This window comes from Nocardiopsis sp. NPDC007018 (assembly GCF_040635075.1).
Lineage (GTDB): Bacteria > Actinomycetota > Actinomycetes > Streptosporangiales > Streptosporangiaceae > Nocardiopsis.
The window spans coordinates 1-57671 of the sequence record NZ_JBEYHA010000022.1; the positions used below are offsets into that span (position 1 = coordinate 1).

Below are 57671 nucleotides of genomic sequence, written 5' to 3' on the forward strand. Positions count from 1 at the left end.
GGGTGTCGATCAGTTGGGACTGGGCTTCGAGCGCGTCCGCTTGGTCGGAGGTGAGCTTCTCCAGGGCGGCGAGCAGGCCCGCGCCCGCTCCTCGTCTCCACGGACACGGCGGCGACGCGACCGCGCCCACCGGACCAGCGCGAGGAGGGCGGCGGCCGCGCCGGTGGCCACCGCGACCGGCAGACCCAGGTCGGCCCCGCCCGTACCGACCACCACCATCGCCGCGGTGGCGGGCAGGGAGCCCAGGGCGGTTCCCAGCGCGAACGGCGCGGCCCGCAGCCCGGTCAGCCCGAATCCGTAGTTGACCATCTGGTACGGGATCACCGGGATGAGGCGCAGCTGCACGACCGCCAGGAGCGCGCGCCGTCCCACCAGCTCCTCCAACCGGGTACGGACGCCGTCGGGGAGCCGCCGCGCGAGCGTGTCACCGGCCACGTACCGGGCCACGGCGAACTGGACGACGGCGGCCAGCACGCCTCCCGCGAGCGCCAGGACCATCCCGGCCGCGAGTCCGAACACCACGCCCGCGGCGATGTTCAACGCGGGGCGCGGGACCAGGGCCTGGACGGCCAGGACATAGGCGGCCAGGTACACCGCGGCGCCCCAGAACCCGGCGTCGGCGGTCCACGCACGGACCGCCTCCAGGTCCGGACCGCGCAGGACGGCCCACGCCAGGAGGGCGGCCCATGCCGCGAGCAGGGCGACGCGCCCCACCCGACCCCATCCGATCCTCATTCGTCCCAGGCTAGGTCCGCTCCGGGGGTCGCTCAGCGCTCCTCCAGACGGGGAAAGACCACCTTCTTCAGCACCAGGGTGAGCGCCGCCGCCGTGGGGATGGCGATGAGCGCGCCGACCAGGCCCATCAGGGCGCCGCCGAGCAGAGCCGCCGTGATGTTGACCGTGGGCACCACGTCCACCGCGTGGCGCATCACGCGGGGCGCGATGACGTAGCTCTCGATCTGCTGGTAGACGAGGAAGAACGCCAGCGTGACCAGGCCCATCCACGGGTCGCCGATCGCCACCGCCAGCGAGGCCACCAGGGCACCGATGGTGGTACCGATCAGCGGGATGAGCGCGGTCACCGCCACGACCAGGGCCAGGGTGAGCGCGTACGCCGATCCGGTCAGCCACAGGAACAGGAAGGCCACCACGCCGCCCAGGGCGGCGACCAGCAGCTGCCCGGCGATGAACGCGCCGATGCGCTGGACGATCTCGTCCCCGATCTCGCGCACCGCGGCCCGGCTGGAGCGGGGCACGAAACGGTAGGAGACGTCCATGATGCCGTGCAGCGAGGCCATGAAGAAGAGCGTGAGGATGAGGACGGTGAAGGTGGCGAACAGCGAGTTGAACACCACCTGTCCCACCCCGACCAGCCCGCCGAAGATCTGCTGTCCGAAGCTGCCGTCGGAGAGCGCGCTCTCGATCCGTCCGATCACGTTGTAGCGCTGGTCCAGGCTGCGGAAGAACGCCGAGTGCTGGAGCTGGTCCAGGGACGTGGGGAGGGAGGAGGCGAAGCTGCTGACCTGTTGGGTCAGTGGCGGCACGAGCGCCCAGACGAACACGGTCAGGAACAGCACCAGGGCCAGGCAGACCGTGAGGATCGCCGCCCAGCGGGGCAGCCGCAGCCGTCGCAGCGCCTCGATGACGGGATTGAGTCCGATGGCGAGGAAGAGCGCGACCAGGATGTAGACGAACACCGCGCGGGCGCTGACGAGGGCCTGGACGAGCAGCCAGGCGCTGAGCACCCCCAGCGCGCCCACGAAGCCGAGCAGGAAGTAGTTGGGGCGCCGCACCTCCTCGACCGTCGCGAGCTGGCCCGGCCCGGGCCCGCGTTCTGCGGGCGGTCGCTTGCTCGCTGTCACTGGCCCTCCTCCGGCCGCTCGGGGATACGCAGGGTGAACAGGGCGCCGCCGAGCAGGTCGCTGTGCCCCGCCACCAGGGAACCCCCGTAGGCCGCCGCGATCTCACGCGAGATGGCCAGCCCCAGACCGCTGCCCCCGGGGTCGCGTTCCTTGGACTCCGGCAGACGGGCGAAGCGCTCGAAGACGCGTTCGCGGTCCTTGACCGGGATGCCGGAGCCGTCGTCGTGGACCTCGACCACGGCGTCCCCCCGGTGGTGCTGCACGATGACGTCGATCCGGCTCTTGGCGTGGCGTCCGGCGTTGGCGACCAGGTTGGTCAGAACGCGGACGACGCGGAGCCGGTTGACGTACGCGTACACCGGTTCCGAGGCGTGCACGTGGACGTGCGCCGGGTTGCCGCGACCGGAGAACTCCTGGCGTACCAGGGCCGAGAGGTCGACACGCTCGCGCTCCTTCTCGACATCGGTGTCCAGCCGGGCCATCTCCAGCAGGTCGGCGACGATGTTCTCCAGCCGTTCGGTGTCGGAGAGCAGACCGGTGAGCAGCCGTTCCCGGGCGCGCAGGTCGGGGTCGGGGTCGGAGAGCTCGACCTCCAGCTTGGTGCGCATCCCCGCGATGGGGTTGCGCAGTTCGTGGGAGGCGTCGGAGACGAACCGGCGCTGCCGGGTCATGGCCTCCTCCAGGCGGTCCAGGCTGGAGTTGGCGGTACGGGCCAGATGGGCGATCTCGTCGTCGCTGTTGGGAAGGGGAAGCCTGCGGTGCAGGTCGTTGACGGAGATGTGCTCCATCTCGTCGCTGATGAGCCGAACCGGCCGCAGGGCCCGCCCCACCCCGTACCAGATGACGAACCCCGAGCCGAAGACGATCAGCGCCGAGGCGCCGAGCAGCACGAGCTCCAGGACGTTGTCGCCGAGGATGAGCGGTACGCGGGTGGCGGCGAGCACCATGATGTTGTCGCCGTACACGGAGCCGTCGACCACGTAGCCGACCACCTGGAAGCAGTCGCCCGTGTCGTCGTCGGGGATGGCCTCGCACGTGGTGTCGTCCACGCGGAAGTCGTCGGGGGCGGGGTCGTCATCGTTCAGGGGCGGCAGGCCGCGCAGCGCTTCGCTGGAGGCCAGGACCTCGTTGGTCTCCCAGTCGACCACCTGGAGCCGCACGATGGGTTCGGAGGCCGGAATCGTGCCGTCATAACGCTCCGTCATGATGTGGTCGGCCACGTGCCGAGCGCCCTCGGCCGCCCTGTCCCGGAGCTCGCTGAGCGTGACCTCGCGGATCAGCAGGACGGAGCCGCTCAGGAGAAGGCCGATGACCAGGGCCAGAATGACGGCGGCGCCGAGCGTGACCCTGGCTCGGATGCTGCGCGGACGGAGTGCGAGCCGGGGCCTCCAGGACGGGTCGTGCGGTTCTGCCACACAGCCATTGTTACTCAGCGCAATAGGAAACCCAGGAATGAGCACCGGTGTGGCGACCGATACTCACGAACGCACGCCAGATCCCGATTCGTACCCTTCGCCGCGCGCCGCTCCGCGCGTGGTGCCGCGCGCGGAGCGGTGCCTGGCGGCACGAGGCTACTCGTAGGGGTCCGGCGGGTGGGTGACCTCTTCGACCCAGGTGGTCGTGATCTCGTGCTGGGACACGTCGTACAGGTCGCCCTCCGGCTCGACCCAGGTGCCGCGCACCGTCCACCAGGTGTCGGCCTCCGGTGCCGGGTGGTCGGTGATCAGGACCTTGTTGACCACGGCGTCGGCGGCGCAGCACGCCATCTGGAGCCGGGCCAGGTACCAGCCCTCGCCGTCCTGGGCGGGCACGGCGAACCCGGTGAGCTCGACCTCGCGCCCGGCCAGCTCCCGGTCCTCGTCGATCCAGGCGCGCATCACGAACTGCTGGACGTCGAGCGCGACGACCTCCCCGGGTGCGGCCTGGTCGAGGTCGTCGGAGAAGCGCGATCCGGAGCGCTCGTCGCGCGGCGGCGGACCGGACGAGGCCCCGGTGGTCTCCACCGTGTAGGAACCGAGCGCGGGGGGCGCCACGACGAACACCGCCACCACCGGGAGCAGAAGCAGCCAGGCCACCCGGGGGGCCACCGAGTGGTCGTGCCCGTGGCCGTCCCCTCCGCCGTTGCCGTACTCGGCCGCGGCGTGCTCGAGTTCCGAACGGCCGGGGTCGGCGTCGGCGGTCGCGGTGGAGGCGGAGCCCTCGGGGACCGCGTCCTCCTCGTCCAGGGCGTGGACCTCGCCCCGTAGCTCCGCGGCGACGACCAGGACTCCGAGGAGCACCATCACCACACCGGCGGCGATGAGGAACGGGCCAAAACCCGCCTTGACCCAGTTCAGGTACAGGTTGGTGGGGATCGTGCTGGTCAGCGCGGCGGCACCGAGCAGGACGAGCGTGATGCCCTGGGCGATCCGGTTCACAGGAGGACGGCTCCGATCAGGAAGGTGCTGAGCAGCCCGACCACCAGACAGATCGGGGCGAAGCGGGCGACGAACCGCCAGCCGAACACCCCGGCCTGCATCGCGATGAGTTTGAGGTCGACGATCGGGCCGATGACCATGAAGGCGAGCTTGGCGGTGGGAGAGAAGTCGGTGAGGCTGACCGCGACGAAGGCGTCGGCCTCCGAGCAGATGGAGAGCAGGATGGCGAGCAGGGCGAGCACCAGTACCGAGATCACCGGCGCTTCGGCCACGGCGAGCAGCCACTCGCGGGGCACCATGACGTTGAGGGTGGCGGCCGCGAGGGCGCCGACGACGAGGTAGCCGCCCGCGTGCATCATGTCGTGCAGCATCGACTCGCGGAAGACCTGCCACTTGGAGGCCCCCGGGGCGTGGGTGCGGGAGGGCAGGCGCAGCCAGTCGGCCTTCCCGAAGCGTACCCAGATCCAGCCGATGACCACCGAGGCCAGCAGTGAGGCCACGAAGCGGGCCAGCACCATCTCCGGCTGCCCCGCGAAGGCCACGGCCGTGGCGATCATGACGATGGGGTTGATGGACGGCGCGGCCAGCAGGAACGTGAGGGCGGCCGCCGGAGCGACCCCGCGCTTGATGAGGCTCCCGGCGATGGGCACCGAGGCGCACTCGCACCCGGGGAGCAGCGCCCCGGACACACCGGCCACGGGGACCGCGCGGCCCGGCCGGTCGGGGATGAACCTCCGGTAGGCCGAGGCGGGCACGAACGCGATGAGCGCGGCCGACAGGGCCACCCCGAAGACCAGGAAGGGCAGGGCCTGGAAGCTGATGGCGGTGAAGATGGTCGCCCAGGCCAGGAAGGCCTGACCGGTCATCTCGTCGGTGAGCCAGGAGTGCGCCAGGGCCATCGCGGTGATGAGGAGGGCGAACAGCCACACCGTTCCGGTGCGGCGCGGACCGGTCGGCCGCCCCCAGTCGGCGGGGGGCAGTTCGTCGCCGTGGTCGTGCCAGTCGCGGGAGACCGGGTCTGCGAGCGAGCTGGCGGGCGCGGAGTCGCGCTCCGGTGTGGTCCGTTCGGACACGGGGGTGCTCCGTGGGTTTCGGTTGGGGACTCCCCGAATGGTAACCGAAAACGATTTTCGTTTGTACGCCCGATCCGATCCTGTGGACCGCTGTCCGGGTCCCGGTCCTCGTCGGCCTGTGCATCCGGCCGGCCGTGAGCGAGTCCCGGGGCTCCGACCCGACCACCGCGCTCCCCGGGCCCGGGAGCGCTAGGGAGTCCCGCCGCGGATCAGCTCGAGGCACTCGTCCCGCAGCCGGTCCGCTTCGGCGGACGCGCCGAAGGCCCGGGAGCTCAGGGCCGCGGCGAACCTCTGCTTGCGTTCGGTGATCCGCTCGACCACCGCCGGGTCCGGGACCTCCTTGGCCAGTTCCTCGTGCCTGAGCCCGGACAGCACGCCGATCGCGTCCCGCACGAGGTCCGCGAGGATGTCGCGGTCGACGACCTCCTCCTCCCCCAGACGGGACCTCGGCAGGTCGGAGAGCGGTAGGGAGTCGTCGTCGGATCGCATGGGGCCACCTCGGTTCGCCGGACAGGGTCCGGCGAACGGTATCAGGCGAGCACCGGAACAGGCCACGTCCGGGTGTCCCTCGGCGCCGGGTGTCAGCCCCGGTCCCCCTCGGAGCCCGCGCCGTCGGACCGGTCGTCCCCGTGGTCCCCGTCCGGGCCGTGCAACCCCTCGCCACCGGGGCCCGGCTCCTCCTGCGGCTCCGCGTCGCTCGGCGCGGAGCCCTCCCCCAGCTCGACCTCCTCCGGCAGCGGGCCGCCGGACTCGCCCCAGCAGTGCACGTTCCTCAGGTCGGGCATCTTGGCCAGGGTGAACTGCGGGTCCAGCCCGTTACGGAGCTGACCGCTGTAGTCGCGCAACAGGCGGAAGGCGACCGTCGACAGCGGGGCGATGGCCAACAGGTTCACGGTGGCCATCACGCCCATGGCGATGTCCGCGAGGTTCCACACCACGGTCAGCGGCGCCACGCAGCCGATGAAGATGGAGGCCAGAACGGCGGCGCGGAAGTAGCTCAGGTGCCGGTCGTCGGCGTCCAGGAACTGGAGGTTGGACTCGCCGTAGTAGTAGTTGCCCAGCAGCGAGGTCCACGCGAGCAGGAACAGGATGACGGTGAGCGCGTGGATCGCCCAGCCGCCGAGCGAGCTCTGAAGCGCCATCTGCGCGACCACGATCGGCTCCTGTCCCGGAGCGAACTCGGTGCTGTAGAGGAGCACGATGAACGCGGTCACCGAGCAGACCAGCCAGGTGTCGAAGTACACGCCCAGGGTCTGGACGAGCCCCTGCTTGGCCGGGTGGGAGACCGAGGCGGTGGCGCCGGCGTTGGGGGCCGATCCCAGACCGGCTTCGTTGGAGAACATGCCGCGCCGCATGCCCCACAGGACCGCCGTTCCGACGCCGCCCGCCGCCACCTCCCGCAGGCCGAAGGCGTGGGCGAAGATCGTGCCGACGACACCGGGCACCTCGTCGATGTTGACGATGACCACGGCGACGCCCAGGAGGATGTAGAGGATCGCCATGAGGGGCACCAGCCCCTGGGCGACGTGAGCGATGCGCCGCACGCCGCCGAAGATCACCGCACCGGTCAGGGCGGCCAGTCCGACGCCGATCACCGCGTCGAACCAGAAGCCGGTGGGGACGCCGAACTCGCCGACGGAGGTTCCGATCGCCCCCGTGATGCCGTTGGCCTGGACCGAGTTGAACACCAGGCTGAAGGTGACGGTGATGATGACCGCGAAGAGCACGCCCATCCAGCGGCGTTCGAGGCCGTAGAGCATGTAGTAGGCCGGACCGCCCCGGAAACCGGTGCTGGTCCGCACCTTGTACAACTGGGCGAGGGTGGACTCCACGAACGAGGCCGCGCCCAGGACCCCGGCCATCAGCCACATCCAGAACACCGCGCCGGGGCCGCCCAGCATGATCGCCAGCGTGACGCCGACGATGTTGCCGGTCCCCACCCGGGAGGCGGCAGAGAGGGCGAAGGCCTGGAACGCCGAGATCTCCCGCCCTCCGTCGGGGGCCGTCCCCGGGCTGCTCCGCATGACGCGGAACATCTCCGGCAGGAGACGGATCTGGACGAACCCGGAGCGCACGGTGAAGTAGACGGCCAGGATCACCAGGAGCGGGATGAGGAAGAAGGTCCAGAAGAAGTCGTTGAGGGCGACCAGGGCGTTGTTGAGAACGGTCACTCGTTCCCCTTCGAGCGGTGTACGGCCCCGCGTTCGGCATCGGGGTTTTCCGGCCAACTGTCCACTTGGGAAGGGGCCGCGGCCGCCTGGGACACGCGATGGGGTGGTAAAGGACCGTAAACCATGACGAGGCGGGCCCGACCAGTGGTCGGACCCGCCCCGGGTGCCTCGCTAGCGCCGAAACCTAGTGCTGGGAGGCGGAGTCGTAGCGGTCGTTGCGGTCGTTGCGACGCGGGCCGCCACGGTAACCGCCGCGGGAGTCCCCGCCACGGTAACCGCCACCGCCGCGACGGTCGCCACCGCGGTAGCCGCCGCCCTCGCCGCCACGGTAACCGCCACCCTCACCACGCGAGTCGCCGCCGCGGTAGCCGCCGCCACCCCGGTAGCCGCCCTCGCCACGGGAGTCGCGGTCACGGTAGCCGCCCTCGCCACGGTCGTTGCGGCGGTCGCCGCCACGGTAACCGCCGCCCTCACCGCGCGAGTCACGGTCGCGGTAACCGCCGCCGCCCTCGCCGCGCGAGTCGCCGCCACGGTAACCGCCGCCACCCCGGTAGCCGCCGCCACCGCCACCGCGGTAACCGCCACCGCCGCCGCCACGGTAACCGCCACGGCGGGGGCCGCCACGGCCGCGACGCTCACGGACCGGCTCCGGCGGCTCGATCCACGGCTCCCAGCTGGGCTCCTTGGCACCGGTCACCTCGGAGAGCAGCTCGTCGCCGGGGTTGACCAGGTGCTGCTTGGCGTCGACGCCCGCGTCGCTGAGCAGGCGGCGGGCCATGCGGCGCTGGTTGGGAGCGACCAGGGAGACCACGGCGCCCGAGGAACCGGCGCGGGCGGTGCGGCCGCCACGGTGCAGGTAGTCCTTGTGCCCGGTGGGGAGGTCGATGTTGACGACCAGGTCGATGCCGTCGACGTGGATGCCGCGAGCGGCGACGTCGGTGGCGACCAGGGCCTGGATCTTGCCCTCACGGAACTTGGCCAGGGTGCGGGTGCGCACGCTCTGGGTCTTGCCGCCGTGCAGCGAGGCGCAGGGAACGCCCGCCTCGATCAGCTGTTCGCTGATGGTGTCGGCGCGGTACTTGCTGCGCACGAACAGGATGGTGCGGCCGTCGCGCGCGGCGATCTGGGCGACGATCTTGTTCTTGTCGCGGGGCAGCACCTTGAGCAGGTGGTGCTCCATGGTGGTGACCTGCGAGACCGGCGGGTCCACGGAGTGGGTGCGCGGGTCCTTCATGTAGCGGCGGACCAGCTTGTCCACGTCACCGTCGAGGGTGGCGGAGAACAGCAGGGTCTGGCCGTCGGGGCGCACCTGGTCGAGGAGCTCGCTGACCTGCGGCATGAATCCCATGTCGCACATCTGGTCGGCCTCGTCCAGCACAGAGATCTCGACGTCGCCCAGGTCGCAGGCGCCCTGGTCGATGAGGTCGGTGAGGCGGCCGGGGGTGGCGACCAGCAGGTCGACACCGCGTCGGAGCTCGTTGATCTGTCGGGTGTAGGAGCTGCCGCCGACGACGTCGCCGACCTTGACGCCCAGGACGCGGGCGTAGATGCGCAGGGCGTCGCGCACCTGGTGGGCGAGCTCGCGGGTCGGGACCAGGATCAGGGCCCGGGGGCGGTTGGCGGCGGCGCGGCGCTCGGCGCAGCGCATCAGGACCGGCAGGCCGAAGGCCAGGGTCTTGCCCGATCCGGTGCGCCCGCAGCCGAGGACGTCACGGCCCTCGATGGCGTCGGGGATGGTCGCGGCCTGGATCGGGAACGGGTTGGTCACACCGTTCTTGGCCAGCTCGTCGACGATGTCCTTGGGAAGCCCCAGGCTGTCGAAAGCGGGCATTACGGCAGTGTCCGTCGTCAAGTGACGTGTACCTTCCTCATCGTTTGGCAGCGTTTCGAGGAAGGCTCCACACGGTCACAGCGGACCCAGCGAAGAAATCACACAAACGCGCCTGATCACACGCGGAAGCGGCCCGATCTGTGTGGGCTCGTGTGCTCTTCGGGTCAAGAGTGATGTCGGCCGGTGCCGACACGCTCTCCGCGTCTTGGCGGCCCGGCGCGCTCGGATGCGCGCGGCATTCATCGACCGCTTGCAGCAGCGTACTAGAGATCCTCCGGAAGCGGGGACGGGATGGGGGTTTTTCACCGGTGATACCGGTCTCTCCCGCCCCGCCCCCGGGCCGGTCAGGCCTTCGGGGCCATGGCCGCGGCGAGGGCGGTGAGCCGCTCCACCTGCGCGGCGCGCTCGGCGGCGCACTGCTCGTCGAGGGTGTTGCCGGGGGCCTGCCGGAGGAGCGCCTTGGTCGCGACGGCGGCGTCGGGGTTGGTCGCCAGCAACGCGGCGACGGCGTCGTTCACGGCCCCGTCGAGCTCGTCGACGCCGACGACGAGGGTGGCCAGGCCGAGTTCGCGGGCCTCCTCGGCGCCCACCTTGCGCGCGGTCAGGCAGATCTCGGTGGCGCGGTGCACGCCGACGATGTCCACCAGGGGCTTGGTCCCGGTGAGGTCCGGGACCAGCCCCAGGGCGGGCTCCTTCATGCAGAACCGGGCGTCGTCGGCGAGGATGCGCAGGTCGCAGGAGAGCGCCAGCTGGAACCCGGCGCCGATGGCGTGACCGCGTACCGCCGCGATGGTGACCAGGTCGGAGCGGCGCAGCCAGAGGAAGCCCTGCTGGAGTTCGCTGATGTAGGCGTCCAGGTCGGCCTTGTCGGCGGAACCGTCGGCGAGCCCGGCGACGATGGAGCGTTCGCCGTCGACGCCCTCGGGGGTGAACATGTTGAGGTCGATCCCGGCGGAGAAGATGTCCCCCTCACCGGCGATGACGACAATTCGGACATCGTCGGGGAGCGCCTGGCCGATGTGGGCCAGGGTGGTCCAGGTGCGCCCGGTCATCGCGTTGCGGCGCTCGGGGCGGCTGATCGTGACGCGGGCCACCGCTCCCTCCACCGCGAGCCGCAGACCGGCCCGGCCCAGCTCCTCCTCGGTGGGCAGGTCCCGTCCTGCGGGTGCTTGCGGGTCCTGTGCCATGGGTTCCTCCGTCGCGTGGGGTGTCAGTGGATCGACCCTACTCGCCGGTAACCCATCCTCACCACTGGGATCAGGCCTTGCGTGTCGCTCCCCCGCGCCCGCGCAGCTCCACCCCGGCCTCGCTCAGCAGGCGGTGGACGAAGCCGTAGGAACGGCCGGTCGCGGCGGCCAGGCTACGGATGCTCTCACCCTCGTCGTAGCGGCTCCTGAGCCGTGCGGCCAGTTCGGAGCGGTCCTCCCCCGACACCCGGGTGCCCTTCCTCAACGCGTCACTCACAGATCTCTCCCCTTCCACGGAGGCGGTCCTTCCCGCCGTCCGGAACCACAGCCATGATCGGACATCCCGCTCACACGCCGCCACATTCGATCGGCGGCACGCCGGACGGTGCGGGTTTCGGAAAGGTGCAAACCAGGGCCGAAACGTGGTGATGTGAACCTCCCGCGATTCCGGACGTCCACCGGGGCGCGCGCATCGCCCGTACGGGCCCGTCCGACGCACGCGGGACCCCGGCCCGTCCACGGGCCGGGGTCCCCCGGGAGACGCGGCGGGCCGGCGGGTCAGGCGAGCGCGATGAGGTCCTCGAAGTCGGCGTTCCACACGTCCTCGACACCGTCGGGCAGCATGATGACGCGCTCGGGCTGGAGGGCCGCCACCGCGCCCTCGTCGTGCGTCACGAGGACGATCGCGCCCTTGTAGTTGCGCAGGGCCGCCAGGATCTCCTCACGGCTGGCCGGGTCCAGGTTGTTCGTGGGCTCGTCGAGCAACAGCACGTTGGCGCTGGAGACCACCAGGGTCGCCAGGGCCAGCCGGGTCTTCTCCCCGCCGGAGAGCACACCCGCGGGCTTGCTCACGTCGTCACCGGTGAACAGGAACGACCCCAAGGTCTTGCGCGCCTCGACCTCGGGCAGGTCCGGGGCCGCGCTCATCATGTTCTCCAGCACGCTCCGGTCCACGTCCAGGGTCTCGTGCTCCTGTGCGTAGTAGCCGAGCTTGAGGCCGTGCCCCGGGACGACCTCGCCGGTGTCCGGTTCCTCGACGCCGCCGAGGAGTCGCAGCAGGGTCGTCTTGCCCGCGCCGTTCAGGCCCAGGATGACCACCCGGCTGCCCCTGTCGATGGCCAGGTCCACGCCCGCGAAGATCTCCAGCGAACCGTAGGACTTGGACAGCCCCTCGGCCATCAGCGGCGTGCGGCCACTGGGCGCCGGGTCCGGGAAGCGCAGCTTGGCGACCTTGTCGGACTGGCGCACCCCCGCGACCCCGTCCAGCAGCTTGTCCGCGCGGTTGAGCATCTGCTGCGCCGCCCGTGCCTTGGAGGCCTTGGCCCGGAACCGGTCCGCCTGCTTGCGCAGGGTGTCCGCCTGCTTCTCGGCGTTGGCCAGCTCCCTGCGGCGGCGGCGCTCGTCGGCCTCGCGCTGGGACAGGTACAGCTTCCAGCCCATGTTGTAGATGTCGATGGTGCTCCGGTTGGCGTCCAGGTAGAACACCTTGTTGACCACGTGCTCGACCAGTTCCACGTCGTGGCTGATCACGATGAGCCCGCCCTGGTGGTGCTTGAGGAAGTCGCGCAGCCAGACGATGGAGTCAGCGTCCAGGTGGTTGGTGGGCTCGTCCAAAAGCAGGGTGTCCGCGCCGCTGAACAGGATGCGGGCCAGCTCGATCCGGCGGCGCTGACCACCGGAGAGCGTGTGCAGCGGCTGGGACAGGACCTTGTCCGGCAGACCCAGGCTGGAGGCGATCGCGGCGGCCTCGGACTCGGCGGCGTACCCGCCCAGCACGTGGAGGCGCTCCTCCCAGCGGGCGTACTGGCGCACGCCCTTGTTACGGGTCTTCTCGTGGTCGCTGGCCATCTTCTTCTCGGCCTCGCGCAGACCGTTCAGGGCCTCGTCGATCCCGCGCGCGGACAGGACCCGGTCCTTGGCGATCACGTCGAGGTCGCCGGTGCGCGGGTCCTGCGGGAGGTAGCCGATGCTGCCGGAGCTGGTGACCGTGCCGCCGGTGGGCAGCCCCTCGCCCGCGAGCACCTTGGTCATGGTGGTCTTGCCCGCACCGTTGCGGCCCACCAGTCCGATCCGGTCCCCCGCGGCGACACGGAAGGTCGTCGGCTCCAGCAGGAGTCGAGGTCCGACGCGCAGTTCGAGGTCGGTGGCGATCAACATGGGTGGGGCATCCTCAAAGGTGGTCCGGCGGGTTCGGGGCGGTCGGGACACGCGCGGCACCGCCCCCGAAGGGGCTGGTTCGGCGGTGGCGCCGCGACGGGGCGGCGGCGGACGTGTCCTCGGGACCGGCCGACCCAGCCTAACGGCAAGGAGCGGGGGCGGCGCGAGGCGTTTTCCTCACGGCGCGATCCGGACACGGGCGCGCCCCCGACCCACACAACGGGTCCGGGGGCGCGACGCATTCCCGCGAGGGGCGCGGGGCCGCGTCACTCCCGGGGCTGCTCCTCCCCGCGCGGGCCCTGGCCCGAGGGGTGATCCGGGGCGGGAGCCGCCGCGACGACCGCGGTGTCCTTCTCCGCTGACGGCTCCGAGGCGGACTCGGCGTCCCCATCCGCCTCCTCCCCGTGCTGAACGGGCGGGCGGTTGCGCAACAGGGCGGCCAGCACCGCCGCGACCGGGGTGGCCAGGAACATGCCCGGGATGTTGCCCAGGATGCCGCCCGCCGTGATGGAGATCAGGACGATCGGCGAGGGCAGTTCCAGGGCCTGTCCGTAGATCCGGGGGGCGAAGATGCTGCTCTCCGCCTGCTGGACCACCACGACCGCCACCACGATGATCAGGGCGACCACCCAGCCCTCGGCGACCAGGGCCACGAGGGCGGCCAGGAGACCGGTGAGGAAGGCGCCGATGACCGGGAGGAAGGCGCCGACGAAGGTGAGCACGATCAGCGGGATGGCGAGGTTCATGTCGAGGAAGATGAGGAGGAAGATCCCGATGCCGACGGCGTCGATGACGCCGACCATCGCCACGCCCCGCACGTAGCGCCCCATCACCCCGTAGGCGACCCCGCTGGCGTGCCGCAGGCCCGGACGGGACTTGGGCGGCAGCAGCGTGACGAACCAGTCGACCAGCTTGTCACCCGAGTGCACGAAGTACACGGTGAGGGCGATGACCAGCACCAGGCTGATCAGGATCTGCAGGACCGCGGCACCGGCGGTCCAGGCGCCGTTGACCAGCTCCTGGGTGTTGTCGGTGATCATGCCCTGGACCTGGTCCCAGGCGTTGGTGAACGCGTTGGTGAGGAAGGCGGGGTCCGCCTCCAGCCCGAAGGGGAGTTCGAGCTGGAGCTCCTGGAGGCCGGTGAGCGCGCTGGAGACGCTGGCGATCATCCCGTCGAAGCCCTGGACCGCGGGCTGGATGATCATCGTGATGACGCCGCCGAGAACGACCAGGGCGGTCAGGACCGCGATGGCGGTGGACGAACCCCGCCCGAGCCCCTTGCGCCGGAGCCAGTTGGCCAGCGGCATGAGCAGCGCGGTGATGAACACCGCGATGATCACCGGGAGGGTGACGACAGAGAGGTAGATGACGGCGTAGACGAGCAGGCCCGCCACCACGCCGATGATGAGCATCCGCCAGGCGACGTCGCTGACCACCCGCAACAGGTCGCCCGCGCCGACGTCCTCGGGTTCGGGGGCGGGTTCCTCGACCACCTCGGGTTCGGCTTCGGCCGCCTTCTCCCGCTCCTCCAGTTGGGCGAGGCGCTCGGCGCGGGCTCTGCGGGCGACGAGCCACTTGTTCAGGAGCGCCCACACTCCCGGCCGCTGGGCTTGCACATGGACTCCGATCTCTGGGGTTTCCACGGGTGACCGCTCGCGCGGCGACCGGTGGTGACACTGGTGCGGGGGATGTGGGAGGGGATGTCAGGGAGATGCTCCGGCGGGCGTTCTGGTTCCACCGGTCACGATGACGCCGGCCGGTCCTCGGGACCGGCCGGCTCGCACGGGCCCGCGAGCCCGGTCGGATCAGAACTGCCAGGGCTCGCGGGGGTGACCGGCGCGCACGATCTCGTTGCCGAACGGTGCCAGCGCCACGGGGATCATCTTGAGCGAGGCCCACGCCATCGGGATGCCGATGATGGTGACCGCCAGGGCCAGCGCGGTGGTGATGTGGCCGATGGTCAGCCACCAGCCCGCGACGATCAGCCAGATGACGTTCATGACCGTGGTGCCGCCGCCCGAGCCGGGCTTGCGCACGAGGTCGCGGCCGAAGGGCCAGATCGCGTAGCTGGCCATGCGGAAGGACGCGACACCGAACGGGATGGTGACGATCAGGAGGCAGCAGATGAGCCCGGCGACGACGTAGCCGACCGCCAGCCAGAATCCGGCGACGAAGAGCCAGATGATGTTCAGGATGAGCCTCAAGAGGGCCACGGTGTTCGTCTCCTTGGTTCGGTCCCGTGATGGTCCGGTCCCGTGAGCGGGTGGTGCGCGTTTTCCGCCGATGAGGGCGGAAGAGGAGGCGCACCCTGTTTTCTATCGTCTGGGACGCGGGCGCACCATGACCTGTTCCTCCCCGGTTCCCCTGATCCTTCCCCTAAGGGACGGCACGCGCCCCGGGGCCGGTCCGCCGACGGGCGAAGCCGGGCCGGGGGCCGGGGGGCGAGCCGGGCCGGGTGTGGAGGAGGGAGCGGGGGGAGGGTGCGCCACGGGGCACCGGGCGACGGACCGAGCCTACTGGCACGGGAGTTCGGCCTCCGAACGCCGTCGCGCTGCGTGAGGACATACGGTCACACCCAATCTCGCGAGCGCGGGTAGACCGCAATGTGATCGGCGCATCAGGAGGACCCCCTAGGCAGGAGGGACATCGCACCATACGATGTGCTGTGTCCTTCGCAAGGCGGTAGATCTTGCGGTTTGCGACAAAATCCGACAGACAACCAGAGACCGGACGCCAAGCATCAGGTTTCGGTAACGGTTGGATGAGCAATTTCCCCACCCCCCGTGCAGGATCGGGAGTGGGGATGGCATGATTACGTACCGGCACAGACGGAGACTGTCACCGCCTCCGCGGCCGTTCGCGTGAGAGCACCCCTTCATCGGCAGGCATCGCCTCTGTGATGGCGCTTCTCGTGGTCTCAGCCACACCGGGGAACAACGCCAACACCGCTCGACGTTCGCGTCTTGCGGGGTGCCTCACGCCGCATGACCAACTTTTGGTGACTGCAGCTTTTTCAGACAGCTTACTAGTGATTTCAGTAGAGGTGGTTCAAGCATGTCTCAGGTACGTCGGCAGGCCGCGCTGCGCCCCCGCCCGAGCTGGGGGTGGCAGGATGCCGCCGCGTGCCGGGGCGAGGACCTTGTGCTCTTCTTCGGCCCGGATGGCGAGCGCCAGCCGGAGCGGGAGATTCGCGAGCGCAAGGCCAAGGAGATCTGTGCGGCCTGCCCGGTTCGGACCGACTGTCTGGACTACGCGATCTCGCGTCCGGAGAAGTACGGAACCTGGGGCGGCCTGAACGAGGACGAGCGCGCCTCCGAGCGCCGTCGCCGCATGCGCCGCGCCAACGCCGCCTGAGCGTCCTTCCGCCGAGCGGATCTCTCTCCCGCTGGCCCCGGCCCCGATAACCCGCGGCGCCCCGACGTAGTACGTCGAGGGCGCCGCGGGTTTTCCCGTCTCGACGGCCGCCCCCGAACCGCGATCGCTCACCCGCCGCCCGGCAGGTGCCGGTCGAACCAGTCGAGCGCGTCCGCCGTGACCCGCCGCCACCCCGGGTCGCCCCTCAGCAGACCCTCGGGCCCGGACACCACCCTGAGCTCGGAGGGACCGCCGAGCCGCCCCCGTGTCCACTCACCCAGTTCACGGACGAAGGAGTCCCCGCTCTCCAACAGGATCAGGGTCGGCGCGCGCACCGAGGACAGGTGCGGCTCCGCCAGGTCGGCGCGACCTCCGTGGACCACCACCGCCGCCACGTCCCGCGGGTGCTCGGCCGCCGTCACGAGCGCGGCCGACGCCGCCTCCCCCGAGCCCAGCAGACCCACGGGACCCTCGGCCGCTTCGGTGGAACCGCGCACCCACGAGACCGCCGCGCCCAGCCGCTCCCCCAGAGCCCCCGGATCGGTCTCCGTACCGCCGTCCCCGCCCCGGGCGGCCCGCTCCTCAGCTGTCAGCACGTCCAGCAGCAGGGTCGCGTAGCCCGAGCGGCGCAGTGCCGAGGCGCCAGCACGCCACCGGGGGTCGCCGTACCCGTCGCCGAAGGCCATCACCACCGCCCCGCGCGGCGCCGACGGCACGGTGAGTTCGCCGTCCAGGAGGACCCGCCCCGCGCGCACGCGCACGGCCCGGGGGACCTCCTCCCCGCGTCGGAGGCGTTCGCGCTCGGACAGGATGGAGACGACGTCGCTGTCGGAGAGCTGGTCGAATTCGCGGTACCACTCCCCCACCGCCTGGAAGTTCTCCGGTGCGGTCAGCACCACCAGGTCGTCGGCGTCCTCCCGCAGCGCCTCCAGTGCCTCCGGGGCCGCGACGGGAACGGCCAGGACCAACCGCGCCGGACCCGCCTGACGCAGCATGCGCAGGGCCGCCCGGGCGGTGCCGCCGGTGGCGACCCCGTCGTCGACGACCACGCAGTCGCGCCCGGCCACGTCAGGGAAGGGGCGTTTCCCCCGGTAGGCGCGGCGCCTGCGGTCGAGTTCGTCCCGTTCGGACTCCACCGTGCCGGACAGCGCCTGGCGCGGGACCCGCATCCGGGCCAGCGCGAGGTCGTCGTAGAGGATCTGTCCGTCCTCGGCGATCGCCCCCACTCCGGTCTCGGGATGACCGGGCAGACCGATCTTGCGGACGACCAGAACGTCGAAGTCGGCGTCCAGGCGCTCGGCGAGCTCCGCCCCGACCGGCACACCACCACGCGCCAGGGCGAGCACGATCGGGTCGTTGACGGCGTGGGGACGTACCCGCTCCGCGAGGCGTCGCCCCGCCTCGGAACGGTCGGTGAACGGAAGTGAGACGGGTACCGGGTTCATGTCCTCACCGGCGCCGGGACCGCGGAGCCCCCGCGCCGCTCCTTCCGGAAAGTGTGGAGTGAGCCGCTGGAACAGTGCTACCGGCATACCCCGCCTCCCACGGGTCACAACCCCGAAGCGGGGCAAAATGAGCGCCCGCGTCCTCCGGGAGACCGAGGTCAGCGCCCCCGCCGACCGCCTCGTAGAACCGCCATGAGCAGGGCGTCGTGGCGCCGCCCCTCCCACAGGAGGGCGTCGCGCAGGCGCCCTTCGACGTAGAAGCCGCAGGAACGGTAGACCGCGATGGCGCGCATGTTGAAGGCGTAGACGTACAGCCAGAGGCGGTGCAGACCGATCCGTTCGAAGGCGTACTCCACGACCAGCTGGGTGGCCTCCCGCCCCAGGCCCCGCCCCGCGAACTCCATCGCGGACAGGGCGATGCGGTACCCGGCCGTCTCGTTCTCCGGGGAGACCGCGTAGACGGACAGCTCACCGAGGTAGCGGCCGTCCTCGGGCGCGACGATCGCCAGGTCCATCCGGTCCGAGCGACCCCCGCGGCTCTCGCACCACTGACGGGCCTGTTCGTAGGTGATGTGGCCGTGCGCGCCGGTGAGTCTGCGGACCTCCTCGTCGAGGCCCGCCGCGAAGTAGGCGTCGGTGTGTTCGGGGCCGAGGGGGACCAGTCGTACGCTCTTCCCGTTCAGCGTGGGCGTGTCTCGCAGCGCGCTCGTTCTGATCATGTGATCTTCCGGTTCCGGCCGGGACGGTCGGGGCACGGCGCGTCCCGGTACGAGGGAGTCAGCGGGCAGGGGCGCCAACGCGGGAGCGGGCCGCGGGGGCTGGCCGGTGTCAGGGGCCTGTGGTCGGGTCGGGGAGTCGGTTGGGGACCGGAGTGCGGGGAGGGAGCCGGGGAGCGGGTGTGACCTCCGAGGTTCCACGTTGACGAGGGCGGACCCCCTATGTAAAACGGCTCCGGGTCGCATGGCAAGCCCGGCTGCCCGGCACCCGAGAAAAGGCTGTCCACCGGAACCGCCCCCCGGATAGCATCCGCACGCACCGCCACGACCCTTGGAGCCCTCCTTGCACCCGCAGACCGTCCCGTCCACCGAACCCCCGCCCGAGGCCAGGCGTGCCAGGGTCGCGGTGTCCACCCTGTTCTTCGTCAACGGGTTCACCTACACGAACGCCGTGCCGTGGCTGCCGGTGATCAAGGACTCTCTGGGGCTGACCAACGCCGAGCTGGGGCTGGCGATCGCGGCGATGCCGTTCGGGGCGATCCTGACCGGCATGCTCGCGGGTCCCCTGATCCACTGGTTCGGCAGCGGGAGGACCGCCGTCGGGACGAGCCTGATCTCACTGGGAGCGCTTCCCTTCATCGCTCTGGCCCAGAACTGGTGGATGCTCGCCGCCGCGCTGTTCGTGATGGGCTCCGCCGACGCCTGGACCGACTCGGCGCAGAACTCCCACGGCCTGCGCGTCCAGCGCCGCTACCGGCGGAGCATTATCAACACCTTCCACGCGGTGTGGAGCTTGGCGGCGGTCTCCGGCGGCCTGCTCGGGGCGGTCATGGCCGGTTCCGGCGTGCCGATCCTGTGGCACCTGGCCGGGGTGACGGCCGTGCTCGTCGTGGTCAACGTCGCGATCAGCCGCATGTTGTTGCCCGGGCCGGAGAACAGCGAGCGCGCGGACGGCGTCAACGGCCACGACGGCAGTCGGGCCCGCGTCCCCGCCCGGAGCGTCCTGCTGCTGGTGATGCTGGGCGTGCTGCTCATGGCCGCCGGAGGCATCGAGGACTCCGCCGCGTCCTGGGGCGCCGTGTACATGAGCACCGAACTGGGCGCTCCGCTGTTCCTCGCCGCCATGCCGTTCGTGGCGTGCCAGGCCATGATGACGGTGGGCCGCCTGGTCGGCGACCGGGTGACCGACCGGTTCGGCGCGGTGGCGGTGGGCCACGCCAGCGGTCTGCTCTCCGCCGGAGGACTGGCCTTCGCCCTGCTGCTTCCGCACCCGGTGACCACCGTCATCGGGTTCGGCGTGATGGGGCTCGGCGTGTCCACACTGTTCCCGCTGACCCTGGCCGCCGCCGGAAACATCCCCGGGGTACGCACCGGTGACGGCGTGACGGTGGTGGGCTGGCTGGGCCGGGCCGGATTCCTGGCCTTCCCTCCGCTCGTGGGGTACCTGGCCGACACGCTGACGCTCGGCAGCGCGCTCTGGGCGATCGCCGCGGCGGGGGTGGCGGCGTTCCTGCTGGCCTCCGCGCTGCGCCCGCGCTCCTGAGGAAAGGAGAGGGGCCCCGCCCACCGATGGAGATCGGCGGGCGGGGCCCCCGGGTGTCAGAGCCGCCCGGAGGCGGCGACGGACACGGTACTACTCGGCCATGCCCGGACGGCGGCTCCCAGCCCACAGGGCCAGGGCACCGATACCGGCCACGACGGCGCCGCCGAGCACGAAGCCCGACATGTCGATACCCGTGGCGGCGAGCTCGCCGCCGGTGTCACCAGCGGCGGGGGCCGGACCGCTGGGGGTCTTGCTGCCGGGGGACTTGCCGCCGGGAGCGTTGGTGTTGGGCGGCTGGCTGTTGTCGCCGGGGCCGGAACCGAGGTCCGGGTTCTCCGGAGTCTCAGGACCACCGGGACCACCGGGGTTCTCCGGAGTCTCAGGACCACCGGGACCGCCGGGGTTCTCCGGGGTCTCGGGGGTTTCCGGAGTCTCGGGCACCTCAGGGACCTCGGGCACCTCGGGCACCTCAGGGACCTCGGGCACCTCAGGGACCTCGGGCACCTCAGGGACCTCAGGGACCTCGGGCACCTCGGGGTCGGGGTCCTCTCCGCCCGGGTCCTCACCGTCGTCATCACCTGGCGGCGGGAAGATCGGCGGCAGGTCGAGGTGCATCGGCAGGGCCGTGACCTCTTCGAAGGCCTGCTCCACGATCGGAGCGACCTCGACCACGGGGGCCGCGGCGGGGGCGGGAGCAGCGGCGGGGGCAGGGGCCGACTGCTGGGCCACCACGGGGGCGGCCTCGGGCGTGACATCGGGGACGGTCTCATCCGCGGTCTCGGCCGCGAAGGCCGGCGCCACCGAGAAGCCAGCCATGAAAAGGCCGGCTGCGGTGACGGTGAAGACCCGCTTCTTAAGGGACATCCCACTCCTCTCTTTCGCTTGCGAACTGTTTACTCAGGGGGGATGGCATACAGGTGGTCGTCGTCGACCACCACCGCGCGGTCGCCGAGAAGACCGCGCGGAGTCTGTGCGTCCCGGGGAACCTCGGACGGCTCGCCGGCGGCGTCCAACGCCACCCGTTCGCCGTCCAGGTCGCCGAAGACCTGGGAGCCGACCGTGATCTCCGGAGTGAAGCCCGGGACCACGGCAGTCTCACCGGTGGCGGGGGAGAACAGCACCGGCCCGTAGGCGACCAGTTCGGTACCGAACGGCGCGGAGAGGTGGCTGACCCCCTCCAGGGCGTCCTCCTCGATCTCCGCCGCGCCGAGCACGGCGCCGTCCTCGCGGTCGTGGAAGGCCAGGAGCGAGCCGTCGCCTCCCTCCGCCTCCCAGCGGACGATGACGTACTCGCGCAGAGCGGTGACGACGCCCTCCATGTCACCGGCGCCGTGCGGGCTCTCGGCGTGGACGTCCTCCTCGTCCCCGCCGGGTTCGACCCACTGCCAGGGGCCGTTGACCACGGCCGTCAGGGCCCGGTCGCCCGCCGCGAGCATCGGTTCCGAGAGTCCCGGAGCCTCGAACTCGGCCAGCTCGCCGTCGATGGGCAGATAGGCGGAGTCGACGGTGCGGACCAGGACGGAGTCGCCCGCGTACCGGGCGACACCGGACTCGGGGAGGGTGATGCTGGTGGGGCTCCCTCCCGCGACCGGCCAGAACCACAGGGTGTCGGCGGTCTCCATCACGACGCTGTCCTCGCCGCCGTACTGCACGAAGCGGGGGGCGCCGAGCCCGTTGCCCGCCTCGAAGGGCAGTTCCACGGACCACTCCCGGGAGCCCTCGGAGCCGAGGACGTTGAGCCGGTCGCCGGGATCGACGTAGGCCAGGTACGCGCCGTCACGGCTGATCCCGGGCTGGGTCTCCGGAGCCAGCTCCTCGCTGAAGTCGACGGTGTCCGCGTAGCCCGGCGGGGGCGGGAACTCCAGGGGGACGCCGGTGGCGTCGGGTTCCTCTTCCTCCTCCGCCGAAGGCGCGGCTCCGCCCAGCATGATGTGGGTGACGACCATCCCGCCGCCCGCGACGAGCAGCAGGGTGAGCGCGACCGCTCCCCCGATGAGGACCTTGCGGCCCGCACCGCCCTTCTTCCGGTCCTCCTGAGGCCGTGGCGGGGCCGGGCCGGAGGGTCCACCCGGGTCGGGCTGTTGGGACCGGTCCGTCATCGCCTGGTCCGCCGCCTGGACGACGCCCGAGGGGGTCGCGACCAGACGCCAGTAACCGTTGGCGTCGCGGGCGTCGACGAGCACCGGCTGCCCGATGTGGGCCGCGTAGCCGGTGGCGACGTCCAGCGCGGCGCGGCGCGTCTCCTTGGGGGCCAAGCCGGTCACGACCTGGCGCTGTCCCTCGATGACGATCTCCGCGCTGCGCTCGTCGGGCGCGATGACGATGACTGCGGTGGGCCGGGGGTGCTCCGGACGGGACGCCCGGCTCATGGTGCCTCCGAAGGCATGGGGAACGTGAACCTGTTCGTGTACGGGAGCAGGGGGACGATCAGCGATGACGGTCGATCGCGGCGCGACGGGGTCCGCAGGCGGGGGTCAAACGGCACACGAGTAGTCAATGCTGCACGTGATGATACTGACCGTCTCAGAGGATGTTCACTCCGTTCCATCATCGAGGATTCGGACAACGGCCCCGCTCCCACCCCGCACCCACGGACACCACCAGGCTGACCAGCCACAACGCACGTGGGCGGAAGAACAAGGCCGTTGGAAAGACGTGCTGACGATGGAGAGGACACCCAAAAAGGCGATCAGGTTCACGCCGAAATTGGCCGCATCCGGCCAGACCGATTCCCGCCCCGCTCCGTGGTCCGCCGCTCACACGCGCGGAACGTACCGCCGTGGATCGTTGACGTCGGCCCGGGAGAGCTCCAGGGTCCGCCACCACTCGCTCCCCGCTGGCAGGGGACGGTAGCTCAGGTCGACGTGCGCGCTCTCACCCGGACGCAGGACCACCTCCAGCGGCGCCGAGCGTTGCAGCGACATGACCGCGCGGACACGGTGGCGCCCCGGCGGGAGGGCCACCGTCGCCCACTGCCCCGCCGCCAGGCTCACGACGCTCTCGCCGTCCACCTGGAACCGGGGGTTCAGCCGGTTCAGACCCGACTTGCGCTGGGTGGGGAAGCCCAGGCTCAGCACGGACCAGCCCGGCGGCGGCACCACGGGGGCTCCCCAGCCGACGACCATCGGCCCCGGTCCGAGCAGGGGCGCCTCCCGGGACTCGCGCACCTGGCAGGCGACCGCGAGGGCGTACAGGGGCAGGACGAAGAGGAGGAGGAAACCCACCTCCCAGGAGCCGCGCCAGACCATGACGACCACGGCGACCGACAGGAGCGGCGCGCACACGACGTGCGGCAGGACACCCAGGACCAGGCGGTGGAGTTCGGGGGCGGCCCGGCGCTCCCGTTCGAACTCCGCCGGGGAGACCAGTAGTGCCAGCCGGGTCAGGAACAGGCACACCCCACCGAGCAGGAAGCCGAAGTACTGGACGACGGGGAAGGGGGCGCCCCAGAACCCGAGGAAGAGCGCCGCCCCGAGGGAGAGCATGACGCCGAGCAGGAGGACGGAGGAGAGTCTCATCGAACCTCGTTCCGGGGAAGGGGAGCCGGTGCGCCGACGCGCTCCCGGAGGTGGGCGCGGTGGCCCAGGGCCGCGAGCGCCAGGGCCGCCAACGGGAACAGACCGAGCGGCCACCACACGCGCGGGTCCCCGGAACCGGCGAGGACCAGCGCGAAGGGCAGCGCCGACACCACCGACATCGCCCAGGACACGCCCACGAGGGGCCCGCTCGCCGTCGGCGGTCCCGTCCGCGCGTCGGACCGGTCCGACGGGAGCGGGACGACCGTCTGGAGGACGCCTGCCACCAGGAGGACCGCGACCAGGACGAGCAGGAGGAGGACGAACCAGGTCCGGCTCAGCCCCGTGTTGGTGAGGACCACGTACAGGACGAGGCTCACCAGGGCCAGGCCCGTGGCCCCCACGGAGAGGCTCTGCGAGGGGCTCGACCGGCGCGGAGCGAGCCGGGCGCGCGACGGACGCACGTGGGCCAGGGTGGCGAGCAGGGCCAGCGCCAGCGCGCTCAGCGGAAGAGGAAGGATCGGCCACAGCCACGGGAGGAGCCCGGGCTCGGACAGCACCACCAGCGTGGAGACGGCGGCCAGCGGCCACGCCGACCAGACGAGGAGCGGGGGCAGCCCCTCCCCCGCGCCGGGACGACGGGGCAGGGCCGCCGCGCCGAGGACGCACAGGACGACGAGGACCAGGGCGAGGAGGTGGAACGCGGACCCCTCGCGAAGGGGGTGGCCCGTGGTGAGCGTGAACCAGAGGGACTGGCCGAGCACGGCGGCCATGCCGGCCGCGACGGCCAGACGCGTCGCCGTGGGGTGCGGGGACCCGGAGGGGGAGGGCACTGAGGGCCTTTCGGGGGGATGGCGCCCGGGCTCGGGGCGACGGGTTCGCGGCCCTCCACCGGACACGTCGAAAATACCGAACTTCCGGACACCTCGACCCCTCTGGCCGTTTCCTGTCAGCGGCTGTTCAACGTGTCGATGACCGCCTGTTCGCGGCGCTGGGCGAGCCGGTCGGCCCGCTCGAAGCGGCGGTTGGCGAGCTCCGCGCGGGCGGCGGCGGTACGCACCGTCGGCCACAGGGCGTCGATCTCGGAGTTGAGCGAGGACCCCACCAGCACCGCGATGGCCATCACGTACAGCCAGGCCAGGATCGCGATGGGGGCGGACAGCGACCCGTAGATGGACACCTGGCCGAAGGAGGCGTCCAGGTAGGCCCGCAGCCCCGCGGAACCGGCCAGGAGCACCAGGGTGGCCAGGAGCGCCCCCGGAAGGTGACGTCGGAGCGGGGTCCGCACGGGGACGCTGAGCGCGTACAGCAGCGTCACCGCCGCCGTCACGAGCAGACCCACCAGCGGCCAGTAGAACAGGTTGAGGCGCCCCACCGTGAGCGGCAGCAGCTCGTGGACGATGTCGGGACCGGCCACCATCACCGGCAGCACCACGACGGCGAACAGCAGCCCTCCCAGGTAGGCGAAGAAGGCCAGTACCCGCTGCCACAGCCACCCGCGCAGCTCGTCCAGACCGTAGGAGATGGTGATGGAGCGGATGAACACGTTCATCGCCCGCGAACCCGACCACAGGGAGACCAGGAAGGTCACCGACAGGACCCCGCCCGGCACGCCGCCGAGGAAGTCGTCCACCAGGGGTTCCACCACGCTCTCGACGGTGGCGGGTGTGAGGATGCGTGCCGCCAGGTCCAGCAGCCACTCGCGGATCTCCTCCACGAGGCCCTGGCCGAACACCATCGCCAGCGGCCCCAGGGCGCCCAGCAGGCACAGGAGCAGGGCGGGCAGGGAGATCAGGGCGAAGAAGGCCGACTCCGCGGCCAGACCCACCACCCGTTCACGGGAGAGGGCGCGGACGGTGCGCGCGACGAGCAGCACGGCGTTGTGAACGACGGGACGACGGCGCTGCCAGGCGTCGACCATACGCCACAGGCCCTCCCAGAATCCCACCACAGGGAGAACGTTAGCGCTCCGCGGCACGACCGGGACACCGGGAGCATGACGTGACTCACATCGGAGCCCCTCCGGCCCGCCTGGACAAGGCCCGGACCCCCGTGACATTCTCGAGGCATGAACGCTGTTCTCGACCCCATGCTCCGCGTGCGCCGCCACGTGGACTTCCTGCGGGTCAGCAGCGCCATCTGTTGCAGCGTCGGATAACTTCTCGCCGCCTTTTGACGCACCCGTGACTCAGGGGTGCGCGCGGCCCCGGCGCTCCCCCCTCTCGCGAACTCCCACACACGGATTCCACCCGTGACACCCGCCACGACGACGTGCGGTGTCCACGGGCCTGTGGTGCGGGCACCGGGTCCGTGAGCACCCCGCGACCCCAACGGAGACACCCGCGATGCCTCCCTCTTCCGCGCAGCCCGGCACATCCCCCACGGGAGCCGCCCCCCGGCGTCGCCGTGGCGAGGGCCAGTGGGCCCTCGGCTACCGCGAACCGCTGAACAAGAACGAGGAGAACAAGAAGAACGACGACGGGCTCAACGTCCGCGACCGGATCATCAACGTCTACGCCAAGGGCGGGTTCGACTCGATCGACCCGGCCGACCTGCGCGGGCGCTTCCGCTGGTTCGGGCTCTACACCCAGCGCGCCCCCGGCATCGACGGCGGCAAGACCGCCGTGCTGGAGCCCGAGGAGCTCGACGACCGGTACTTCATGCTGCGCGTGCGCATCGACGGCGGCCAGCTGACCGCCGCGCAGCTGCGCGCGGTCGCGGAGATCTCCCGCGACCACGGACGCGACACCGCCGACATCACCGACCGGCAGAACGTGCAGTACCACTGGATTCGTGTGGAGGACGTGCCCGCGATCTGGGAGAAGCTGGAGTCGGTGGGCCTGTCCACGACGGAGGCCTGTGGCGACACCCCGCGCGTGATCCTGGGGTGCCCCCTGGCGGGGGTGGCCGAGGACGAGGTCCTGGACCCCTCGGAGCAGATCGAGCAGATCTACACCGAGCACATCGGCAGCCCGCTCTTCTCGAACCTGCCCCGCAAGTTCAAGACGTCGCTGTCCGGGTGCAGCGTGCACTGCGTGAACCACGAGATCAACGACGTGGCGTTCGTGGGGGTGCGAAACGCGTCGGGTGAGGCCGGGTACGACCTGTTCGTGGGCGGCGGGCTGTCCACCAACCCGATGTTCGCCCAGCGTCTGGGCACGTTCGTGCGCCCGGACCAGGTGAGCGAGGTGTGGGCCGGGGTCTGCGGGATCTTCCGCGACTACGGCTTCCGCCGCCTGCGCACCCGGGCCCGGATCAAGTTCCTGATCAAGGAGTGGGGGCCGGAGCGGTTCCGGGAGGTCCTGGAGCGGGAGTACCTCGGCTACGCGCTGCCCGACGGCCCCGAACCGGTGCTGGACCCGGGGGTGCGCCGCGACCACGTGGGCGTGCGCCGCCAGCGCGACGGCCGCTTCTCCGTGGGTTTCGCCCCCCGGGTGGGGAGGGTCTCGGGCACCTCGCTGCTGCGGGTGGCGGAGATCGCCGAGGAGCACGGGTCGGACCGCATCCGCACGACGGCCGACCAGAAGCTGGTCGTCCTCGACGTCGAGGAGGCGCGGGTACCGTCGATCACGGCCGCGCTGGAGGCCGAGGACTTCCAGGTCCATCCGAGCGTGTTCCGCCGCCAGACGATGGCGTGCACCGGCATCGAGTTCTGCAAGCTGGCGATCGTGGAGACCAAGGACCGCGCCGCGACGCTCATCGACGAGCTGGAGAAGCGGCTCCCGGACTTCGAGGAACCGGTGACCATCAACGTCAACGGGTGCCCGAACTCCTGCGCGCGCATCCAGGTCGCCGACATCGGTCTCAAGGGCCAGCTGGTCATGAACGACCGGGGCGAGCAGGTGGAGGGCTACCAGATCCACCTCGGCGGCGGCATGGGACTGACTCAGGCCTTCGGCAAGAAGATCCGCGGTCTGAAGACCACGGCCGACGACCTGCCGGACTACGTCGAGCGGGTCCTTCGGCGCTTCCGGGCCCAGCGCGAGGACGGCGAGACCTTCGCCGCCTGGGCGGGCCGCGCCGACGACGCGGACCTGAAGTAGCGACCACCTGACACCCAGGGCCCGGGCGGTGCGCCGCCCGGGCCCGCCCGGCCCCCGTACCCCGGGGCCGGGTCGACCGGAAGAAAGGGGTGTGCCGTGTCCGAGAGGGCCGCACCCTACTACTGCCCCTACTGCGGCGACGAGGACCTGGTGCCCGAAGAGGGTGCCGCCGTCAGGGGAGAGGGCTACCCCTGGGCGTGCCTGTCGTGCGCCCGGGTGTTCCGGGTGAAGTACGTGGGCCTGCGCTCCGCCTCGTTCTCCGCGGGCGGAGCCCCCTCCAGACCGACGGAAGGCAACGAATGAACGCCACCATCACCACGACGGGCGGACCGGAGCTGGCCGAACGGGCCGCGCGCGAGCTGGAGGAGGCCTCGGCCCCGGAGATCATCGCGTGGGCCGCCCGGACCTTCGGCTCCCAGCTCTGCATGACGTCCTCCATGGCGGACGCGCTCATGGTGGACCTCGCGTCCAGGACCGCGCCCGGCATCGACGTGATCTTCCTGGACACCGGGTACCACTTCCCCGAGACCATCGGCACCCGTGACGCCGTGGCCTCCGTCTACGACATCAACCTGATCAACGTGGAGCCCTCGCGGACCGTGGCCGAGCAGGACCTGGCCCTGGGCCCCCGGCTGCACGGACGCGACCCCGGGATCTGCTGCCACCTGCGCAAGGTGGAGCCCCTCCGGCGGGCGCTGGAGCCGTACTCGGCGTGGCTGACGGGGCTGCGCCGGGAGGACTCGCCGACCCGCCGCGACACCCCGGTCGTGCAGTGGGACCGACGGCGGCGGATGACCAAGGTCAATCCCATCGCCCGGTGGACCCGGGACGACGTGGACGCCTACATGGCCGAGCACGGGGTGATGGTGAACCCGCTCCAGTACGACGGCTACCCCTCCATCGGATGCGAGCCGTGCACCCGCCGGGTGGCTCCGGGCGAGGACCCTCGAAGCGGCCGGTGGGCGGGGACCGGCAAGACCGAGTGCGGAATCCACGTATGAGCGCGGCGACGGGGCCCCGACCGGGCGTCTCGGTGCCGCTGCTGGCCGTGGCGCACGGGAGCCGCGACCCGAGGTCGGCGCGGGCGGTCACCGCCCTCTTCGACCGGGTGCGCGCCCTGAGGCCCGGCCGGGACGTGCGGGTGGCCTTCCTGGACCACGCGGCCCCCGGGGTCGAGGAGGCCCTGGAAGGGCTGGCCTCGGGCGGCGCCGGCGCGGCGGTGGTCCTGCCCGCCCTGCTCACGGCCGCCTTCCACAGCAAGGTGGACCTGCCCTCGGTCCTCGACCGGGCCCGCGCACGGGGCCCCTGGCTGCGTCTGGGCTACGCGGACACGCTGGGTCCGCACCCGCTGCTGCTCGACGCGGTGGAACGGCGGCTGGCCGAGGCCGGGGCACGCGCCGATCCGGACACGGCGCTGGTGCTGGCGTCGGCGGGGTCGAGTGATGCCGGGGCCAACGCGGTGATCGCCTCGATGACCCGCGAACTGGCCGAGCGGGGCCCCTGGGGCGAGGTCGTGGCGGCCTACGCCTCGGCGGCCGAGCCGACCCCGGGCGATGCGGTGCGGGACCTGCTCGCGCGCGGCCACCGCCGGGTGGCGGTCAGCGGCTACCTGTTGGCCCCCGGGTTCTTCTCCGACCGGGTGCGGGCGCAGTCGGTGGCGGCCGGGGCCTCGGTGGTCGTCGACGCGCTCGGGGACGCGCCCGAGCTCGCCCACGTGGTGTGGGAGCGCTACGACGCGGCGGTGGCGGCCTGGCGGGCCCCCGTGTGAGTCCTCCCAGGAGGCGGGCGGTCCCGGTGGCCGCCCGCCTCTGGCCCGTCCCGGCCGCGGTTGGCCCGCGTGCGCGGTCAGGCCGCGGTGACGGCCGCGGCGAGCAGGATCGCGGCGGAGAACAGCAGCGCGCCCGGGGCGCCCACCGCTCCCGCGACCCCGGCCGCGGCGGCCGGGACGGCGACCTGCCCGAGACGGTTGCCCCAGATCCGCAGGGCCAGCGCCGCCCCACGGGCGCCGTCCGGGGCCAGGGTGGTGACCTGGGCCATGGTCAGGGGCTGCCCCAGGCCGAGCAGGAACCCGCCCACCAGGAGTACCGTCGCCAGGGTGGCGAACCCGCCCGCCGGCAGCGCCACCAGGACGAGCGCGGCGGCGGCCACGGAGGTGCTGGTGGTCACCAGGACTCTGCGCGACCACCGCCGCCGCATCCACGGCAGGGTGAGACGGGAGAGCAGGGAGGCCCCGGCGCGCAGGCTCAGCAGCACCCCGACGAGCATCGGCGACAGCCCCCGGCTCTCGGCGATGAGCGGCAGGTAGGCGGTCAGGATGTCCACCGCGGTCAGCAGCGCGAGGCTGGTGAACAGGGCGGAGGGCATCCCGGGGCGACGCAGGAGGTCGCGCGTGGGCACCGGGGGCGCGGCCCGCTCCTCGGCGGTGCGCCGCAGCGGGCGCAGCCGGGCCAGCGGGATCAGCGGCAGGACGCCCAGGGCGGCCACCGCCCCGGCCAACAGCAGCGCGGTGGAGGTGGCGGAGAGCAGTTCCGCGCCGGAGGCGTCCGCGAGCAGGGCGCCGGAGACCAGGGGTCCGGCGAGCTGCCCGAGGGAGGCCGCGGCGGTGAACCAGCCGAAGTCGCGGTCCAGGTGTTCGGGGCGCGAGTAGCGGGCGATGAGGGCCTGGGCCGCGACCATGCACAGCAGGTGCCCCACCCCCACGACCGTGCTGGCCAGGGCCAGCCCGACCAACCCCCCGGACGCGGCCAAGAGGAGGCTGCCAGCGGCCAGGACGACCGAGCCGAGCCCCGCGAGCCAGGCGATCCGGGGCGCGCGGTCGGTGAAGCGTCCCAGGGAGACCGCGACGACCAGTGGGAGCAGGGCGTAGGCGGCGGTGACCAGGCCGATCTCGACGGCGTCGCCGCCCACCGCGATGGTGCGGTAGGAGATGAGGGGACGCACCAGGTTGAGGGCGGTGTGGGTGAGGACCACGCTGCCCAACAGGCCCCACAGCCACCCCGTGTGTCCGGTCGGTGCCGCGTCAGCCATGTTCCCCCTCGTCGCGGGCCCGGTGCGCACCCGCCGTTCGCATCCCGTGACGGGTCCGGACCGCCACGGCCCGCGCATCGTACCGGGGGACGTTCGGTGCGAAACCGGGCGGGGCGCCCCCGGTCACCAGTCCCGGGGCGCGACGAGCTCCTCGGGGTCGGCGTCGGTGAAGCCGTATGCGGCCGCGACCAGCCAGAAGGAGCCGCCGATGTCCTCTCTGGCCACGGTCTCGATCTCGCTTCCGGCGGCGTCGAACTCCTCCTCAAGGGAGTTGAACTCCTCGGTGGCCGCGTGGGTGAGGACGTAGAGCTCCGCGAGGTCGGCCGGGCGGTCGGCCTCGATCCGGGCGCACAGGGCCAGCAGGATCGCCCGGCCGCGCTCGACGAGGTGGGCGGGGAAGTAGGGGTCGGACCGCATGTCGGCGAGCAGGGCGTCGGGGTCGGGTCCGGTGGCGTGGTGGCCCATGGTCTTCTCCTCGGGGATGGGGATGGGGGTGGGGCTGTGGGATCGGCACGGCCCATACTGCTGGACCGCACCGACGTTTCGGAGGTAGCTTCGGGGCCCGGACCGAGTGGACGGAGAAGTGGATGGCCGAGCGTGAGGGTATCCGGGACATGCTGCGCGGGCTGCGGGTCTTCGCGGGCCCGCTGGCCGCCTTCGACCCCTCCACCGCGCCGGACGACCCGGTGGAGCTGTTCGTGGAGTGGCTGGGCGAGGCGATCGCGGCAGGGGTGCCCGAGCCGCACGCGATGACGCTGGCCACGGCGGGCGCCGACGGGACGCCGTCCGCGCGTGTGCTCATCCTGAAGGACCTCACCGACGAGGGCTGGTCCTTCGCGACCACCACGTCCTCGGTCAAGGGCCGCGAGCTCGCCGAGAACCCCCGGGCCGCGCTCCTCTTCTTCTGGGGGCCACAGGGCCGCCAGGTGCGGCTGCGCGGCCCCGTGGAGCTGGCGGGCGCCCGCGAGCGCGCCGCCGACTTCTCCGCGCGTCCCCTGGAGGGCCGGGTGGCGGGTCTGCACGGTCGCCAGAGCCAGCCCCTGGACTCCCTGGAGACCGTCCACGCGACCGCCGAGGAGAGCCGTGCCCGGCTGGAGGCCGACCCCGGACTGGTGCCCGACGACTGGGGCCTGTACCGGCTGGTGCCCACCGAGGTCGAGTTCTGGCAGGCGGACCCGGACCGGCGCCACACGCGCCTGCGCTACCGGCGCCGGGACACCGGCGCACCGTGGGAGCGCGGGCTCCTGTGGCCGTGACCCGCGCACCGGGGCGGGCGCGGACCCGGGGGGCGCGGGCACCGGCGCACACCGGCCCGAAGTGTTGCGGCGGCGTTACCGAACCGGGTTCGGTCGGGTGTTCCCGGCGGGGATAGGATTCCGGCACCCGCCCACCCCGAACCAGGATCGGAGCCGGAATGCCCGACACACACGAAGTGTTCAACCAGGCCACTCCGCTCGGCGACCACAGCGCCGCCGACGACCCCGCCCTTCTGGAGGGCCTGCGCCGCGAGGGCGCGGGATGGGCCGAGGCGGACGTGCGCGAGGTCGGCGACGCCGCGGGCTCGGAGCGGGTGCGCGCGTGGGGCGAGGCCGCCAACTCCTACCCTCCGGTCCTGCGCACCCACGACCGCTACGGCCACCGAGTGGACGAGGTCGACTACCAGCCCGCGTACCACGTGCTCATGGACCAGGCCGTGGAGCACGGGCTGCACGCCGCCCCCTGGGCCGACGACCGCGAGGGCGCCCACGTGGCCCGTGCGGCCAAGTTCTTCCTCTGGTCGCAGGCGGAGAGCGGCCACGGCTGCCCGATCTCCATGACCTACGCCTCCGTGCCCGCCCTGCGCCACTCCCCCGAGCTGGCCGAGCGGTACGAACCGCTGCTCACCGCGCGCACCTACGACTTCGGCCTGCGGTCGCCGCTCACCAAGCGCGGCCTGCTCGCGGGCATGTCGATGACCGAGAAGCAGGGCGGCTCCGACGTACGCGCCAACACCACGCGCGCCGTGGCCACCGCCGAGGGCCACCACCTGCTGACCGGGCACAAGTGGTTCACCTCCGCCCCCATGAGCGACGTGTTCCTCACCCTGGCGCGGGCCCCCGAGGGGCTGACCTGTTTCCTGGTTCCTCGCGTGCTGCCCGACGGCTCCCGGAACCGGATGTTCGTCCAGCGGTTGAAGGACAAGCTCGGCAACCGGTCCAACGCCTCCGCCGAACTGGAGTACGACGGCGCGGTGGCCCATGTGGTCGGCGAACCCGGCCGGGGCGTGCCCACCATCATCGAGATGGTCAACAGCACCCGGTTGGACTGCGTGATCGGTTCCGCCTCGGGCATGCGCGCCGCCGTGGTGCAGGCCCTCCACCACGCGGAGACCAGGAGCGCCTTCGGCCGTGCGCTGGTCGATCAACCGCTGATGCGCAACGTCCTGGCCGACCTGGCCCTGGAGTCGGAGGCCGCCACGGCCCTCATGACGCGCCTGGCCGGGGCGGTGGACCGCGCGGTACGCGGCGACGAGGGCGAGGCCGCCTTCCGCCGCCTGGGCGTGGCCGTGGGCAAGTTCTGGGTGACCAAGCGCCAGCCGGCGCACGCGGCCGAGGCCCTGGAGTGCCTGGGCGGCAACGGGTACGTGGAGGAGTCGGGCATGCCGCGGCTGTTCCGGGACTCCCCGCTCAACTCCATCTGGGAGGGGTCGGGCAACGTCGCCGCGCTGGACGTGCTGCGGGCGATGGCGAGGGCCCCGGAGTCCGTGGAGGCCTTCCTCGCCGAGCTCGACACCGCCGCCGGGTCCGACGACCACTACGACGACGCCCTGAAGCGGCTGTCCGGTGTCCTGGCCGACCCCGAGGAGGCCCAGTACCGGGCCCGTGCGGTCGTGGAGCTGATGGCGCTGACCCTCCAGGCGTCGGTGTTGCTGCGCCACGCTCCCACACCGGTGGCGGAGGCGTTCACCGCGTCCCGGCTGGGCGGCGAGTGGGGGCACGTGTTCGGGACCCTGCCCCGGGGCGTGGACACGGACCTGATCCTGGACCGGGCCCGCCCCCGGCGCTGAACTCGAGCCCGGGTGCCACGGGACCTCCCACCCTTTTCCCTTTCCCTTCCATTGACTGCACAAAAGCCGCAGAAAACGCGGAACGGGCGGCCGGGAACGAACATCGGCCCAGTTCGGCATACTTCCGCGGCCGAAGCGGAAGAAAGAAGTCGTCACCATCGAAAATCGCCCTTACGGGCCCCGAAACCTAGAGACTGACGACGCCTATGGTGGAAGTCTGGCCCGGTAGTTCCTATCCGCTCGGTGCGACCTACGACGGTTCCGGAACCAATTTCTCACTCTTCTCCGAGGCCGCCGAACAGGTGGTGCTGTGCCTGTTCGACGACGACGGCGAGGAGACCCGCGTACCACTGGCCGAGTACGACGGCTTCGTGTGGCACGGGTACCTGCCCGGGATCGGCCCCGGGCAACGGTACGGGTACCGCGTGCACGGCCCGTACGCACCCGAGCAGGGGCTGCGCTGCAATCCGAACAAGCTCCTCACCGACCCCTACGCGAAGGCGCTCGACGGCGACCTGACCTGGCACGAGTCGCTGTTCAGCTACCACTTCGCCGACCCGGCCCGCAAGAACACGGCCGACAGCGCCGAACACGTACCCAAGTGCGTGGTGGTCAGCCCGTTCTTCGACTGGGGCAACGAGAAGCGTCCCAACACCCCGTACCACCAGACGGTGATCTACGAGACGCACGTGCGCGGGCTGACGATGCGCCACCCCGCCGTGCCCGAACACCAGAGGGGGACCTACTCGGGCCTGGCCCACCCCGAGGTCATCGGCTACCTCACCTCGTTGGGGGTGACCGCGGTCGAGCTGATGCCGGTCCACCACTTCGTGCCCGAGCACGCGATGGTGGCCCGGGGGCTCACCAACTACTGGGGCTACAACACCCTGGCCTTCCTGGCCCCGCACAGCGGGTACGCGGCACGCGGTTCGCGCGGGCAGCAGGTGCAGGAGTTCAAGGCCATGGTGAAGTCGCTGCACGAGGCGGGCATCGAGGTGCTCCTCGACGTGGTCTACAACCACACCGCCGAGGGCGACCACATGGGCCCCACCCTGTCCTGGCGGGGTATCGACAACCTGGGGTACTACCGGGTCAGCGACGAGGACCAGCGCTACTACCTCGACTACACCGGGTGCGGGAACAGCCTGAACGTGCGCCACCCGCACTCGTTGCAGCTCATCATGGACTCCCTGCGGTACTGGGTCCTGGAGATGCACGTGGACGGGTTCCGCTTCGACCTCGCCTCCGCCCTGGCCCGCGAGTTCCACGACGTCGACCGGCTCAGCACCTTCTTCGACATCGTGCAGCAGGACCCGGTGATCTCGCAGGTGAAGCTGATCGCCGAGCCCTGGGACGTGGGTCCGGGCGGCTACCAGGTGGGCAACTTCCCACCTCTGTGGACCGAGTGGAACGGCAAGTACCGCGACACCGTCCGCGACTTCTGGCGCGGCGAGCCGGTCAAGGGCGAACTGGCCTCGCGCCTGGCCGGTTCCAGCGACCTGTACCAGGACGACGGCCGCAGACCGGTGGCCTCGATCAACTTCATCACCTGCCACGACGGTTTCACCATGGCCGACCTGGTCTCCTACAACGACAAGCACAACGAGGCCAACGGCGAGAACAACCGGGACGGAACCGACGACAACCGCTCCTGGAACCACGGGGTGGAGGGCCCCACCGAGGACTCCGCGATCCTGGCCCTGCGCCGCAGGCAGGTCCGCAACTACCTCACCACCCTGTACCTGTCGCAGGGGGTGGTGATGCTCTCGCACGGCGACGAGATAGGGCGCACCCAGGGCGGCAACAACAACGCCTACTGCCAGGACAACGAGATCGCCTGGATCGACTGGGAGGGAGCGGGACTCACCGGCGATTACCCGGGCAACGACCTGCTGGAGTACGTGCGCGAGCTGGCGCGGCTGCGCCGGGAGCACCCGGTGTTCCGGCGCCGCCGCTTCTTCCAGGGCGGCCCGGTGGGGGGCGCACGCGCGGGGTCGGGCGGCCTGCCGGACATCTCGTGGCTGCGCCCGGACGGGTCGACGATGGAGGGCGCCGACTGGAACAGCGGCGAGCGTGCGCTGGGGGTGTTCCTCAACGGGGACGCCATCACCGAACCCGACGAGCACGGGCGCCGTATCCGCGACGGCTCCTTCGTCCTCCTGCTCAACAGCGGCCCGGAGGCCGTGGAGTTCAAACTTCCCGGCACCGAGTACGGCATGGCGTGGGAGACCGTACTGGACACCGCTGATCCGGACGTACGGGAGCGTCCTTTCGTCACGGCGGGCGGCCCCTTGCGGGTGATCGACCGCGCCATGACGCTGTTGCGGCGGGCCTCGCACCGAGGCGGCTGACCGGCGGGGGCGCCGCGAACACCGCTCCCCACGGCGGTGGGGTCCGTGGGGAGCGCGAGGGGCCGGGGACCCGCCACGGGCCCCCGGCCCTGCGCCGCCCCGGAGTGCCGCACCCCTAACCTGGGTGACCATGTCGAGTACACACCGCCAGGGCTCAGCGCCCGAACCCCTCCGCTTCCGCGAACTCCTACCCGTCCCCGGTGCCGAGGACATCGACCTGGCGGAGGCCTACGCCTACCCGTTGGGCCTGGACCGGCCCTGGCTGCGCGCCAACATGGTGGCCAGCGCCGACGGCGGCGCGATCGGTCCCTCGGGACGCAGCCGCGACCTGTCCTCGGACCCGGACCGCAGGGTCATGGGGGTGCTCCGGGGCCTGTGCGACGTCGTCCTGGTCGGGGCCGCCACCGCGCGCAAGGAGGGCTACCGTCCGGTGCGGCCGCGCGAGGTGTGGGCGGACCTGCGCGAGGGACGCCCCGCCACGCCCCGTGTCGCGGTCGTGTCGCGCTCCCTGGAGCTCGACGCCGAACTTCTCACCGGCGCCCCCGACGACGCCCGCACGATCGTGTTCACCGTCGCGGACGCCCCCGCCGCGCTCCGGCGGTCCGTGGCCGAGCACGCCGACCTCGTGGTGGTCGACGGGGTCTCGGTGACCCCGGAGCACGTCGTGAACGCCCTGGCCGAACGCGGCCTGTACCGGGTTCTGACCGAGGGGGGTCCGCACCTGCTGGCCGAGTTCGTCGCGGCGGGCCTGCTGGACGAACTCTGCCTGACGGTGAGCCCGCACCTGTTGGGCGCCGGGTCGCCCCGGATCGTCGCCGGCGGCCCGGGAACACCCGGCGGACTGGAGCACGCCTCCGCCCTGAACACGCCCGTGCGGTTGGCGCGCCTCCTGGAGTCCGGGGGCCACCTGTTCACCCGCTACCTGCGCGACTAGGCGGCCGCACGGGTCCTCCCCATAACCGCTCGGTTTCGGCCGCCCCACAATGACGCATGAACCATCCCGCAACCGGACATACCCGTGGTGTGCCTTCCACGGAAGGCGCTGCGAATGGACACACCGCATCGGCGGGGCTCACCGGTGTGGTCCCCTGGGCGAGAGGATGAACGTGGTGCCGACGTCCGAAAACGGGTCCCCTCCCGTCTACCGGGAGATAGCCGAGGAGCTACGGGGACAGATCCGCTCCGGACGGTACGCCGACGGCGACCGCCTGCCCGGGGAGAACACCCTCATGGAGCGACACGGGGTCGCCCGGGCGACCGCCCGGCAGGCCCTGTCCGTCCTCATCAACGAGGGCCTGGCGGTGGCCGTGCGCGGGTCGGGCGTCTACGTGCGGGCGTTCCGACCGCTGCGCCGCCACGGGGCCCGGCGCCTGTCCAAGGAGCTGTGGGGAGCCGGACGGGCCATCTGGCAGACCGACGGCGACACGCGCGGGTACGAGGTGGAGGGCCTGGTCGTGGACGAGGTGACCCCCGGGGACCACGTCCTGCGGGCCCTCGGCCTGACAGCCGGCTCCACGGTGGTGCGGCGTTCCCGGCGCTACCTCGTGGACGGCCAACCGGTGCAGAGCGCCGTCTCCCACCTGTCCCCGCACCTGTGGGCGGGGCGGGAGGACTCCCCCGCCGCCCTGCGCATCCGCGCCGACGACACCGGCCCCGGGGGCGTCTACGCGCGGCTCGCGGAGCTCGGCCACGCCCCGGCCCACTTCACCGAGGAGATCCGCGTGCGCATGCCCACCCCCGAGGAGGCGGTGGAGCTGGCCCTGGGTCCGGGGACGCCCGTCCTGGAGGTCGCGCGCACCGCGCTGACCGCCGGACACCGGCCCGTGGAGTTCAACGAGATCACCATGGACGGTGCGGCGTACGTGCTGCAGTACGACTTCGACGCCTGACCGGGGGCCCTCGACCGGCCCGGGCCCTCTCCTCGTCTCCGGCCGGAAACGACGAGAGGGGTGCCCGTCCGGGCACCCCTCCTCCGCCGACGGACCGGCCTGGCCCCGCCGGTCGCTACCTCGGCACGCCCGCATCCGAACTCCGCGCGCTGGTCACCTCACCCGGAACCTCCGTGAACTGGCCCTCCACCCTCGGACGCACCACGCGGACGGCGGGCCCCTCCGAGGCCTCCCCGAACTCCCCGTGCCCGTGCGGGCGGTCGCGTTCGGCTTCCCGCCCCTGCCCTTCGGACGTGTTCCGGGGACGGCCCCGACGCGAGGCGAAGACCAGGTACGACAACGGGAGGAGGGCGAGTCCCACGGCGACGGCGCCCGCCGCCGCGAAGAACATGGCGTTGGACGACGTCATCGCCCACTGCGCCATGCCCATGCCCAACACGACCGCCACCGCCAGGGCGCCGACGGCGATCGCCGTCACCAGCCCGAACAGCTTGCGGTCCCCCCAGGGTTCCGGACGCGCGTACTCGATCCCGGCGACGGTGGACCGCAGACTGAGCTCGGCGGCCCAGAGCAGCTCCCGACCCACCGCGGCGGCACCGTCCCCGACGGTCCTCGCCCTCGACCGGGTGCCCGCGGTGGCCTGGCTCAGCCACCACAGGCCGTAACGCATCCTGCCCACGCGCAGAGGTCGTCTGTTCACTCCGAGTGCCCGTTCAGCCGTAACAGCCATGTCACCTGCCCCAGTGCACCTCGATCGCTGACCCCTCCATGAGCCCGTACCCGTGCGCTCGGACACCGAACGTCATGGAAGGTGAAGTTAGGGGTATGTGGCGCTTAAGGATGATTTACCTTGTGCGTTGGCATGCGTGACGAAGGTCCGATTTCTTCACTCCGTGTCCCGTGGCAGCACCGGAGCGCGTTTCCGGGTAGCGTCGTCACCATGGCTGACGCATCGGACCAGGCACCGGACACCAACGGCGGGGAGTCCCGCGACTTTCCCCGAACCGATCAGGAGTGGCGCGAGCGCCTCGACGAGCAGGAGTACGCCGTGCTCCGCCTGTCGGGCACCGAGCGCGCCTGGACCGGCGCCTACGTCGACACCACGACCACCGGTGTCTACCGCTGCCGGGGGTGCGGGAGCGTGCTCTTCCGCTCCGACGAGAAGTTCGACTCCCACTGCGGGTGGCCGAGCTTCTTCGACCCGGCCGACTCCGACGCCGTGACCCTGCACGAGGACGCCTCGCTCGGAATGGTGCGCACCGAGGTGCGATGCGCCACCTGCCACTCCCACCTGGGTCACGTCTTCCGAGGGGAGGGGTATGCCACCCCCACGGACGCCCGGTACTGCATCAACTCCGTCGCCCTCACCCTGGAGCCCTCGGAATAGTCGACATGGCATCCTGGTGAAGGGCCCTCCCTCCCACCGGGACGGACCAGGTCCCGAGCCGGACCGATCCCCGTTGCCTCGGGATCGGCGATAATCTCACCAGCGCACCGACGTTCGGCCAGAAGTCGACCGGAGGGCGCGCGCGGCGGGCCCCACCCGGTGACCGCGCACACGCGAACCCGGCCACCGCCGGGTTCACCCCTCACAGCGGTACCCGATGTGCGGGCGACCGACCGACCCGCGACGAAAGCTCTCGATGACCGACGACTCACCCACCTCCTCCGTCTCCCCTCGGCCCCCGGCCAGGCCACGCCTGGGCATGGCCCAGGGTTCGGCCCCCTGGCTGGTCCCGGCGCTCGGTGCGGCGGGAGCCGCCGCCCTGCTCGCCCGTCGATCCCGGGTCGGGGCCGTCGCCGCCGTACCGGTGGTCGCCCTGGCCGCGGGTATGACCTGGTTCTTCCGGGACCCCAACCGTGGTCCGGCGACCGGTCGGGTGCTGTCCGCGGCCGACGGCGTCGTCCAGAGCCTCGACCCCCAGCCCGACGGGCGCATCAGGGTCGCGGTGTTCATGAACCCCCTCAACGTGCACGTCAACCGTGCCCCCCTCGCCGGAGTCGTGACCGGCGTCGAGCACCGCCCCGGGGGCTTCCGCCCCGCCTTCGACAAGGACAGCGAGCGTAATGAGCGCGTCATCTGGACCCTTGAAACCGAGATCGGTGAGATCACGGTCGTTCAAATCGCCGGCGCGATGGTCCGGCGTATCGTCCCGTATCTCGCTGCGGGGCAGAAGGTCGAGCAAGGCGAGAGGATCGGCCTCATCCGGTTCGGGTCACGCGTCGACGTCTACCTTCCGCGTGGGATCGCCCCGGCGGTGGAGGTCGGCCAGAAGGTCCGCGCCGGAGAAACCCGTCTTGACGCCGACTGAGGCCGTCCCCGCCGCGCGGACCGCCTCCGACACTCCCGGAGAGGCGCCCCGGCTCCGCCTCGGGGTCGCCGACTACCTGACGCTGGGCAACGCCCTGTGCGGGTTCCTCGCGGTGTGGGCGCTGGCCACGGCGCAGGCCGCGCACGTGGCGGGCGGCGCGGCCGGTCCCCTGCCGAAGTCCGCGATGGCCACGGCCGTGGGGCTGTTGATGGTCGCGGCCACCCTCGACGTCCTCGACGGCAGGGTCGCCCGCAAGCTGGGCGGCAGCGGTATGGGCGCCGAACTGGACAACCTCGCCGACGTGATCAGCTTCGGGTTCGCCCCGGCGTTCTTCTTCGTGGTGTGGGGCACCGTCTCGGGCGGCTCCGGGCTGCTGCCGGTGGTGGCGGGCGGCGCTGTGCTGCTCGCCGTGATCGTCCGGCTGGCGCGGTTCTCGTGCCAGGCCCCCGACGCGAACTACTTCACCGGGCTGCCGTGCCCGTTCGGCGCCATGGCCGTGGTGACGATCGTGCTGCTGGACCCGCCGCTGCTGGCCGGGGCCGGGGCCGTACTCCTCGTCTCCTGGCTGATGGTCAGCCGGATGGAGTACCCCAAGCCGCGCGGCAGGCGTGTCTACGCGGTGCTGGGCATGCTCGCCACGGGCGTGGCCTTCATCGCCGCCTGGGGTCTGGGCCTGCCCGCCGGTGAGGCGCTGATCTACCTCATGAGCGCCCTGGTCCTGCTCACCATCGTCTCGCTGCCCTTCTACGTGGTCGCCACCCGCCGCGCGGTGCCGCCGCCCGCTCCGCACGCCGAGTAGCCCTCCCAGGAGGACGAGGACGGCCCCCCACCGATCGGTGCGGGGGCCGTCCTCGTCCTCGGCACCGCCTACGGCAGGGAGGCGACCAGCTCGGCCACGCTCTTGCGCCGCCCGGTGTAGAAGGGCAGTTCCTCACGGGTGTGCAGGCGGGCCTTGGCACCGCGCAGGTGACGCATGAGGTCCACGATGCGGTACAGCTCGTCGGCCTCGAAGGCCAGCAGCCACTCGTAGTCGTTCAGGCCGAACGAGGAGACCGTGTTGGCCCGCACGTCCGGGTACGGGGCCGCCATACGGCCGTGCTCGGCGAGCATGGCGCGGCGCTCGTCGTCGGGCAGCAGGTACCACTCGTAGGAGCGCACGAACGGGTACACGCAGACGTTGTCCCGCGGCTCCTCCCCCGCCAGGAAGGCGGGCACGTGGCCCCGGTTGAACTCGGCCGGGCGGTGCAGGCCCATGACCGACCACACCGGCGTGCTGGCGCGGCCGACCCGGGTGCGCCGGAAGTCGGAGTAGACGCCCTGGAGCTGTTCGGGGGTGTCGGCGACCCACCAGAACATGAGGTCGGCGTCGGCCCGGAAGCCCTGGACGTCGTAGCTGCCCCGTGTGGTCACGCCCTGCTCCTCGGCCTTGTCGAGCAGGCCCTGGAGCTCCTCGGCGGCCGAGGCCCGGTCCACGCCCTCCAGGTCGTCGACCCGGAAGACCGACCACATGGTGTAGCGGATGAGTTGGTTGAGGTCGGTGCCGTCCTGGGCGACGGCCTGGTTCTGCTGCCCCGTCACGGGTTGACTCCTTGCTGGTTCGTTCCGGCGGCGCTCTGGTCGCCGCCGCTGGTACGGCTGTGGTCGGTGAGGGTGTCGGCCAGGCGTGCGGCCTCGCGGCCCGCGTCGGCGACGCACGCGGGGATGCCCACGCCCCCGTAGGCGGCGCCGCACACGCCCAGCCCGGGATGGCGCCGCACGTCGGCGCGGAGGCGTTCGACCCGGTCGGCGTGGCCGACCGCGTACTGCGGCAGGCCGTCGGCCCACCGCGTCACCCTGGTCTCCACCGGAGTCCCGCGCACGCCGGTGACGTGCGCCAGGTCGGCGAGCGCGGTCGCGGCCAGGTCGTCGTCGGAGCGGCTCAGCGCCCCCGTGTCGCCGAACCGGCCGATGGAGCAGCGCAGGACCAGAAGGTCCTCCCCCGGGTTGACCCTATCCAGCTCACGGGCCAGCCAGGGCCACTTGTTGCTGGAGAACGTGGCGGCCTTGATGGTGAGCCCCTCCCCCGCCGGTACCAGGAATCCGGTTCCGGTGAGCGGTCGGGAGAAGGCGGAGGCGGGCAGGGCGAGGGTCACCAGCGCCATGCTGGCGTACTCGATCCGGCGCAGCTCCCGGGTGGCGTCGGGCGCGGTGTCGGCGAGCAGGCGGGCGGCCTCGGCGGCGGGGCAGGCCAGCAGGACCGCGTCGCAGTCGATCGCCTCCCCCCTGGAAGCGTCGTCCGCGCCCTCCAGGCGCACTCTCCAGCCCGAGGGGAGCCGCTCGAGGGAGTGGGCCCGGGTCCCCGTGCGCAGGTCCTCCTGGCGCGCCGCGAGGGCGTCCACGAGGGAGGCGACCCCGCCGCGCAGGGAGGCGAAGACCGGCCCGGAGCTGGTGGGGGCGGCTCCGCGACCCCGCAGACTCGTGCGCACGGCGCTCATCAGGGAGCGGTCCCGCCGGGCCATGGGGGCGATCTGCGGCAGCGTCGAGTCCAGGGAGAGTTCGTCGGCCCTTCCCGCGTAGACGCCCCCCAGGAGGGGTTCGACCAGCCGGTCCACCACCTGGCGCCCCATCCGGGCTCCGACGTAGGCGGCCACCGGCACGTCGGAGCGCACCGGGGTGCGCGGCCACACCAGGTCGAGGGCGGCGCGCAGCGTCCCGGCCGGGGAGAGGACCCCGCTGCGGGCCAGCGCGCCCAGGTCGCCGGGCACGCCCATGAGCTGGCCCTTGGGCAGCGGGCGAACCCGCCCGCGGCTGTAGATGGCCGCGCCTCCGGAACCGGGGTGCACCACACGGTCGTCGAGGCCGAGCTCGGTGAACAGGTCCAGGGCCTCGGGACGGCGGGCGAGCACCGCCTCGGCACCGGCGTCGACCGACACTCCGGCCACGGGTGAGGCCCGGAGCTTGCCCCCCGGGGCGTCGGCGGCCTCCACCACCGTGGTGGCGACCCCCCGGCCGTTGAGGCGGTGCGCGGCGGTGAGGCCGGAGACGCCGCCCCCGATCACGACGACATGCGGTGCTTCAGGCATGCCACCAGCTTCCCAGATGCCGCGGGTCACAGTGATCCGACCGCCCCGAAGGGGCCGTTGCGGTCCCGTTATCCGGCGGCGGAAACGGCGCCCGCTCGGGGCACGTCGAACCGGCATGGACACTTCAGCGTTGACACCGTCCCGCGGGGCGCGCACCACGGGTCTGGCCGTCGCCTCCGGGTTGGCCGTCCTGCTGTTGGCCTCCTGCGGGGCCTCCTCCAACAGCGGTGCCGTGCCGGACTCCGTCGGTGCGGCCGCGCCCGAACGGCAGGCGGTCGCCGAGTCGGGGGCCGAGTTCTCGGCCGAGGGGGCCGCCGCCGACACCGACCCGGCCGAGGGCGGTTCCGTCGGATCGGAAGTGGAGGTGGGCGAGCGACAGCTGGTCCACACCGCCGACATGACCGTGCGCGTCGACGACGTCGCCGAGGCCTCCGACCTGGCGAAGCGACACACACTGGACCTCGGCGGCTATGTGGAGTCCGAGAGCCTGTCCACGCCCCGGGACGACCACCCCGAGGGCCTGCTGACCCTGCGCGTGCCCAGCGAGGACTACGAGGACGCGTTGGAGGAGCTGGCCGCCCTGGGCGACCGCTCCATGCTGGACCGGAACGTGCTGGACGTCACCGAGGAGGTGGCCGACGTCGAGAGCCGGGTCGCGTCGTCCGAGACCGCCGTGGAGACCCTGCGCGGCTACCTGGAGCAGGCCGAGGACGTCGACGACCTGCTGCGCGTGGAGAGTGAGCTCCAGCGCCGCCAGGAGGAGCTGGAGGCGCTCCAGGCCCGGCAGCGGGTGCTGGAGAACCAGACCTCGTTCTCGACGGTGCGCCTCACCCTCCAACCCCCCGCCACCTACCTGGAGGAACCGGTCCGGGACTCGGTCGGGTTCCTGGGCGGCCTCGAACGCGGGTGGCGCGCGCTGGTCGGCCTGGGGCAGGGGCTGGCCGTGGCCGCGGGGTGGCTGCTGCCCTTCGCCGTGGTGGTCGCCGTGCTCGGCGCCTGGCCTCTGTGGGTCTGGCGCGGGCGGCGCCGGGCCCGCCGAGCCGAGTCGGCGGAGCCCGTCACGAGCGGGACGGAGCCGGTGCCGGAGACGAAGGGGCGGGAGGAGTCCGAGGAAGCCGCACCGGAGGACGGCCCGGAGGAGTCGCCGCAGGACGCCTCGGAGCGACCGTGACCCGACGCCCCGCGCACACGCGCCGGGGCCCGGCACCCGCCACGGGTGCCGGGCCCCGGCGCGTGCGGAGCCGACCGAAGGGGTCCTAAGAGGAAGTCTCCTCGTGCACGAAGGCGGTGAGCCGTTCGAGCATGGTCGGGTCGGTGGTGGGCAGCACGCCGTGGCCGAGGTTGAAGATGTGGCCGTCGGCGGCGCGGCCCCGGGCGAGGATGTCGCGCGTGCGGTCGGCGACCACCTCCCAGGGCGCGAAGAGGGTGGCCGGGTCCAGGTTGCCCTGGAGCGCCGTGCCCGGCTGGACCCGCTGGACGGCCTTGTCCAGGGGCACCCGCCAGTCCACGCCCACCACGTCGGCCCCGGCCTCGCTGAGCAGGCTCAGCAGCTCGCCGGTGCCCACGCCGAAGTGGATGCGCGGCACCTCGTACTCGGTCAGCTGTCCGAAGATCCACGAGGTGTAGGGCAGCACGGAGGCACGGTAGTCCTCGGCGCTGAGCGCCCCGACCCAGGAGTCGAAGAGCTGGACCGCGCTGGCCCCCGCCTCGATCTGGACCTTCAGGAAGCCCAGGGTGATGGTGGCCAGGCGGCGCATGAGCTCGTCCCACAGCTCGGGCTCGCCGTACATCAGCGCCTTGGTGTGCTCGTGGTTCTTCGACGGCCCGCCCTCGATGAGGTAGGAGGCCAGCGTGAACGGGGCTCCCGCGAAGCCGATCAGCGGCTTGTCGCCGAGCTCGCCCAGGAGCTGGCCGACCGCCTCGGTCACGTACGGGACGTCGCCGGGTTCGAGCTCGCGCAGGCGCTTGATCCCGCCCGCGTCACGGATCGGCTCCTCGACCACGGGGCCCACGCCCGGCTTGATGTCCAGGTCGATGCCGATGGCCTTGAGCGGCACCACGATGTCGCTGAAGAAGATCGCGGCGTCCACGTCGTAGCGGCGGACCGGCTGCATCGTGATCTCGGTGATCATGTCGGGTCGCGCACACGCCTCAAGCATCGGCACGTCGGCACGGACCCGTCGGTACTCGGGCAGGGAGCGCCCGGCCTGGCGCATGAACCACACCGGTGTGTGGGACACCGGGAGGCGCCGGCAGGCGCGAAGGAAGGGAGATTCTTGAAGCGTCACCCTTGAATCGTGCCATGCCCGTCCCGGTGGTCTCACTCGGATCGCCGAACCCGGGGGGCGGCGACCGCGGAACGATCCGGTCCGGGCGGGGCGAAGCGGACCGGGACGGGCGTCCGGGCGGTCCCAAGATCATCACAAAACACCGACACGCCGGGGGAACTGCGGCCCGGCGCGGTTCCGCCGTGCCACGGTCGGTTCCGTGCCCACCATCACACCATCGGCGGGGCACGTCCCCGACGCACCCCGCCAGGACGCGTGATCACCACCAAACGAAGGCTGACGTTTCCACCATGCCCGATGTCGGTAGCGCCGAGAACGCTCAAGAGACGTTCCGGCGAGCGGTCGAGGCCCTGCGCTCTCCCCTCATCCGCCCCGAGATCACCGTTCGGGAGATCCCCTCACCCCAGCGGCTGGCTCCCCACACAGCCGCCGTGTCCGCCGAGGTCGCGGTCCAGGGCGAGGAGATCGCCTGGGGGCGGCTGATCCTGCTGTACGACCCCGAGGGCACCCGCGACTGGCCCGGCCCCTTCCGCGTGGTCTGCCAGGCCAACTCCGAACTGGAGTCGGAGATCGCGACCGATCCCCTGCTGGGGCCGGTCGCGTGGAGCTGGCTCACCGACGCGCTGGAGGCCCACGGCGCCACCCACCACACCCTGAGCGGAACGGTCACCCGGGCCACCACCGAGGGGTTCGGCACCAAGGCGCACGAGGGTGCCACCACGGAGGTCGAGATGCGCGCCTCGTGGACTCCGGAGTCCGAGGACCTGTCCGGGCACATGAACGCCTGGCTGGCCCTGCTGGCCTCGGCCTCGGGGCTGCCTCCGCTCGACGTCGCCGACATCACACGGCAACGCTCACGCCCCTGACCCGCGCGCGGACGCTCTCCGCGCCCCGGCCCGGGGCGCGGGGAGCCGGTATCACCCGCCGATCCCGAAACGGCCCGTATCTGCGTTCGGTGGCGACAGCGCATACCGTAGTGGTGTGGCGAACGCGTTGAACTCCAAGACAGACCCCCGCGAACCCGACGACGACGCGGAGAGGGCGCCCCTCCTACGGGAACCGCGCGAGGGCCTGCCCGAGGTCACCTCCGACGCGGACGCGCTCGCCGGGGTCATAGCCGCCCTGAGGGCGGGCACGGGTCCCGTCGCCGTGGACGCCGAACGCGCCTCGGGCTACCGGTACGGGCAGCGCGCCTACCTGGTGCAGTTGCGTCGGGAGGGTTCCGGGTCGGCGCTGGTCGACCCGATCGCCTGCCCCGACCTGAGCGGGGTGAACGAGGCCGTGGGCGACACCGAGGTGGTGCTGCACGCCGCCCACCAGGACCTCCCCTGCCTGACCGAGGTCCACCTGCGCCCCCAGCGGCTGTTCGACACGGAGCTGGCGGGGAGGCTGCTGGGCTACCAGCGGGTCGGACTCGGGTTCATGGTGGAGCGCCTGCTGGACGTGCGCCTGGCCAAGGAGCACTCGGCGGTGGACTGGTCGCAGCGGCCCCTGCCCGAAGACTGGCTCCGGTACGCCGCACTGGACGTGGAGATCCTCATCGAGCTGCGGAACTCGTTGGAGACGGAGCTGACCGAGGCCGGAAAGCTGGAGTGGGCCCGCGAGGAGTTCGAGTCCGTGCTGGCCGCCCCGCCCAAGGAGCCCCGCGCCGACCCGTGGCGCCGCACCTCCGGCATACACAAGGTGCGCAACCAGCGTGCGCTGGCCGCCGTGCGCGAGCTCTGGTACGAGCGCGACCGCATCGCCCAGGAGCGTGACATCTCGCCGGGCAGGGTGCTCCCGGACGCGGCGATCGTGGAGGCGGCGACGACCATGCCGCGCGGTACGACGGACCTGACCAAGATCCGCCAGTTCGGGATCAAGTTGGCGCGCCGGTACGTGACCACGTGGATCAAGGCGATCAACCGGGCCCGGGACATGCCCCAGGCGGAGCTGCCGCGCCCCAACGCCCCCGGGGACGGGCCGCCCCCGGTGAACCGCTGGGCCGACCGCGCGCCCGAGGCCGCGCGACGCCTGGAGGCGGCGCGGGCGACCGTGACGCGGATCGCCGAGGACGTCGTGATGCCGACGGAGAACCTTCTGCTGCCGGACGCCGTCAGAAGGTTGGCGTGGGCCCCGCCGACGACCGTGGACCCGGACTCGGTGGGTGAGTTCCTGAGGTCGAGGGGCGCGCGGAACTGGCAGATCGGTCTCACGGCGGAACCGCTGGCCACAGCGTTGCGGGACGCCGAAAAAGGGTGATCCCTACCCTCTTCATCCACTTTGAACCCAGACGTGACTGAACTCACCCCAACACAGGGGCGGTTCACGCCTGTTCCATAGCCCGCTGTCCGATTAAGTTATAGAAACGTGCCCTGAGAACTCGGGGCCGCTTCCTCAACGGGTGTGTACCGAACCGTGGGCCCACAAGGCTCCCGGCTCGTGTGATCAGGGAAATGTGGTGAGTCTGCTTGTCGTTCTGGCGTGCGTTGCTACGCGAGGCGGGGTTGACGCGTTCTGCCGAGGTCGAGTCGACCGAGGCCGCCATGCCCGTCTCCGAGGATCGGATCGACGAACCCGCCGCCGTGCCCCAGCAGGTGTCGGCTCCGGCGGGCGCGGCGGCCGAGGGCGTCGGGGAGCGGTCGATGCCCCAGCGCACGGCCACCGCCGCCAAGGCCCCCTCGGCCGGGATGCGCGCGGCGTCGCTGGAGCGCACCCTCCAGTCCCTGGTGGAGCGTCTGGGCACCGAGCACCCCGACACCATCACGGCCCGCAACAACCTGGCCACCAAGTACGCGCAGATGGGTCGCCGTCAGGCCGCCGTGCAGCAGTTCGAGTTGGCCCTGGGCGAGGCCGTGGCCGTGTACGGCGAGGACCACCCGCGCACCGAGATCATCCGGGAGAACCTGGCCTGGGCACTGGAGGACGTGGGCTGCCCCGCCGACGCCGCCTCCCAGTGGGAGATCCTGCTGGGCCAGCGCGAGAGCCAGTTCGGCCCGGCCGACGAGGACACGGTGGAGGCCCGTATGCGCCTGGCCGTGTGCTACCGGCGCAGCGGCCGGGTGGACGCCGCGGTGGCCCACTACGCGCGGGCCATCGAGGACGTCGCCTCGACCGAGCGCCGTGAGGAGCTGCGGCTGGGCATGAGCGCGGCGCAGAGCACGGCGGGCCGCTACGAGGAGGCCGTCTCCCAGCTGCGCATGGTGCTGGCCGGGCGCCGCCGTCGCCTGGGCAAGGGCCACCTGGACACCCTCGCGGTGCACCACCGGCTGGGCCGCGCCTACACGCAGGCGGGCCGCGCCGACGAGGCGGTCGAGGTGCTGCGCGAGGCCTACCGCGTGGCGCTCAACTCCTCGGGCGACCCCGAGGTGCGCCGACTCACCATGCGCCTGCGCCGCGACCTGGCGGGCGCCTACAACGCCGCCGGGCGCCACCGCGAGGCCAACGCGCTGCTCTGACCGGGGCGCGCACCGACACGGGGCGGGGCCGGGAACCCAAGCGGGGTTCTCCGGCCCCCTCGCGCGTCCGGGCCGGTCACGGGTGTGCGAGGGTCCGACGGGGGAAGGAGCCCGCCGTGCGCGAAAACGGCTCGCGCGCGTCCGCGTGTCCTGGCAGTATCCGTCCGTCGTCCCCGCCGTCCCACCAGAGAGAGCCATGCGCGAACTGAGCCACGAGGAGATCCGCTCCTCGTTCGTCAACTGCCCCAAGGGCGAGACCCAACGGTTGACCCTCCCCACTCCCCTGCCGCCGCTGGACTGGGAGGACACCGACTTCCTCGGCTGGATCGACCCCAAGGCGCCGGGCCGCGCCTACCTGGTGGTCGACTCCGGGGAACACCCGCTCGGGATCGCCCTGCGGCTGCCGACGGGGAACCGCAAGGCGAACTTCTTCAAGTCGATGACCTGCTCGTTCTGCCTGACCGTGCACCCGGCCGGGGGCGTGCGGCTGTTCAGCGCGCCCAAGCCGGGCAGGGCGGGGAGGCAGGGCGACACGGTGGGCCTGTACGTGTGCGCGGACCTGGCCTGCCCGCTGTACGTCCGGGGCAAGCGTGAGTCCGCGCTGATCCAGCCCGCGGAGACCATCACGCGTGAGGAGCGCGTCCAGCGCCTGCGCCTGAACGTGCACCGCTTCGCCTCCTCCTTCCTCTCACTCGACGGCTGATCCCGGCGCGGGGGTGTCGGACGCCGTCGCCGCCACGGAGACGGCCGGGGGCTCCGGGCTCTCCGGACGCTCCAGGCTCTCCGGGCGCTCCGGGGCCAGGAGCTGCCCCGCGGCCAGGTCGCGGTAGAGGGAGTCGTTCTCGACCAGTTCGGCGTGGGTGCCCGCCGCGCGGACCCGCCCGGCCTCCAGGACCACGATCCGCTCCGCGCTGGTGACCGTGGACAGCCGGTGCGCGACCACGATCACGGTGGTCGTGCGGGCCGCCGCCAGCATCGCCTCCTTGAGGGCGCCCTCGTTGGCGGCGTCCAGCTGCGAGGTCGCCTCGTCCATGAGCAGGAGGCGGGGGCGGCGGAGCAGCGCGCGGGCGATGGCCACGCGCTGGCGCTCGCCGCCGGAGATGGTCACGCCCCGGTGGCCGATCGGGTGGTCCAGCCCCTCGGGCAACCGCTCGACCAGGTCGGTGAGGCGGGCGGTGCGCACGACCTCGGCCACCTCCTCCTCGGTCGCGTGCGGGGCCGCCATGGTGAGGTTGGTTCGCAGGGTGCCGTCCAGGACGGGCGCGTCCTGTTCGACGTAGCCGATCTGGGAGCGCAGCTCCTCCAGCGGCCAGTCGCGGACGTCCCTGCCGTCCAGGCGCACGCTGCCCGAGGTGGCGTCGTAGAAGCGCTGCACCAAGGAGAAGACGGTCGTCTTCCCTGATCCCGAGGGGCCGACCAGGGCGGTCAGACCCGGCCCGGAGGCCCCGAGGCTCACCCCGTGGTGTACCGGCGCCAGGTCGGGCCGGTAGCGGAAGGTGACGTCGGTGAGGGTCAGTTCGGCGGGACGGGCGGGGCGTGGACCGGCGGGGGCGGCCCCGGGGTCCTCCTGACCGAGGTCGGCGACCTCGTCGATCCGGCGGACGGCGGCCAGACCGGTCTGGAGTTCGGTGGCCGACTGCACCAGAGTGGTGATGGGGTCCATGAGGTAGAAGAGCAGCAGCAGGAAGGCGATGAGCGTGGACACGCTCAGGGTCCCCGCCGCCACCATGCCGCCGCCCACGCCCAGCACCACGAGGAAGCTGGTGTTGACCGCGAGCATGGCCAGGGTGCCGGACAGCGCCGTCCATCCGGCGACGGAGACGCCCCTGCGCCAGGCCTCCACGGCGGCCGCGTCCAGGCGGTCGATCTCGGCCCGTTCGGCCGAGGAGGCCTTGACGGTGCGGAAGGCTCCGAAGACGCGCTCCAGGAGCGAGCCCATCTCTCCCAGTGCGACCTGCGCGGCCTGGGTGGCACGGCCGATCCTGGGCAGCACCACCCCCATGAGGAGACCGACCACCACGATCATCCCCAGAGTGATCAGGAGCAGTGTCGGGCTGAGCACGCCCATCACGACGATGCCTCCGACCAGCAGGACCGTACTGGTGAAGAGGTGGGTGATGCCGCTGGTGGCGACCGAGCGCAGCAGGGTGGTGTCGGCGGTGAGGCGGGAGACGAGGTCGCCCGGTCTGAGCCGGTCGAGCTCGCCCACGCGCAGGCGGACGAGGCGGCCCACCAGGGTGCGGCGCACGGCGAGCACGACACTCTGACCGGTGCGTTCGAGGACGAAGGAGCCCAGGGCCCCGACGACGGCCCCGACGAGCACCACCCCCAAGAGGAGGAGCACCGGACCGGTGACGCCGACGCCTTCGCCCAGGGCGTCGATCACGTACTTGGCCATGAGCGGCTGGACCAGGCCGGTCGCCCCGCCGAGGAAGGTGAGGAGGCCGCCGCCGACGAGCGTGCGCCAGTACGGCCGGGCGTACGCGCCCAGGCGCCGCAGCGGTGCCTTGGGCGCCCGCCGGAGCAGTTCGCGGTGGGCCGTGTCCGGTGCTGGCATCGTCTTCCCCGTGTTCCTCTCGCCGTACCTCCTTTGAGGGAACCGTGTCGACCGGTACGGTCACAAGCGCCGAAAGTAGGGCGCGCGTCCGACTTCGGACGTGATGGGCCCCGCCGCTCGCACTATTTGTTACCGGCGAGTAGCATGGGCGCATACAGTCCACCCAACGCTTGGAGAAGGAGGGGCCATCGTGTCGCGAACTGCCCGCGATGTCGTGTTTGTCGATGGGGTCCGCACCCCGTTCGGCAAGTCAGGCAAGGGCCTCTACGCCGAGACGCGCGCCGACGACCTGATCGTCCGCGTCATCCGCGAACTGATGCGCCGTAACCCGGGCCTGCCCCCGGAGCGCGTCGACGAGGTCGCCATCGCCGCCACCACCCAGATCGGCGACCAGGGCCTGACCCTCGGGCGCACCGCCGCGATCCTCGCCGGGCTGCCGCGCAGCGTCCCCGGTTACTCCATCGACCGCATGTGCGCCGGCGCGCTCACCGCCGCCACCACCGCGGGCGCGGGCATCGCCTTCGGCGCCTACGACGTCGTCATCGCGGGCGGCGTCGAGCACATGGGCCGCCACCCCATGGGCGAGGGCGTCGACCCCAACCCCCGCATCATCTCCGAGAAGCTGGTCGACCCGTCCGCGCTGGTCATGGGCAACACCGCCGAGAACCTGCACGACCGGTACCCGACCATCACCAAGGAGCGCGCCGACGCCTACGCGGTGCGCAGCCAGGAGAAGGTCGCCAAGGCCTACGCCGACGGCAAGATCCAACCCGACCTCGTCGAGACCCTGGTCCGTTCCGCGGAGAAGGGCTTCGGCCTGGCCACGCAGGACGAGCCGCCCCGCCCCGGCACCACCATGGAGTCGCTCGCCGGACTCAAGACCCCGTTCCGCGCGCACGGCAACGTCACCCCGGGCAACGCCGCCGGTCTCAACGACGGCGCCACCGGCACCCTGCTCATGGCCGAGGAGGTCGCCGAGGAGCTGGGCCTGGACGCCAGGATGCGCCTGGTCGACTTCTCCTTCACCGGCGTGGAGCCCGAGGTCATGGGCGTGGGCCCGGTCCCGGCCACCGAGAAGCTCTTCGCCCGCCAGGGCATCACCATCGACGACGTCGGCCTCATCGAGATCAACGAGGCCTTCGCCGTCCAGGTGCTCGCCTTCCTGGAGCACTTCGGCATCGCCGACGACGACACCCGCGTCAACCCGTGGGGCGGCGCCATCGCCGTCGGCCACCCGCTGGCCTCCTCCGGCGGCCGCCTCATGATGCAGCTCGCGCGCCAGTTCGCCGAGCGCCCCGACGTCCGCTACGGCATCACCACCATGTGCGTGGGCCTGGGCATGGGCGGGACCATCCTGTGGGAGAACACCAACTACGAGGGGGGCAAGTGAGCACCGCCATCGACCAGTCCCACCCGTCGCCCACCGCCACCCTCAAAGGAGGACGCGATGCGTCCCAGTGATGTCTCCGAGCTGTTCAAGGACGAGGTCGTCACCAACGCGATCTCCCGTGACGTCGAGCTCCCCTACGGCGCGGGCACCGCTGTCCTGATCACCCTGGACAACGGGCACGACCACACCAAGCCCAACACCTTCGGCCCCGCCGGCCTGCTGAGCCTGGACGCCGCGATCGAGGCCGCCAAGGCGCGTACCGACATCGTGGCCGTGGCCGTCACCGGCAAGCCGTTCATCTTCGCGGTCGGTGCCGACCTCACCGGCGTCCCCGCGATCCGGACCCGCGAGCAGGCCGAGGCCATCGGCAAGCTGGGACACGACACCTTCCGCAAGCTCGGCGAGCTGGACGTGCCCACCTTCGCGCTGGTCAACGGCGCGGCCATGGGCGGCGGCGTCGAGGTGGCGCTGCACTGCACCTACCGCACCGTCTCCTCGGGCGTCCCCGCGTTCGCCCTCCCCGAGGCGTTCCTCGGCCTGGTCCCCGGCTGGGGCGGCACCTACCTGCTGCCCAACCTGATCGGCGCCGAGAAGGCCCTCAAGCTGATCGTCGACAACCCGCTCGCCCAGAACAAGATGATCAAGGGCAAGCAGGTCTTCGAGATGGGGATCGCCGACGCGATCTTCGAGCCCGCCGACTTCGTCGAGGAGTCCCTGCGCTGGGCCGCGAGGGTCGTCAAGGGCGACCTCACCGTGGAGCGCCCCGAGGTCGACAGGGGCGAGGCCTGGGACAACGCGGTCAACATGGCCCGCTTCGTGGTCGAGGGCAAGCTGCACGGCGCCGCCCCGGCCCCGGCCCGCGCCGTCGAGCTGGTCGCCGCCGCCAAGACCGCCACCCGTGACGAGGGCTTCGACGCCGAGGACCAGGCGCTCGCCGACCTCATCATGAGCGACGAGCTCAAGGCCGGACTCTACGCCTTCGACCTCGTCCAGAAGCGGGCCAAGCGGCCCGCGGGCGCCCCGGACAAGTCGTTGGCCCGCAAGGTCACCAAGGTCGGCGTCGTCGGCGCCGGTCTGATGGCCGGGCAGCTGGCCCTGCTGTTCGCGCGCCGCCTGGACGTGCCGGTCGTCATGACCGACCTGGACCAGGACCGCCTGAACAAGGGTGTGGACTACGTCCACGGCGAGGTCGACAAGCTCCTCAAGAAGGGGCGCGTCAACCAGGACAAGGCCAACCACCTCAAGGCCCTGGTCACCGGTTCCCTCACCAAGGACGCCTTCTCGGACGCCGACTTCGTCATCGAGGCCGTCTTCGAGAAGATGGAGGTCAAGCAGCAGGTGTTCGCCGAGGTGGAGGCCGTGGTCTCCCCCGAGGCGATCCTCGCCACGAACACCTCCTCGCTGTCCATCACCGAGATGGCGTCGAAGCTCCGGCACCCCGAGCGGGTCGTGGGCTTCCACTTCTTCAACCCCGTCGCCGTCCTGCCGCTGCTGGAGATCGTGCGCGGCGACCGGACCGACGACGCCTCCCTGGCCACCGCGTTCGCCACGGCCAGGAAGCTGAAGAAGACCTCGGTGCTGTGCAAGGACGCCCCGGCGTTCGTCGTCAACCGCCTGCTGACCCTGTTCATGGGTGAGGTCCTGGGCGCCGTGGGCGAGGGCACCGAGCCCGAGGCGGCCGACCGAGCGGTCGCGCCCCTGGGCCTGCCGATGTCGCCGCTCATGCTGCTCCAGCTGGTCGGTCCGGCGGTGGGTCTGCACGTCGCCGAGACCCTGCACGGGGCGTTCCCGGAGCGCTTCGCGGTCTCGCCGCAGCTGGAGGCCGTGGTCCGGGCGGGCAAGACGGCGATCTTCGCCCCGGACCTGACCATCGACCCCGAGGTGAAGGAGCTCCTCAAGGGCGGGGACTCCCCCTCCGAGGAGAAGGAGATCCTGGACCGGGCCCTGCGCGCCCTGGCCAAGGAGATCCGGATCATGCTGGACGAGGGCGTCGTGGCCGAGGCCGCCGACATCGACCTGTGCCTGATCACGGGTGCGGGCTGGCCCTTCCACACCGGTGGCATCACCCCGTACCTGGACAAGGTCGGTGTGTCCGTCGAGGTCAACGGCAAGCCGTTCCACGAGGGCGCGCCGAAGGCGTTCTAGGTCCTCCGGTCGCCGAGGGCCCGGTCTCCCGTGCGGGGGCCGGGCCCTTGCGCGTGTTCACCCTCGGAGGATCTGTACCCGAACCGCGCGTACCGGTCGGTAACCCTCCGTAGCGTTCGATCCGTGGCCATCTCCCCTGAACACCAGATCTACTCCGAACTGTTCGCGGACGCCCCCGACATGGCGGCGGGCTTCCTGCGCGAGCTCGGAGTGGAGGTACCGGACTACGACCGCAGTGAACTGACCTCCTGCGACCTCGGACACGTCGACCCGGTCGAGCGTCGATCCGACGTCGCGATCCTGCTCCGGGGCCCCGCCGGAGACGACCCCCACGGCAAGCTCATGGGCATCGTCGTGGAGGTCCAAAGAGACGAGAAGGAGCGCAAGCGCTTCACCTGGCCCGAGTACGTGGCCGCACTCCGCTCCAAACACGAGTGCCCGGTGGCGCTGCTGGTCATCTGCCCACGGCAGAGAGTGGCCGACTGGTACACCGAACCGATCCCCCTGGGGCACCCCGGTTTCGTGCTCGACCCGATCGTTCTGGGGCCCCGGGGTATCCCCGTGGTCACCGACCCCGGGGATGTGGGGGAACGACCGACCCTGGGCGTCCTCTCCGCGGCCGCCCACGGAACCCGGGAGCCCGACGTCCTGACGGCCCTGCACAGCGGCCTCGACCACATCGACCGGGAAACGGCCGCGAAGTATATTGGATACGCGCTGCACCTGCTTTCCGGCGGCAAGGGCCAGGCGGCCCTGGAGGAGTTGATGATGACGGAGACCTACGCCTACACCAGTGAGTGGACCGAGCGCCTCAGGGCCGAGGGCGAAGCAAGGGGCGAGGCGCGGGGAGAGGCGCGGGGCCTGACCAAGGGCGCGGCCGCGGCCAGGGCCGAGGACATCCTGCGCATCCTCGAGGCACGGGGCGCGACCCCCACCGACGAGCAGCGGGAGCGCGTCGAGGGGTGCCGGGACCTGGCCCTGCTCGACGTCTGGTTCGACCGCGCCCTGCGCCTCACCCGGGTGGACGAGCTCTTCGAGGGCTGAGGGCCGGCCGGCCCGAACGTAGACTGCGGCCATGAACGAGGCGAGTACGTGGGTCTCCCCCCTGTGGGGGCTGACCGGGTTCCGACTGATCAAGCTCGGCGAACTCCTCCAGGCGACCACGGCGTCCGCCTTCGAGGAGCTGGAGGTCAGCCCGCGCCAGTTCCACGTGCTCGCCGCCACCGCTTCCATGGCCGACCCCTCCCAGCGGGAACTGAGCCGGGCCCTGGGCATCGACCCCAACGTGATGGTCGGCGTCATCGACGAACTGGAGCGGCTCGCGCTGGTCGAACGCGTGCGCAACCCCCGCGACCGCAGGCGCTACATCGTCACGCCCACCCCCAGGGCCAGGGAGGCCCTGGAACGGGCGCGCGCGGAGGCCGAACGGCTGGAGCGGGAGTTCTTCTCCGAACTGGACGACGGGGAGCGCGCCGCGCTGCACGAACTGTCCGGCCGCCTGGTGGCGGCGCACCCCCGGGTCACCAAGACCTCCTAGTCAGTGGCCCAGCCCCCACCGCTCGTGGACACGGCGCAGCGGCGCCGGGGCCCACCAGTTCGCGCGACCGGCCAGGCGCATGGCGGCCGGGACCAGTACGCCGCGGATCAGGGTGGCGTCGACCAGGATCACCGCCGCCATCCCCACCGCGAGCATGATCAGGTAGAACACGCTGGAGGTCGCGTACACCGCGAAGGAGGCGGCCAGCACCACGGCGGCGGCCGTGACGAGCGGGCCGCTGCGCTGGAGTCCGGCGGCGACCGCCGTCGTGGTGTCGCCGGACAGGTCGTACTCCTCCTTGATCCTGGCCAGCATGAACACCTCGTAGTCCATGGACAGGCCGAAGGCCACGCAGAACATCAGGATCGGGAAGGTCACCTCCAGCGTCCCGTTGGCGGTGAAGCCCAGAGCATCCGACAGGTTCCCCTCCTGGAACACCCAGACGATCACTCCGAACATCACCGCGAGGCTGAGCACGTTGAGCACGATCGCCTTGAGCGGGAGCAGCAGGCTCCCCGTCATGAGGAACAACAGCGCGAACGTGACCGCCAGGACGGTTCCCACCACGAGGGGCACCCGTTCCAGGAGGGCGTCGCCGAAGTCGGTGAGATCGGCGGGGTAACCGCCGATCCGCGTGTCGCCGGGCGCGGGCACGTCGCGCAGGCGGTCGACGAACCCGGACGCGTCGTCCAGCGCGGCCGTCGTGGGCACCACCGAGAACCAGGTGGCCCCGCGCGCGCCGAAGCGCTCCGCCGCCGCGCCGGGCGGGGCCGTGTGCCGTCCGTCCTGGTAGGTGCCGGTGCGCGCGTCGACCTGGGCGGAACCCGCCACCCGTGAGAGGGCGGCCGCGTACGCGGCGACCTCCTCCGCCGAGGGGTCCAGGGCGTCGACCAACACGTGCACGGCGTCCATCTCCTCCTGGGAGAACCCCGCCTCGATCTGTTCCTGGACGTCACGACTGGAGTGGCCTTCGGGAAGGACGCGCGCGTCGGGGAGCCCGATCCGGGCTCCGAGGGCGGGCAGGGCCAGCAGCAGCACCAGGCCGAGCGCGGGGGCACCGTACAGGAGCGGGCGCCGTGTCACGCGCAGCGAGGCGGTGTGCCACCAGCCCCGGTCGGCCCGGGGTTCCCTCCGGGGGCGCACCCGGTGGCCCACCAGTGCCAGGGCGGCGGGCAGGACGACCAGGGCGGCGACGACGGAGGTCAGGACCACGCCGACCCCCGCGTAGGCGAAGGACCGCAGGAACGGGAAGGGGAAGAGGACAAGGCTGGAGAGCGCGATGGCGACGGTGAGGCCGCTGAACACCACGGTGCGCC

At 71.9% G+C, this 57671-nt stretch carries 51 protein-coding genes and 1 pseudogene (1 of these 52 running past the window's edge); 24 read left to right on the forward strand and 28 right to left on the reverse strand.

All coding sequences use genetic code 11. The features are described 5' to 3' along the window. Positions 1–9 precede the first annotated feature (9 nt). The 13 genes from ABZ635_RS14515 to ABZ635_RS14575 form a co-directional block, all read right to left on the reverse strand. The gene (locus ABZ635_RS14515) at positions 10–735 is read right to left on the reverse strand and encodes a TVP38/TMEM64 family protein (RefSeq protein WP_357764276.1); all 726 of its coding nucleotides are present in this window, start codon (positions 733–735) and stop codon (positions 10–12) included. A gap of 32 nt (positions 736–767) precedes the next feature. Continuing rightward, positions 768–1862 (reverse strand): AI-2E family transporter, encoded by a 1095-nt coding sequence (locus tag ABZ635_RS14520; RefSeq protein ID WP_357764279.1) that lies wholly within the window; start codon positions 1860–1862, stop codon positions 768–770. Next, positions 1859–3277 carry a HAMP domain-containing sensor histidine kinase gene (locus tag ABZ635_RS14525; protein ID WP_357764282.1) on the reverse strand — a complete coding sequence of 473 codons (1419 nt, stop codon included), beginning with the start codon at positions 3275–3277 and terminating at the stop codon, positions 1859–1861. The genes ABZ635_RS14520 and ABZ635_RS14525 overlap by 4 nt, the downstream gene beginning before the upstream one ends. Positions 3278–3433: 156 nt before the next feature. Continuing rightward, positions 3434–4279, reverse strand: coding sequence for a TIGR03943 family protein (locus ABZ635_RS14530; protein ID WP_357764285.1), 846 nt, complete (start codon positions 4277–4279; stop codon positions 3434–3436). After that, the gene (locus ABZ635_RS14535; protein WP_357764288.1) at positions 4276–5352 is read right to left on the reverse strand and encodes a permease; all 1077 of its coding nucleotides are present in this window, start codon (positions 5350–5352) and stop codon (positions 4276–4278) included. The genes ABZ635_RS14530 and ABZ635_RS14535 overlap by 4 nt, the downstream gene beginning before the upstream one ends. A 189-nt stretch (positions 5353–5541) precedes the next feature. Next, the gene (locus ABZ635_RS14540) at positions 5542–5841 is read right to left on the reverse strand and encodes a hypothetical protein (RefSeq protein ID WP_357764290.1); all 300 of its coding nucleotides are present in this window, start codon (positions 5839–5841) and stop codon (positions 5542–5544) included. A gap of 92 nt (positions 5842–5933) precedes the next feature. Further along, positions 5934–7523, reverse strand: a complete 1590-nt coding sequence (locus ABZ635_RS14545; protein ID WP_357764293.1) for an amino acid carrier protein — start codon at positions 7521–7523, stop codon at positions 5934–5936. Positions 7524–7707: 184 nt separating this feature from the next. Then, complete coding sequence (locus tag ABZ635_RS14550; protein ID WP_357764296.1) at positions 7708–9354, reverse strand: DEAD/DEAH box helicase; 1647 nt, start codon at positions 9352–9354, stop codon at positions 7708–7710. A gap of 344 nt (positions 9355–9698) precedes the next feature. After that, a complete protein-coding gene (locus ABZ635_RS14555) occupies positions 9699–10541 on the reverse strand; it encodes an enoyl-CoA hydratase/isomerase family protein (RefSeq protein WP_357764299.1) in 843 nt (280 codons plus the stop codon). Between the two features lie 70 nt (positions 10542–10611). Further along, a complete protein-coding gene (locus tag ABZ635_RS14560) occupies positions 10612–10818 on the reverse strand; it encodes a helix-turn-helix domain-containing protein (RefSeq protein WP_357764302.1) in 207 nt (68 codons plus the stop codon). A gap of 281 nt (positions 10819–11099) precedes the next feature. Continuing rightward, positions 11100–12698, reverse strand: a complete 1599-nt coding sequence (locus tag ABZ635_RS14565; RefSeq protein WP_357764305.1) for an ABC-F family ATP-binding cassette domain-containing protein — start codon at positions 12696–12698, stop codon at positions 11100–11102. Positions 12699–12964: 266 nt separating this feature from the next. Further along, complete coding sequence (locus ABZ635_RS14570) at positions 12965–14293, reverse strand: AI-2E family transporter (protein WP_357764467.1); 1329 nt, start codon at positions 14291–14293, stop codon at positions 12965–12967. A gap of 210 nt (positions 14294–14503) precedes the next feature. Then, positions 14504–14911: a YccF domain-containing protein gene (locus ABZ635_RS14575; protein ID WP_357764308.1), complete on the reverse strand. Its 408-nt coding sequence runs from the start codon at positions 14909–14911 to the stop codon at positions 14504–14506. Between the two features lie 841 nt (positions 14912–15752). On the opposite strand from ABZ635_RS14575, the gene ABZ635_RS14580 reads away from it, so the two are divergent. Beyond that, the gene (locus ABZ635_RS14580; protein ID WP_017588640.1) at positions 15753–16052 is read left to right on the forward strand and encodes a WhiB family transcriptional regulator; all 300 of its coding nucleotides are present in this window, start codon (positions 15753–15755) and stop codon (positions 16050–16052) included. A 128-nt stretch (positions 16053–16180) separates the two neighbouring features. Here ABZ635_RS14580 and ABZ635_RS14585 read toward each other — a convergent pair whose 3' ends face one another. Both ABZ635_RS14585 and ABZ635_RS14590 read right to left on the reverse strand, forming a co-directional pair. Further along, a complete protein-coding gene (locus tag ABZ635_RS14585) occupies positions 16181–17497 on the reverse strand; it encodes a phosphoribosyltransferase family protein (RefSeq protein ID WP_357764311.1) in 1317 nt (438 codons plus the stop codon). Between the two features lie 158 nt (positions 17498–17655). Next, complete coding sequence (locus ABZ635_RS14590) at positions 17656–18216, reverse strand: GNAT family N-acetyltransferase (RefSeq protein WP_357764313.1); 561 nt, start codon at positions 18214–18216, stop codon at positions 17656–17658. A 340-nt stretch (positions 18217–18556) separates the two neighbouring features. Between ABZ635_RS14590 and ABZ635_RS14595 the strand changes: the two genes are divergently transcribed. After that, positions 18557–19756 carry an MFS transporter gene (locus ABZ635_RS14595; protein ID WP_357764316.1) on the forward strand — a complete coding sequence of 400 codons (1200 nt, stop codon included), beginning with the start codon at positions 18557–18559 and terminating at the stop codon, positions 19754–19756. Between the two features lie 90 nt (positions 19757–19846). On the opposite strand, the gene ABZ635_RS14600 is transcribed toward ABZ635_RS14595, so the two are convergent. The 5 genes from ABZ635_RS14600 to ABZ635_RS14620 all read right to left on the reverse strand — a co-directional run bounded on the left by ABZ635_RS14600 (position 19847) and on the right by ABZ635_RS14620 (position 25222). Further along, positions 19847–20620 carry a hypothetical protein gene (locus ABZ635_RS14600; RefSeq protein WP_357764319.1) on the reverse strand — a complete coding sequence of 258 codons (774 nt, stop codon included), beginning with the start codon at positions 20618–20620 and terminating at the stop codon, positions 19847–19849. Between the two features lie 29 nt (positions 20621–20649). After that, a complete protein-coding gene (locus ABZ635_RS14605; protein WP_357764322.1) occupies positions 20650–22125 on the reverse strand; it encodes a hypothetical protein in 1476 nt (491 codons plus the stop codon). A gap of 387 nt (positions 22126–22512) precedes the next feature. Beyond that, on the reverse strand, positions 22513–23274 hold the full coding sequence (locus ABZ635_RS14610) for a hypothetical protein (protein ID WP_357764325.1): 762 nt from the start codon (positions 23272–23274) through the stop codon (positions 22513–22515). Then, positions 23271–24104: a hypothetical protein gene (locus tag ABZ635_RS14615; RefSeq protein WP_357764328.1), complete on the reverse strand. Its 834-nt coding sequence runs from the start codon at positions 24102–24104 to the stop codon at positions 23271–23273. The genes ABZ635_RS14610 and ABZ635_RS14615 overlap by 4 nt, the downstream gene beginning before the upstream one ends. 116 nt (positions 24105–24220) lie before the next feature. After that, positions 24221–25222 (reverse strand): YihY/virulence factor BrkB family protein, encoded by a 1002-nt coding sequence (locus ABZ635_RS14620; RefSeq protein WP_357764331.1) that lies wholly within the window; start codon positions 25220–25222, stop codon positions 24221–24223. A gap of 117 nt (positions 25223–25339) precedes the next feature. Between ABZ635_RS14620 and ABZ635_RS14625 the strand changes: the two genes are divergently transcribed. The 5 genes from ABZ635_RS14625 to ABZ635_RS14645 all read left to right on the forward strand — a co-directional run bounded on the left by ABZ635_RS14625 (position 25340) and on the right by ABZ635_RS14645 (position 29082). Beyond that, the gene (locus ABZ635_RS14625) at positions 25340–25429 is read left to right on the forward strand and encodes a putative leader peptide (protein WP_338042027.1); all 90 of its coding nucleotides are present in this window, start codon (positions 25340–25342) and stop codon (positions 25427–25429) included. Between the two features lie 187 nt (positions 25430–25616). Next, entirely contained in the window at positions 25617–27314 is a 1698-nt protein-coding gene (locus ABZ635_RS14630; protein ID WP_357764335.1) for a nitrite/sulfite reductase, read from the forward strand. 96 nt (positions 27315–27410) lie between these two features. Next, positions 27411–27617 carry a hypothetical protein gene (locus ABZ635_RS14635; protein WP_357764338.1) on the forward strand — a complete coding sequence of 69 codons (207 nt, stop codon included), beginning with the start codon at positions 27411–27413 and terminating at the stop codon, positions 27615–27617. Next, positions 27614–28315 carry a phosphoadenylyl-sulfate reductase gene (locus ABZ635_RS14640; protein ID WP_357764341.1) on the forward strand — a complete coding sequence of 234 codons (702 nt, stop codon included), beginning with the start codon at positions 27614–27616 and terminating at the stop codon, positions 28313–28315. The genes ABZ635_RS14635 and ABZ635_RS14640 overlap by 4 nt, the downstream gene beginning before the upstream one ends. Then, positions 28312–29082, forward strand: a complete 771-nt coding sequence (locus tag ABZ635_RS14645) for a sirohydrochlorin chelatase (RefSeq protein ID WP_357764344.1) — start codon at positions 28312–28314, stop codon at positions 29080–29082. The genes ABZ635_RS14640 and ABZ635_RS14645 overlap by 4 nt, the downstream gene beginning before the upstream one ends. Positions 29083–29159: 77 nt before the next feature. Here the strand turns inward: ABZ635_RS14645 and ABZ635_RS14650 are convergent, their stop codons facing one another. Together ABZ635_RS14650 and ABZ635_RS14655 are read right to left on the reverse strand one after the other, a co-directional pair. Next, positions 29160–30341 (reverse strand): MFS transporter, encoded by a 1182-nt coding sequence (locus tag ABZ635_RS14650; RefSeq protein WP_357764346.1) that lies wholly within the window; start codon positions 30339–30341, stop codon positions 29160–29162. Between the two features lie 123 nt (positions 30342–30464). Further along, positions 30465–30806, reverse strand: a complete 342-nt coding sequence (locus ABZ635_RS14655; protein ID WP_357764349.1) for a DUF5713 family protein — start codon at positions 30804–30806, stop codon at positions 30465–30467. Between the two features lie 122 nt (positions 30807–30928). Here ABZ635_RS14655 and ABZ635_RS14660 point away from each other — a divergent pair, with 122 nt between their 5' ends. The 5 genes from ABZ635_RS14660 to ABZ635_RS14680 all read left to right on the forward strand — a co-directional run bounded on the left by ABZ635_RS14660 (position 30929) and on the right by ABZ635_RS14680 (position 37627). After that, positions 30929–31597 carry a pyridoxal 5'-phosphate synthase gene (locus ABZ635_RS14660; protein ID WP_357764351.1) on the forward strand — a complete coding sequence of 223 codons (669 nt, stop codon included), beginning with the start codon at positions 30929–30931 and terminating at the stop codon, positions 31595–31597. 158 nt (positions 31598–31755) lie between these two features. Continuing rightward, entirely contained in the window at positions 31756–33387 is a 1632-nt protein-coding gene (locus ABZ635_RS14665) for an acyl-CoA dehydrogenase family protein (protein ID WP_357764354.1), read from the forward strand. 206 nt (positions 33388–33593) lie between these two features. After that, positions 33594–35738, forward strand: coding sequence for a glycogen debranching protein GlgX (glgX, locus tag ABZ635_RS14670; protein WP_357764356.1), 2145 nt, complete (start codon positions 33594–33596; stop codon positions 35736–35738). A 130-nt stretch (positions 35739–35868) separates the two neighbouring features. Beyond that, positions 35869–36672 (forward strand): pyrimidine reductase family protein, encoded by an 804-nt coding sequence (locus tag ABZ635_RS14675; RefSeq protein ID WP_357764359.1) that lies wholly within the window; start codon positions 35869–35871, stop codon positions 36670–36672. A 166-nt stretch (positions 36673–36838) separates the two neighbouring features. Further along, complete coding sequence (locus ABZ635_RS14680) at positions 36839–37627, forward strand: GntR family transcriptional regulator (protein ID WP_357764362.1); 789 nt, start codon at positions 36839–36841, stop codon at positions 37625–37627. A 304-nt stretch (positions 37628–37931) separates the two neighbouring features. Here ABZ635_RS14680 and ABZ635_RS14685 read toward each other — a convergent pair. Further along, positions 37932–38306 (reverse strand): annotated as a pseudogene (locus ABZ635_RS14685) (hypothetical protein); the annotation flags it as partial. A 261-nt stretch (positions 38307–38567) separates the two neighbouring features. Between ABZ635_RS14685 and msrB the strand changes: the two are divergent. The 3 genes from msrB to ABZ635_RS14700 all read left to right on the forward strand — a co-directional run bounded on the left by msrB (position 38568) and on the right by ABZ635_RS14700 (position 40738). Next, positions 38568–39014: a peptide-methionine (R)-S-oxide reductase MsrB gene (gene msrB / locus ABZ635_RS14690; protein ID WP_357764365.1), complete on the forward strand. Its 447-nt coding sequence runs from the start codon at positions 38568–38570 to the stop codon at positions 39012–39014. A 256-nt stretch (positions 39015–39270) separates the two neighbouring features. Further along, entirely contained in the window at positions 39271–39939 is a 669-nt protein-coding gene (locus tag ABZ635_RS14695; protein WP_357764368.1) for a phosphatidylserine decarboxylase, read from the forward strand. Continuing rightward, the gene (locus ABZ635_RS14700; RefSeq protein ID WP_357764371.1) at positions 39926–40738 is read left to right on the forward strand and encodes a CDP-alcohol phosphatidyltransferase family protein; all 813 of its coding nucleotides are present in this window, start codon (positions 39926–39928) and stop codon (positions 40736–40738) included. The genes ABZ635_RS14695 and ABZ635_RS14700 overlap by 14 nt, the downstream gene beginning before the upstream one ends. Positions 40739–40806: 68 nt before the next feature. On the opposite strand, the gene hemQ is transcribed toward ABZ635_RS14700, so the two are convergent. Further along, positions 40807–41517, reverse strand: coding sequence for a hydrogen peroxide-dependent heme synthase (gene hemQ / locus ABZ635_RS14705; protein WP_357764373.1), 711 nt, complete (start codon positions 41515–41517; stop codon positions 40807–40809). Next, positions 41514–43001 (reverse strand): protoporphyrinogen oxidase, encoded by a 1488-nt coding sequence (gene hemG, locus ABZ635_RS14710; RefSeq protein WP_357764376.1) that lies wholly within the window; start codon positions 42999–43001, stop codon positions 41514–41516. Before hemG ends, hemQ begins: the two co-directional genes overlap by 4 nt. A gap of 115 nt (positions 43002–43116) precedes the next feature. Here hemG and ABZ635_RS14715 point away from each other — a divergent pair, with 115 nt between their 5' ends. Beyond that, positions 43117–44172 carry a DUF4349 domain-containing protein gene (locus tag ABZ635_RS14715; protein ID WP_357764378.1) on the forward strand — a complete coding sequence of 352 codons (1056 nt, stop codon included), beginning with the start codon at positions 43117–43119 and terminating at the stop codon, positions 44170–44172. Between the two features lie 85 nt (positions 44173–44257). Here the strand turns inward: ABZ635_RS14715 and hemE are convergent, their stop codons facing one another. Further along, complete coding sequence (hemE, locus tag ABZ635_RS14720) at positions 44258–45289, reverse strand: uroporphyrinogen decarboxylase (RefSeq protein ID WP_357764381.1); 1032 nt, start codon at positions 45287–45289, stop codon at positions 44258–44260. Positions 45290–45579: 290 nt separating this feature from the next. Here hemE and ABZ635_RS14725 point away from each other — a divergent pair, with 290 nt between their 5' ends. From ABZ635_RS14725 to ABZ635_RS14740, 4 genes are all read left to right on the forward strand, one after another. Beyond that, positions 45580–46155 (forward strand): DUF3000 domain-containing protein, encoded by a 576-nt coding sequence (locus tag ABZ635_RS14725; protein WP_357764384.1) that lies wholly within the window; start codon positions 45580–45582, stop codon positions 46153–46155. 127 nt (positions 46156–46282) lie between these two features. Further along, complete coding sequence (locus ABZ635_RS14730; RefSeq protein ID WP_357764470.1) at positions 46283–47530, forward strand: ribonuclease D; 1248 nt, start codon at positions 46283–46285, stop codon at positions 47528–47530. A gap of 209 nt (positions 47531–47739) precedes the next feature. Further along, the gene (locus ABZ635_RS14735; RefSeq protein WP_357764387.1) at positions 47740–48726 is read left to right on the forward strand and encodes a tetratricopeptide repeat protein; all 987 of its coding nucleotides are present in this window, start codon (positions 47740–47742) and stop codon (positions 48724–48726) included. A 196-nt stretch (positions 48727–48922) separates the two neighbouring features. After that, a complete protein-coding gene (locus ABZ635_RS14740; RefSeq protein ID WP_357764390.1) occupies positions 48923–49429 on the forward strand; it encodes an FBP domain-containing protein in 507 nt (168 codons plus the stop codon). Here ABZ635_RS14740 and ABZ635_RS14745 read toward each other — a convergent pair. Next, the gene (locus tag ABZ635_RS14745) at positions 49415–51283 is read right to left on the reverse strand and encodes an ABC transporter ATP-binding protein (RefSeq protein ID WP_357764393.1); all 1869 of its coding nucleotides are present in this window, start codon (positions 51281–51283) and stop codon (positions 49415–49417) included. The genes ABZ635_RS14740 and ABZ635_RS14745 overlap by 15 nt on opposite strands. A 214-nt stretch (positions 51284–51497) precedes the next feature. On the opposite strand from ABZ635_RS14745, the gene ABZ635_RS14750 reads away from it, so the two are divergent. The 4 genes from ABZ635_RS14750 to ABZ635_RS14765 all read left to right on the forward strand — a co-directional run bounded on the left by ABZ635_RS14750 (position 51498) and on the right by ABZ635_RS14765 (position 56355). Further along, positions 51498–52673: an acetyl-CoA C-acyltransferase gene (locus ABZ635_RS14750; protein ID WP_357764473.1), complete on the forward strand. Its 1176-nt coding sequence runs from the start codon at positions 51498–51500 to the stop codon at positions 52671–52673. A 57-nt stretch (positions 52674–52730) separates the two neighbouring features. Beyond that, positions 52731–54818: a 3-hydroxyacyl-CoA dehydrogenase NAD-binding domain-containing protein gene (locus tag ABZ635_RS14755; RefSeq protein WP_357764395.1), complete on the forward strand. Its 2088-nt coding sequence runs from the start codon at positions 52731–52733 to the stop codon at positions 54816–54818. Between the two features lie 123 nt (positions 54819–54941). Further along, complete coding sequence (locus ABZ635_RS14760; protein WP_357764398.1) at positions 54942–55862, forward strand: hypothetical protein; 921 nt, start codon at positions 54942–54944, stop codon at positions 55860–55862. Between the two features lie 31 nt (positions 55863–55893). Further along, the gene (locus tag ABZ635_RS14765; protein ID WP_357764400.1) at positions 55894–56355 is read left to right on the forward strand and encodes a MarR family transcriptional regulator; all 462 of its coding nucleotides are present in this window, start codon (positions 55894–55896) and stop codon (positions 56353–56355) included. On the opposite strand, the gene ABZ635_RS14770 is transcribed toward ABZ635_RS14765, so the two are convergent. Further along, on the reverse strand, positions 56356–57671 hold the 3' portion of the coding sequence (locus tag ABZ635_RS14770; protein WP_357764403.1) for an MMPL family transporter. It continues 883 nt past the right edge of the window; the window shows 1316 of its 2199 coding nt (coding positions 884–2199); its start codon lies off the right edge, out of view; it ends in the stop codon at positions 56356–56358.

Excerpts from the sequence above, each read along its gene's own strand:
- ABZ635_RS14515 (WP_357764276.1), bottom strand. The coding sequence starts at position 735 with ATGAGGATCGGATGGGGTCGGGTGGGGCGCGTCGCCCTGCTCGCGGCA.
- ABZ635_RS14540 (WP_357764290.1), bottom strand. The coding sequence starts at position 5,841 with ATGCGATCCGACGACGACTCCCTACCGCTCTCCGACCTGCCGAGGTCC.
- ABZ635_RS14550 (WP_357764296.1), bottom strand. The coding sequence starts at position 9,354 with ATGCCCGCTTTCGACAGCCTGGGGCTTCCCAAGGACATCGTCGACGAG.
- ABZ635_RS14555 (WP_357764299.1), bottom strand. The coding sequence starts at position 10,541 with ATGGCACAGGACCCGCAAGCACCCGCAGGACGGGACCTGCCCACCGAG.
- ABZ635_RS14565 (WP_357764305.1), bottom strand. The coding sequence starts at position 12,698 with ATGTTGATCGCCACCGACCTCGAACTGCGCGTCGGACCTCGACTCCTG.
- ABZ635_RS14580 (WP_017588640.1), top strand. The coding sequence starts at position 15,753 with ATGTCTCAGGTACGTCGGCAGGCCGCGCTGCGCCCCCGCCCGAGCTGG.
- ABZ635_RS14585 (WP_357764311.1), bottom strand. The coding sequence starts at position 17,497 with ATGAACCCGGTACCCGTCTCACTTCCGTTCACCGACCGTTCCGAGGCG.
- ABZ635_RS14590 (WP_357764313.1), bottom strand. The coding sequence starts at position 18,216 with ATGATCAGAACGAGCGCGCTGCGAGACACGCCCACGCTGAACGGGAAG.
- ABZ635_RS14600 (WP_357764319.1), bottom strand. The coding sequence starts at position 20,620 with ATGTCCCTTAAGAAGCGGGTCTTCACCGTCACCGCAGCCGGCCTTTTC.
- ABZ635_RS14605 (WP_357764322.1), bottom strand. The coding sequence starts at position 22,125 with ATGAGCCGGGCGTCCCGTCCGGAGCACCCCCGGCCCACCGCAGTCATC.
- ABZ635_RS14610 (WP_357764325.1), bottom strand. The coding sequence starts at position 23,274 with ATGAGACTCTCCTCCGTCCTCCTGCTCGGCGTCATGCTCTCCCTCGGG.
- ABZ635_RS14625 (WP_338042027.1), top strand. The coding sequence starts at position 25,340 with ATGAACGCTGTTCTCGACCCCATGCTCCGCGTGCGCCGCCACGTGGAC.
- ABZ635_RS14630 (WP_357764335.1), top strand. The coding sequence starts at position 25,617 with ATGCCTCCCTCTTCCGCGCAGCCCGGCACATCCCCCACGGGAGCCGCC.
- ABZ635_RS14640 (WP_357764341.1), top strand. The coding sequence starts at position 27,614 with ATGAACGCCACCATCACCACGACGGGCGGACCGGAGCTGGCCGAACGG.
- ABZ635_RS14645 (WP_357764344.1), top strand. The coding sequence starts at position 28,312 with ATGAGCGCGGCGACGGGGCCCCGACCGGGCGTCTCGGTGCCGCTGCTG.
- ABZ635_RS14650 (WP_357764346.1), bottom strand. The coding sequence starts at position 30,341 with ATGGCTGACGCGGCACCGACCGGACACACGGGGTGGCTGTGGGGCCTG.
- ABZ635_RS14655 (WP_357764349.1), bottom strand. The coding sequence starts at position 30,806 with ATGGGCCACCACGCCACCGGACCCGACCCCGACGCCCTGCTCGCCGAC.
- ABZ635_RS14660 (WP_357764351.1), top strand. The coding sequence starts at position 30,929 with ATGGCCGAGCGTGAGGGTATCCGGGACATGCTGCGCGGGCTGCGGGTC.
- ABZ635_RS14665 (WP_357764354.1), top strand. The coding sequence starts at position 31,756 with ATGCCCGACACACACGAAGTGTTCAACCAGGCCACTCCGCTCGGCGAC.
- glgX (WP_357764356.1), top strand. The coding sequence starts at position 33,594 with ATGGTGGAAGTCTGGCCCGGTAGTTCCTATCCGCTCGGTGCGACCTAC.
- ABZ635_RS14675 (WP_357764359.1), top strand. The coding sequence starts at position 35,869 with ATGTCGAGTACACACCGCCAGGGCTCAGCGCCCGAACCCCTCCGCTTC.
- ABZ635_RS14680 (WP_357764362.1), top strand. The coding sequence starts at position 36,839 with ATGAACGTGGTGCCGACGTCCGAAAACGGGTCCCCTCCCGTCTACCGG.
- msrB (WP_357764365.1), top strand. The coding sequence starts at position 38,568 with ATGGCTGACGCATCGGACCAGGCACCGGACACCAACGGCGGGGAGTCC.
- ABZ635_RS14695 (WP_357764368.1), top strand. The coding sequence starts at position 39,271 with ATGACCGACGACTCACCCACCTCCTCCGTCTCCCCTCGGCCCCCGGCC.
- hemG (WP_357764376.1), bottom strand. The coding sequence starts at position 43,001 with ATGCCTGAAGCACCGCATGTCGTCGTGATCGGGGGCGGCGTCTCCGGC.
- ABZ635_RS14715 (WP_357764378.1), top strand. The coding sequence starts at position 43,117 with ATGGACACTTCAGCGTTGACACCGTCCCGCGGGGCGCGCACCACGGGT.
- ABZ635_RS14725 (WP_357764384.1), top strand. The coding sequence starts at position 45,580 with ATGCCCGATGTCGGTAGCGCCGAGAACGCTCAAGAGACGTTCCGGCGA.
- ABZ635_RS14740 (WP_357764390.1), top strand. The coding sequence starts at position 48,923 with ATGCGCGAACTGAGCCACGAGGAGATCCGCTCCTCGTTCGTCAACTGC.
- ABZ635_RS14745 (WP_357764393.1), bottom strand. The coding sequence starts at position 51,283 with ATGCCAGCACCGGACACGGCCCACCGCGAACTGCTCCGGCGGGCGCCC.
- ABZ635_RS14755 (WP_357764395.1), top strand. The coding sequence starts at position 52,731 with ATGCGTCCCAGTGATGTCTCCGAGCTGTTCAAGGACGAGGTCGTCACC.
- ABZ635_RS14765 (WP_357764400.1), top strand. The coding sequence starts at position 55,894 with ATGAACGAGGCGAGTACGTGGGTCTCCCCCCTGTGGGGGCTGACCGGG.